This is a genomic window from Skermanella mucosa (genome assembly GCF_016765655.2).
Lineage (GTDB): Bacteria > Pseudomonadota > Alphaproteobacteria > Azospirillales > Azospirillaceae > Skermanella > Skermanella mucosa.
The window spans coordinates 5,808,272-5,865,383 of sequence record NZ_CP086106.1; the positions used below are offsets into that span (position 1 = coordinate 5,808,272).

Annotated in this window: 47 protein-coding genes and 1 tRNA gene (2 of these 48 cut by a window edge); 21 read left to right on the plus strand and 27 right to left on the minus strand. The window is 69.5% G+C overall.

The features are described 5' to 3' along the window. From JL100_RS26905 to JL100_RS26930, 6 genes are all read right to left on the minus strand, one after another. On the minus strand, positions 1-2,977 hold the 5' portion of the coding sequence (locus tag JL100_RS26905) for a glycosyltransferase family 4 protein (RefSeq protein WP_202683515.1). The gene continues 440 nt to the left of window position 1, outside the view; 2,977 of the gene's 3,417 nt are visible here — the first part of the coding sequence; the start codon lies at positions 2,975-2,977; its stop codon lies off the left edge, out of view. 92 nt (positions 2,978-3,069) lie between these two features. After that, a complete protein-coding gene (locus tag JL100_RS26910) occupies positions 3,070-4,725 on the minus strand; it encodes a class I SAM-dependent methyltransferase (RefSeq protein ID WP_202683514.1) in 1,656 nt (551 codons plus the stop codon). Positions 4,726-4,946: 221 nt separating this feature from the next. Beyond that, a complete protein-coding gene (locus JL100_RS26915) occupies positions 4,947-6,140 on the minus strand; it encodes an ABC transporter ATP-binding protein (RefSeq protein ID WP_202683513.1) in 1,194 nt (397 codons plus the stop codon). Next, positions 6,140-6,841 (minus strand): ABC transporter permease, encoded by a 702-nt coding sequence (locus JL100_RS26920; protein WP_202683512.1) that lies wholly within the window; start codon positions 6,839-6,841, stop codon positions 6,140-6,142. Before JL100_RS26920 ends, JL100_RS26915 begins: the two co-directional genes overlap by 1 nt. Positions 6,842-7,148: 307 nt before the next feature. Beyond that, a complete protein-coding gene (locus JL100_RS26925; protein ID WP_202683511.1) occupies positions 7,149-7,709 on the minus strand; it encodes a precorrin-2 dehydrogenase/sirohydrochlorin ferrochelatase family protein in 561 nt (186 codons plus the stop codon). After that, on the minus strand, positions 7,709-9,469 hold the full coding sequence (locus JL100_RS26930) for an NADPH-dependent assimilatory sulfite reductase hemoprotein subunit (RefSeq protein ID WP_202683510.1): 1,761 nt from the start codon (positions 9,467-9,469) through the stop codon (positions 7,709-7,711). Before JL100_RS26930 ends, JL100_RS26925 begins: the two co-directional genes overlap by 1 nt. 237 nt (positions 9,470-9,706) lie before the next feature. Here JL100_RS26930 and JL100_RS26935 point away from each other — a divergent pair, with 237 nt between their 5' ends. The 3 genes from JL100_RS26935 to cysC are packed head-to-tail and all read left to right on the plus strand — an operon-like array spanning position 9,707 to position 13,153. After that, on the plus strand, positions 9,707-10,417 hold the full coding sequence (locus JL100_RS26935) for a phosphoadenylyl-sulfate reductase (protein WP_267133593.1): 711 nt from the start codon (positions 9,707-9,709) through the stop codon (positions 10,415-10,417). A 50-nt stretch (positions 10,418-10,467) separates the two neighbouring features. Beyond that, positions 10,468-11,262 (plus strand): sulfate adenylyltransferase subunit CysD, encoded by a 795-nt coding sequence (gene cysD / locus JL100_RS26940; protein WP_158047549.1) that lies wholly within the window; start codon positions 10,468-10,470, stop codon positions 11,260-11,262. A gap of 1 nt (position 11,263) precedes the next feature. After that, a complete protein-coding gene (gene cysC, locus JL100_RS26945; protein ID WP_202683508.1) occupies positions 11,264-13,153 on the plus strand; it encodes an adenylyl-sulfate kinase in 1,890 nt (629 codons plus the stop codon). Positions 13,154-13,263: 110 nt separating this feature from the next. On the opposite strand, the gene JL100_RS26950 is transcribed toward cysC, so the two are convergent. The 3 genes from JL100_RS26950 to JL100_RS26960 are packed head-to-tail and all read right to left on the minus strand — an operon-like array spanning position 13,264 to position 17,139. Further along, a complete protein-coding gene (locus JL100_RS26950; RefSeq protein WP_202683507.1) occupies positions 13,264-14,988 on the minus strand; it encodes a putative 2-aminoethylphosphonate ABC transporter permease subunit in 1,725 nt (574 codons plus the stop codon). Next, complete coding sequence (locus JL100_RS26955) at positions 14,985-16,073, minus strand: putative 2-aminoethylphosphonate ABC transporter ATP-binding protein (RefSeq protein ID WP_202683506.1); 1,089 nt, start codon at positions 16,071-16,073, stop codon at positions 14,985-14,987. The genes JL100_RS26950 and JL100_RS26955 overlap by 4 nt, the downstream gene beginning before the upstream one ends. Before the next feature lie 16 nt (positions 16,074-16,089). Further along, complete coding sequence (locus JL100_RS26960; RefSeq protein WP_228420927.1) at positions 16,090-17,139, minus strand: putative 2-aminoethylphosphonate ABC transporter substrate-binding protein; 1,050 nt, start codon at positions 17,137-17,139, stop codon at positions 16,090-16,092. Positions 17,140-17,368: 229 nt separating this feature from the next. Between JL100_RS26960 and phnX the strand changes: the two genes are divergently transcribed. Next, on the plus strand, positions 17,369-18,226 hold the full coding sequence (phnX, locus tag JL100_RS26965) for a phosphonoacetaldehyde hydrolase (RefSeq protein WP_202683505.1): 858 nt from the start codon (positions 17,369-17,371) through the stop codon (positions 18,224-18,226). A gap of 8 nt (positions 18,227-18,234) precedes the next feature. Next, positions 18,235-18,789 (plus strand): phosphonate degradation HD-domain oxygenase, encoded by a 555-nt coding sequence (locus JL100_RS26970; RefSeq protein WP_202683504.1) that lies wholly within the window; start codon positions 18,235-18,237, stop codon positions 18,787-18,789. 104 nt (positions 18,790-18,893) lie between these two features. Here the strand turns inward: JL100_RS26970 and JL100_RS26975 are convergent, their stop codons facing one another. Further along, complete coding sequence (locus JL100_RS26975; protein WP_202683503.1) at positions 18,894-19,622, minus strand: SAM hydrolase/SAM-dependent halogenase family protein; 729 nt, start codon at positions 19,620-19,622, stop codon at positions 18,894-18,896. A 158-nt stretch (positions 19,623-19,780) separates the two neighbouring features. Here JL100_RS26975 and JL100_RS26980 point away from each other — a divergent pair, with 158 nt between their 5' ends. The 8 genes from JL100_RS26980 (at position 19,781) to JL100_RS27015 (ending at position 31,007) form a co-directional block, all read left to right on the plus strand. Beyond that, positions 19,781-20,755 carry a metal ABC transporter solute-binding protein, Zn/Mn family gene (locus tag JL100_RS26980; protein WP_202683502.1) on the plus strand — a complete coding sequence of 325 codons (975 nt, stop codon included), beginning with the start codon at positions 19,781-19,783 and terminating at the stop codon, positions 20,753-20,755. Between the two features lie 5 nt (positions 20,756-20,760). Beyond that, complete coding sequence (locus tag JL100_RS26985; RefSeq protein WP_202683501.1) at positions 20,761-21,588, plus strand: metal ABC transporter ATP-binding protein; 828 nt, start codon at positions 20,761-20,763, stop codon at positions 21,586-21,588. A gap of 1 nt (position 21,589) precedes the next feature. Beyond that, complete coding sequence (locus JL100_RS26990; protein WP_202683500.1) at positions 21,590-22,792, plus strand: metal ABC transporter permease; 1,203 nt, start codon at positions 21,590-21,592, stop codon at positions 22,790-22,792. Next, a complete protein-coding gene (locus JL100_RS26995) occupies positions 22,789-23,766 on the plus strand; it encodes a metal ABC transporter permease (RefSeq protein WP_202683499.1) in 978 nt (325 codons plus the stop codon). Before JL100_RS26990 ends, JL100_RS26995 begins: the two co-directional genes overlap by 4 nt. An 84-nt stretch (positions 23,767-23,850) precedes the next feature. Next, complete coding sequence (locus JL100_RS27000; protein WP_202683498.1) at positions 23,851-27,177, plus strand: PAS-domain containing protein; 3,327 nt, start codon at positions 23,851-23,853, stop codon at positions 27,175-27,177. A gap of 236 nt (positions 27,178-27,413) precedes the next feature. After that, complete coding sequence (locus JL100_RS27005) at positions 27,414-28,535, plus strand: ATP-binding protein (RefSeq protein ID WP_202683497.1); 1,122 nt, start codon at positions 27,414-27,416, stop codon at positions 28,533-28,535. Between the two features lie 9 nt (positions 28,536-28,544). Further along, entirely contained in the window at positions 28,545-28,919 is a 375-nt protein-coding gene (locus JL100_RS27010; RefSeq protein WP_202683496.1) for a response regulator, read from the plus strand. Between the two features lie 12 nt (positions 28,920-28,931). Next, on the plus strand, positions 28,932-31,007 hold the full coding sequence (locus JL100_RS27015) for a methyl-accepting chemotaxis protein (protein ID WP_202683495.1): 2,076 nt from the start codon (positions 28,932-28,934) through the stop codon (positions 31,005-31,007). A 160-nt stretch (positions 31,008-31,167) separates the two neighbouring features. On the opposite strand, the gene JL100_RS27020 is transcribed toward JL100_RS27015, so the two are convergent. Further along, a complete protein-coding gene (locus tag JL100_RS27020) occupies positions 31,168-31,377 on the minus strand; it encodes a cold-shock protein (RefSeq protein WP_158047568.1) in 210 nt (69 codons plus the stop codon). Between the two features lie 408 nt (positions 31,378-31,785). Continuing rightward, the gene (locus tag JL100_RS27025) at positions 31,786-33,315 is read right to left on the minus strand and encodes a sigma-54-dependent transcriptional regulator (RefSeq protein WP_228420928.1); all 1,530 of its coding nucleotides are present in this window, start codon (positions 33,313-33,315) and stop codon (positions 31,786-31,788) included. A 156-nt stretch (positions 33,316-33,471) separates the two neighbouring features. Between JL100_RS27025 and JL100_RS27030 the strand changes: the two genes are divergently transcribed. Both JL100_RS27030 and JL100_RS27035 read left to right on the plus strand, forming a co-directional pair. Beyond that, a complete protein-coding gene (locus JL100_RS27030) occupies positions 33,472-34,230 on the plus strand; it encodes an SDR family oxidoreductase (protein WP_202683589.1) in 759 nt (252 codons plus the stop codon). Between the two features lie 80 nt (positions 34,231-34,310). Continuing rightward, a complete protein-coding gene (locus tag JL100_RS27035; RefSeq protein WP_202683494.1) occupies positions 34,311-36,209 on the plus strand; it encodes a PAS domain-containing protein in 1,899 nt (632 codons plus the stop codon). A gap of 43 nt (positions 36,210-36,252) precedes the next feature. Here the strand turns inward: JL100_RS27035 and JL100_RS27040 are convergent, their stop codons facing one another. Genes JL100_RS27040 through JL100_RS27055 form a run of 4 tightly spaced genes read right to left on the minus strand, consistent with a single transcriptional unit; the run spans position 36,253 to position 38,829 of the window. Continuing rightward, the gene (locus JL100_RS27040; protein ID WP_202683493.1) at positions 36,253-37,242 is read right to left on the minus strand and encodes a magnesium transporter CorA family protein; all 990 of its coding nucleotides are present in this window, start codon (positions 37,240-37,242) and stop codon (positions 36,253-36,255) included. Continuing rightward, positions 37,239-38,174, minus strand: coding sequence for a bifunctional methylenetetrahydrofolate dehydrogenase/methenyltetrahydrofolate cyclohydrolase FolD (gene folD, locus JL100_RS27045; RefSeq protein ID WP_202683492.1), 936 nt, complete (start codon positions 38,172-38,174; stop codon positions 37,239-37,241). Before folD ends, JL100_RS27040 begins: the two co-directional genes overlap by 4 nt. Then, a complete protein-coding gene (locus JL100_RS27050) occupies positions 38,171-38,545 on the minus strand; it encodes a DUF167 domain-containing protein (protein WP_202683491.1) in 375 nt (124 codons plus the stop codon). The genes folD and JL100_RS27050 overlap by 4 nt, the downstream gene beginning before the upstream one ends. After that, positions 38,545-38,829: a YggT family protein gene (locus tag JL100_RS27055; RefSeq protein WP_201075279.1), complete on the minus strand. Its 285-nt coding sequence runs from the start codon at positions 38,827-38,829 to the stop codon at positions 38,545-38,547. Before JL100_RS27055 ends, JL100_RS27050 begins: the two co-directional genes overlap by 1 nt. A 185-nt stretch (positions 38,830-39,014) precedes the next feature. Between JL100_RS27055 and JL100_RS27060 the strand changes: the two genes are divergently transcribed. Together JL100_RS27060 and JL100_RS36895 are read left to right on the plus strand one after the other, a co-directional pair. Then, positions 39,015-39,090: transfer RNA gene (locus JL100_RS27060), tRNA-Ala, on the plus strand. A 359-nt stretch (positions 39,091-39,449) separates the two neighbouring features. Beyond that, entirely contained in the window at positions 39,450-39,800 is a 351-nt protein-coding gene (locus JL100_RS36895) for a GSU2403 family nucleotidyltransferase fold protein (RefSeq protein ID WP_407697031.1), read from the plus strand. Here JL100_RS36895 and JL100_RS27065 read toward each other — a convergent pair. Further along, positions 39,797-41,056, minus strand: coding sequence for an App1 family protein (locus JL100_RS27065; protein WP_202683490.1), 1,260 nt, complete (start codon positions 41,054-41,056; stop codon positions 39,797-39,799). The genes JL100_RS36895 and JL100_RS27065 overlap by 4 nt on opposite strands. Positions 41,057-41,192: 136 nt before the next feature. Between JL100_RS27065 and JL100_RS27070 the strand changes: the two genes are divergently transcribed. After that, complete coding sequence (locus tag JL100_RS27070) at positions 41,193-41,504, plus strand: polyhydroxyalkanoic acid system family protein (protein ID WP_202683489.1); 312 nt, start codon at positions 41,193-41,195, stop codon at positions 41,502-41,504. Positions 41,505-41,510: 6 nt separating this feature from the next. On the opposite strand, the gene JL100_RS27075 is transcribed toward JL100_RS27070, so the two are convergent. From JL100_RS27075 to modA, 6 genes are all read right to left on the minus strand, one after another. Beyond that, complete coding sequence (locus JL100_RS27075; RefSeq protein WP_202683488.1) at positions 41,511-42,206, minus strand: lipid-binding SYLF domain-containing protein; 696 nt, start codon at positions 42,204-42,206, stop codon at positions 41,511-41,513. A 53-nt stretch (positions 42,207-42,259) separates the two neighbouring features. Further along, on the minus strand, positions 42,260-42,751 hold the full coding sequence (locus tag JL100_RS27080) for a winged helix-turn-helix domain-containing protein (protein ID WP_202683487.1): 492 nt from the start codon (positions 42,749-42,751) through the stop codon (positions 42,260-42,262). Positions 42,752-42,813: 62 nt separating this feature from the next. Next, on the minus strand, positions 42,814-43,923 hold the full coding sequence (gene modC, locus JL100_RS27085; RefSeq protein WP_202683486.1) for a molybdenum ABC transporter ATP-binding protein: 1,110 nt from the start codon (positions 43,921-43,923) through the stop codon (positions 42,814-42,816). 180 nt (positions 43,924-44,103) lie between these two features. After that, positions 44,104-45,483: a group II intron reverse transcriptase/maturase gene (gene ltrA, locus JL100_RS27090; protein ID WP_407696907.1), complete on the minus strand. Its 1,380-nt coding sequence runs from the start codon at positions 45,481-45,483 to the stop codon at positions 44,104-44,106. A gap of 530 nt (positions 45,484-46,013) precedes the next feature. Beyond that, positions 46,014-46,703, minus strand: a complete 690-nt coding sequence (gene modB, locus JL100_RS27095) for a molybdate ABC transporter permease subunit (RefSeq protein WP_407696911.1) — start codon at positions 46,701-46,703, stop codon at positions 46,014-46,016. A 14-nt stretch (positions 46,704-46,717) separates the two neighbouring features. Further along, entirely contained in the window at positions 46,718-47,533 is an 816-nt protein-coding gene (gene modA / locus JL100_RS27100; RefSeq protein ID WP_202684941.1) for a molybdate ABC transporter substrate-binding protein, read from the minus strand. Positions 47,534-47,642: 109 nt separating this feature from the next. On the opposite strand from modA, the gene JL100_RS27105 reads away from it, so the two are divergent. The 3 genes from JL100_RS27105 to JL100_RS27115 are packed head-to-tail and all read left to right on the plus strand — an operon-like array spanning position 47,643 to position 51,223. Further along, a complete protein-coding gene (locus JL100_RS27105) occupies positions 47,643-48,842 on the plus strand; it encodes a molybdopterin molybdotransferase MoeA (protein ID WP_202684942.1) in 1,200 nt (399 codons plus the stop codon). An 8-nt stretch (positions 48,843-48,850) separates the two neighbouring features. Next, positions 48,851-49,180 (plus strand): YnfA family protein, encoded by a 330-nt coding sequence (locus tag JL100_RS27110; protein ID WP_202684943.1) that lies wholly within the window; start codon positions 48,851-48,853, stop codon positions 49,178-49,180. A gap of 51 nt (positions 49,181-49,231) precedes the next feature. Next, positions 49,232-51,223, plus strand: a complete 1,992-nt coding sequence (locus JL100_RS27115; RefSeq protein WP_202684944.1) for a molybdopterin biosynthesis protein — start codon at positions 49,232-49,234, stop codon at positions 51,221-51,223. Here the strand turns inward: JL100_RS27115 and JL100_RS27120 are convergent. From JL100_RS27120 to JL100_RS27135, 4 genes are all read right to left on the minus strand, one after another. Further along, a complete protein-coding gene (locus JL100_RS27120) occupies positions 51,198-51,767 on the minus strand; it encodes a pyridoxamine 5'-phosphate oxidase family protein (RefSeq protein WP_202684945.1) in 570 nt (189 codons plus the stop codon). The genes JL100_RS27115 and JL100_RS27120 overlap by 26 nt on opposite strands. A gap of 165 nt (positions 51,768-51,932) precedes the next feature. After that, the gene (locus tag JL100_RS27125) at positions 51,933-53,180 is read right to left on the minus strand and encodes a cation:proton antiporter (protein WP_202684946.1); all 1,248 of its coding nucleotides are present in this window, start codon (positions 53,178-53,180) and stop codon (positions 51,933-51,935) included. Positions 53,181-53,287: 107 nt separating this feature from the next. Then, positions 53,288-54,124: an SWIM zinc finger family protein gene (locus tag JL100_RS27130; protein ID WP_202684947.1), complete on the minus strand. Its 837-nt coding sequence runs from the start codon at positions 54,122-54,124 to the stop codon at positions 53,288-53,290. Positions 54,125-54,139: 15 nt separating this feature from the next. Next, positions 54,140-57,112: the 3' portion of a DEAD/DEAH box helicase gene (locus JL100_RS27135; RefSeq protein ID WP_202684948.1), read on the minus strand. It continues 165 nt past the right edge of the window; the window shows 2,973 of its 3,138 coding nt (coding positions 166-3,138); its start codon lies beyond the right edge, outside the window — the gene reads right to left on this strand; its stop codon occupies positions 54,140-54,142.

Consider the following 57,112-nt stretch of genomic DNA (forward strand, 5'->3'; position numbering starts at 1 on the left):
GTTCCTCGATGGCCCGACGCAACGCCGCGCATTCGTCCGCCGACTCCTGCGCCGGATAGAGCGCGTTGGCCATCAGCAGATGGAGCTTCGGGTCGGCCCCGCGCATCAGGGCGAAGGCCTGGAGCAGTTCCCGCAGGCCCTTGTGGGGCAGCAGGAAGCCGAAGCTGGCGATCACCCGCCGGTCCGCCAGACCATGGTCGCGCCGCAGCCGGACGCTGTCGAGATCCGGCGTGCCCTGCTGTCCCATGGGGAACAGCGCGACATTGTCCACCAGCCCGAACCCCTTGAGGCAGTTGAGGTCGTGGACGCCGTGGACGAACAGCCGGCGGGCCCGGCGCAGCGACTCGACGGCGGTGGAGAGCGAGATGAACAGGTCGGGCTTCCGCACGTCGGCCGTCGCGTGCAGGAAGACATGGACCTGCCGCCCCTGGTCGACCAGCCGGTCGATCAGGCGCGCGAAGGCCGCCAGCTGGAACAGGCCGAAATTGAACTGAAGCACGACCGAGTCGGCGCCGTCGGCGATGATCCGGTCGTGCAGTTCGTCGAGCGGGTCGCTCCACCCCGCGTCCCAGCAGCGGACGACTTCGGAGCCGTCCGGATCGATGCATTGGGCGTTTCGATTGGCCAGCACGGTCAGGCGGCCCGGCGGCACGCCGGCGGCCAGCGCCATGGAATAGCTGGCGATGCCGCACCGGGCGTTCCAGGTGGAAACCCAGGCGACCCGCGGCATGGGCGCCGGCACCGGCTGGTGGGCGAGCGAGTCGACGGCATGCCGCACGCGCGCCGCCACGGCTTCGGCGCCGTAGGTCCGGCGGATCAGGGCCTCGGCCGCCCCGGTGCGGCGGCGGCGCTCCTCCGGCGAGGCCGAGCGGACCGCGCGCATCGCCCGGGCGAGATCGTCCACGCAGGGTTCGGCCCAGACGGAATGGGGCAGGTTGAAATGGGTCCGGGCATAGGCGAAGCGGTAATCGACCAGCCAGGCCGTCTCGTCGGTGCAGAAGTCGGCCTGCCCGCCATAGGCGGTAACGACCACCGGCATGCCGTACAGCATGGCCTCCGCCATGGGCATGCCGAAGCCCTCGCCCCGAGTGGGCGAGACGAAGGCGTCGCACAGCCGGTAGAGCGTCGCCAGCGTCCCGGCCGGCAGGTCCCGGTTGATCAGGAAGACCGGGGCATGGTCGGGGTGGCGCGCCTTGAGGTCGGCGAGTTGCCGCTCGATCTCGTTATGGGGATTCGGAAAGGTCTTCACCACGAGATAGACCGGGTCGCGGCGGTCGAACGCCCTGCCCCATGCCTCCAGCAGCACGTCGGCGCCCTTGCGGGGGAAACACGACGAGATGTGCAGGAAACCGAAGCCGGAAGCCCCGTCCAGCTCGGGGATGCGCTCGTCGGACGGCGGGACCGAAAGGACGTGGTCAATGCCGGTGCCGGCGACATGGACAGGGGCGACGACTCCGTTATCCTCCAGCACCTTGCCGGTATAGCTGCTGAGCACGGTGACCACGTCGAGGGTTCGGTTGAAGCCGTCCACCCATTCGGCGGGGAAGCCGGATTCCTCCCAGCCATAGCACAGCAGGCCCCGGACGACCCCCTTCATGTCGTCCACCCTGGGCGGGTAGATGTTGCGCATCACCACGTCGGCCGGCCCTTCCTCGAGGCCGCGCTCCCACATCGCGGCGGCCTCGGGGTTGGCGGCCAGGAAAGCCCGGTCGGCGGGGTATCGGCCGGGGCCGTCCATGGCGCACAGGGCGACATCCCCGCCTCCGGACCCGGGGGCGCCGCGCCGCAGGCCCAGGGCGACCTCCCGGTTCACGATGGCGAGGCTGTAGGAGCTGTCGAACGGGCCCTCGATCCGCCAGGAGACCGGCTCGCGGAACACCGCCGGCTCCGGCACGGTTTCGGGAACGGCGAAGCCAATCCCGTTCAGGAAGGAGATGAAGGACGCGATCAGCCTCTCCGGCTGGTAGCGCGCGAGGGCGGCGCGCTGGCCCTGGAGCACCCGGCGGCGGAGCGGCGGCTCCTCCAGCAGCAGGCGGGCGGCGGCGGCGATCCGGTCCGGGGACTTCTCGTCGAACAGGATCCCGCCGGAGCCCAGCGTCTCGGCGATGCAGGACCCGGCATAGGCCAGGACCGGCACGTCGAAGGCGGTCGCCTCGACCAGGGGCATGCCGAACCCCTCGTGCTCGCTCAGGCACAGGAACAGGTCGGCCGCCCGGTAATGGGCGTAGAGCTGGTCCTCCGGGATCTTGCCGGTCAGCACGACCGACCCGTCCAGGCCCCGTTCGGCGATCAGGCGGCGGAGATGGGCGCTGTAGCCGGCCGAGGATTCGCCGCCGACCAGCAGCAGCCGCACCGGCCGGGACAGGCGGCCGGCCAGCTCGGCGACGACCTCGACCAGCTCGTGCTGGCACTTGTTCTCGCAGACCCGGCCGACGAACAGGATATTGGCCGGCCCGGCCAGCCGCTCGGCCGTGCCGCGGTCCCAGGGGGCTTGGCGCAGCCGGTCCAGGTCCACCAGCAGCGGAATCGTGGCGACGGGATCGTAGCCGAGCGCCACCAGCTCGTCCGCGCTGTAGGTGGACATCGCGATCGCCCCGGCGAACTGCCCGGCCGCCCAGTCCGCGATCTGCCGTCGGCCCAGGTTCGAATAGTGGTGGAACGGGTTGTCCGGGGAGAAGAACCCGGCCGGGGTGATGTTCTGGTACGCCAGGATCTTCGGGCTGGAGACCTGCTCGACCCAGCGGTGGTGATCGTGGCCCATGGAGTACTGGACGATGAGCAGCTGGTCCGGACCGTCCCGGTATTCGTCGATCGAGCGGATCTCGCCCGCGAGTTCGGGTGCCACGTGGACGACGTAGATCTCGGACTCGAGGCCGAGGGAACGCAGCAGCCGGCGGGTGAAAAGCATGCCGTTGGTTACCCCGTCCCCGTAGGCCGAACCGCCATGGAACTGGTGGATCGCGCGCAGATGCTTCATCGCGGCAATTTCCTTCAATCTATTGGTCCTGGGCTTCAGGCCTGGGCTGCTCTTGCCCTGGAAGCGCGCCGAACGTTCCGGTTCGGGAGAGGTCAGACCTTGCGCGCCACGACCGCGTAGTCCTGCGGGCCGTAGAGAAGGTGGTTGAGGCGCTGCCCGATCACGTCGTCCTGCGGCAGCAGATGGTCGTCGGGGAACGGATGCAGGCGGACGATCTCCGCATCCACGAAGCCCCGCTGCCGGACCAGGAACAGGAGCACGGCGGGCGGCAGCGGATTGCGGTGGGTCGGGTCGTTGTAGAAGGTCATGCCGCCGACCAGCAGGTTCTCGGGATTGGGCGTCTCGAGCAGCAGCACGCCGCCCGGCTCCAGCACCCGCAGGGTCTCGTCCAGCAGATCCGCCAGCACGTCGAGCGGCAGGTGCTCCGCCACGTGGAAGGCGGTCACGCCGCCGATGCTGCCGTCCGCCAGCGACCGAAGATGGCCGAGGGCTTCGGCCCGCCGGGCATCCAGTCCACGGGCGCGGCACGCGGAGACCGTGACGTCGTTGGTGTCGATGCCGTAGGCCGCGAGGCCATGCTCCCTGAGGACCTCCAGCCACTCGCCCCGGCCGCAGCCGATGTCCAGGACGGGCCGCTCCGGCGTGCCGGCGCCGGCCAGGACGATGCGGTCAGCATGGACCGATACCCGCGCCTTGATGTCCTCCCGGCTTCCCCGGAAAGCATCCTCGAACTGGGCGTAGAAGGCGTTGAGCCGGTCGTCCACCGCCCCTTCCCTGGGCGGCGCGGACGGCCCGGCGCCGGGGTCCTGGTGGCTGGAGGCGGCGCCCCGGACCTCCAGGCTGGCGGACAGGCGGCGCTGCTGGAACAGGATCTCCTGGCGGAGCGCCGCCAGCCGGTGGCGGGTCTCCTGCTCGGCGGATTGCCGCGCCGCCGCCTCGCCGGACAATGCCGCCAGGAACTGCGCTTCCAGCGCCCGCCGGTGCTCGGCCGAGGCCCTTTCGGCGGCTTTCCCATGGTCGGCCAAGGCGGCTTCGACGGACTTCCGGTGATCGGCCAAGGCGGCTTCGATGGACTCCCGGTGATCGCCCAGGGTGGTGTCGGTGGATTCCCGATGATCCCAAAGCGCGGCCCGAAGCTGCTCCAGCTCGGCCTGGAGGCGCTGTTCCGCCTGCCGGTGTTCGGCGAGGGAGGCCCTGACCTGCTCGATCTCCGACCGGAGGGCCGCGATCTCCTGGAAGGGACCGCGCATCTCCACCCGCATCACGGCGACGTCGCGCTCGGAATCGGTTCGGAGCTGCTGGATTTCCGCACGGACGCCCTGGATCTGGCCGAGGCATCCCTGGAGCCCGGCATCGACCTGCCCGCGGAACTGCGCTTCCCGGGCCCTCACCCAGGGCTCCTGCGCGGCGGCGAAGTTCCAGGCGTCGCTGGCGCGGGTCAGCGCGGTATGGGCCGCGGAGCGCGTGTCAGCCAGCCGGGCCAGTCCCCATGCCCAGGACAGCAGCGAACCGACCAGGGGAACGTCGCGCAGCCGGTGCCGGAACGGCTGGCCTTCCGACGGGGAAGGTGCCGGAGGAGGAGCGACCGTCGCGGCGACCGCGTCGGGGAACGTCGACAGCACGGGGGCTTGGGCCGGTACGGCGGGCGCCGGAGCGGGAGCGCTGGCCCTTCGGGGGACCTGGAGTTCCGCCTGGATACGGGAAGTCAACTGCGCAGTATCTACGCGGAAGTTATTCGTCTGCAGCATGAACGCTCACCGTGGGACAACTCAAGCTCTGATGCGCATGCATCTTGCGGATTCGTAAGCACTGCCCGCTCTTTCGGTCAGAACGACATCAGCATCGCCGCTGTCATCAGGCGCTCTTTTTGGCATTTCATCGGAGCCGCGTCTCCACTGTTTCGACGCGCTAACCCCAAAGAGGAAGTTGTCCTGTAAAATGCTGCCTTCATTGGATCCTGTGCCGGAAGTCAGTGTACGTGCAGGTCCGGCTGGAGGCGGCACATCCCGGCGAAGACGGGGCCGCGGATACCGGCGACCTCGAAGGTCGTGATGCGGTCGTGCCAGTGGAAGCATTGATCCACATGGGACTCACGGGTATGGAGCGCCGCGGTGATGGTGTATTTGCCGGGGCTGATATCCATCGGCATGGTGAAATCGACCTGCCGGTACTCGCCCTCTTCTATGGAGAGAGGCTGGTCGAGCAGGTAGGTGTTGATCCCGAAGATGTCCTGGCCGAACCGGTCGCGGATCATGATGCCGACCGTGAAATCCTCCACGCTCCGGTTGGCGCGGAAGCTGACGGAAATGTTCGTCGTCTCGCCCGAGCTGACCACCTCGGCCTTGGAGCCTTCCCCGGCCACGGTCACCGAGAGGATCTCCAGCTCGCGGCTGCCATAGGAGGTTTCCGCGCCTTTGGAGAGTTCGGGCCGCTCGACCTGGATGGCGGTCCGGGCGAGCTGGAAGTTATAGGCGTTGACGACCCGCTCGGGATCCCCGTCCTCGACGACGCGCCCCTGTTCCAGCAGGATGGCGCGGTCGCACAGCACCTTGACCGAATTCATGTCGTGCGAGACGAAGATGATCGAGCCGCCGCCGGCGCGGAACTCGCGGATGCGTTTCATGCATTTCTGCTGGAAATGCGCGTCGCCCACGGACAGTGCCTCGTCCACCACGAAGCAGCGGGGATCGGCATGGATGGCGACGCTGAAGGCCAGCCGCATCAGCATGCCGGACGAATAGGTCTTCAGCGCCTGGTCGAGGAACTTGCCCAGTTCGCTGAACTCGGCGATCGCTTGGCGTTTCTCCTGGATTTCCTCGCCGGACATGCCGAGCATCAGGCCGTTGGAGCGGATATTGGCCCAGCCCGACAGCTCATGGTTGAAGCCGGTGCCCAATTCCAGCAGGCCGGTGATCTTGCCGCTCGTCTCCACGATGCCGTTGTCGGGAAGCAGGATGCCGGTCAGGAGCTTGAGCAGGGTGGACTTGCCGGCCCCATTGCGGCCGACGATGCCGACCGTTTCCCCGTCCGCCACCGTGAAGGTCACGTCCCGGAGGGCCGAATGGACCGTGTGGTAGGTGCGGCCGGTCAGGATCTCCTTCAGCCGGTCCGACGGCTTGCGGTAGAGATGGAAGGTCTTCTGGAGGTTTTCGACGCGGATCATCAGAGGAAATCCCGGATATCGCGCTCCAGCTTGCGGAGCATCAGCAACGAGACGGCGAGCAGGACGCCGCCTGTCACCGCGAGCGTGACCATGTCGTCCAGCACCGGCAAGCCGCCGTGGACGAAGATCGCATGGTAGCTTTCGATGAACAGCATCGACGGGTTCAGCTCCAGCCAGCCCCGGATGCTCTCCGGCACGATGTCCGCCACATAGACGATCGGGGTGAACCAGAACCAGAGCTGGAGCACGATGCCGACGATCTCCTTGACGTCGCGGATGAAGACGATCAAGCAGGCGCAGATCAGGCCGAGCGCGAAGGCGAACACCTGCTGCAGGACGAAGATCAGGGGCACGAACAGGAGCCCGGTCCCGAGATCGTGGCCGAAGGCGACCAGATACATCAGGAAGACCGCCATGGTCACCGCGAAGGTCACCGCTTCCGACAGGACGATGTAGCTGGCCAGCAGCGGCATCGACACGCGGACCTTGGACAGGATGTGTTTCTTGTCCAGGAATACGGTGGTCACGCGCGAGACCGTATTGGCGAAGGCGGTCCAGGGCACCACGCCCGCAACCAGATAGACGCTGTAGGCGTAGGTATCGGAATTTCCGGGCAGCCGGGCGCCCATGATCTGGGAGAAGATCAGGGTGAAGATCGTCACCTGGACCAAGGGCCAGATGAGGACCCAGGCGAGTCCCAAGACAGATCCCGAGTACCGGTCGACGAAATCTTGTCTAGTCCAGTTGACGACCATACCAAGGTTGAAATTCGAATGGTCAGAACGTCGGCGCCGCGAAAGCATCGGCAATGTCATCTTGGTCCCTGTATTGAAGTATCCCGCCTCGGGGCCGGCGCCAAGTCTCTGCCAGCCGCGGCCGGCGGGACTTTTGCACAAGAGACCATGATCGTCACTGACTAAACCGGCTGGGCGGGCGCAAGGCCCGTATGCTTTTCCGCGCTTTCCGGTGCGTAAGGCGGCGCAGGACGCCTGCGCGGCACGGGGCAGCTCAGCGCAGCCAGCCGCGTTTCTCGATCATTTCCTCGGTGCGCCGGGCCACCGTCTGCATGTCGGCGCCTTCCGCCCGCCAATCGGCGCGGGCGCGGGCCAGCTCGTCCAGATGGTCTTCCCAGTCCGGCTGGAACAGGTCTTCCAGGTAGCGGCGCAGGCGCTGCGCAAGGCCCGGGCTCTTGCCGCCGGTCGAGATGGAGAGCAGCAGGTCGCCGCGGCGAACCTGGGACGGGGTGTGGAAGTCGCACAGGTGCTTGACGTCCTCGACATTGACCAGGCGGCCGAGCGCCCGGCAGCGCGCGGCCAGGTCGGCCGCGACGCCGGGATCGAGATCAACGATATAGATCACCTGGAAGGCGGCGAGGTCGCCGTCGGTCGGCAGGCGGCGGATCAGCCGCTCGCCGGCGAGCGCCGCCAGACCTGCGTCGGGCGCTTCGGAGAAGACGGTCAGCCGCCGCGCCCCGGCCTGGTCCAGCTGCTTCAGCCGCTTGGCCGCCAGTTGCCCGGCTCCGACCAGGGCGACCGAGACGTGATCCAGGTCCAGGACGATCGGAAACATCAGTCGGCCTCCACCAGGTCGCCCGCCTTGCCCTCGGCGCCGGCGCCGTCGGGCTTGACCAGGGCGGTGGCCCGCTCCAGGCCGAGGCGGTTCAGGAAATCGCCGAAGCCCTCGCCCTGGTCGCGCTGGGCCGCGAACTCGGCGAACAGCGGGGCCAGGGTCTCCGGCACGTCGTCCTCGGGAACGCGGTCGAGCAGCTTCCAGTTCAACCGGGTGCACTCGAAATCACCGCCGACATAGAGCGAGAAGTGGCCGGGCATGCGGCCGACCAGCCCGATGTCGCCGGCATAGGGCCGGGCGCAGCCGTTGGGGCAGCCGGTGATGCGGATGCTCAGCCGCTCCTGGGCGAGGCCGTAGCGGGCCATGACCTCGGCGATCCGGTCGATCATCGGGGTGCGGATCCGCTCCGCCTCGGTCAGGGCGAGGCCGCAGGTCGGCAGCGCCGGGCAGGCCAGCGACCAGCGGTGCACCGGCAGCAGCTCCTCGGCGAACTGGACGCCGTGGGCGCGCAGCGTCTGCTCGATCCCGGCACGGTCCTCGTCCCGGATGTCGGCCAGGATCAGGTCCTGGGTCGGCATCAGCACCAGCGCCGGCTGGAACCGGCTCGCGACCTCGCGCAGCGCCGTGCGCAGCTTGACCGGGTCGGTGTCCTGGATGCGCCCGCTGGGGATCGCGAGGCCCAGGTACCACAGCCCGTCGCCCTGCTCGTGCCAGCCGAGATGGTCGGCGACCTGGAACGGCGGCATCGGGCGCGGGTCTTCCAGGGTGCGGCCCAGGACGCGCTCCATCTCCGACTTGAACCAGGGCAGGCCGCGCTCGTCGATGGTGTATTTAAGGCGGGCGTGGCGGCGGTTGGTCCGGTCGCCATGGTCGCGCTGGACGATGACCACGGCCTCGACCGCCTTGATCAGGTCGTCGGGCTCGACGAAGGCGACGAAGCTGGCGAGCCTCGGATAGGTCTTCGGCTTGTTGTGGGTCATGCCCAGGCCGCCGCCGACCGCGAAATTGTACCCGACCAGGGTGTCGCCCTCGTACAATGCCACGATGCCGAGGTCGTTGGTCAGCACGTCGACCGAATTGTCCTCCGGCACGCCGAGGCCGATCTTGAACTTCCGGGGCAGGTATGTCGTGCCGTAGATCGGCTCGATCTCGGGCTCGCCCAGCACCTGCTCGCCGTCCAGCCAGATCTCGTGATAGGCCCGGGTATGCGGCAGCAGATGGTCGGATATGCGCTTGGCGTCGGCCGCCAGACGCTCGGTGACCGGGCTGCGCACGGGAGCGGGCATGGCAGTCACGTTGCGGACCACGTCGCCGCAGGCGCCCAGCGTGGTGATCATGGTGGCGTTGATGTCGGCGATCGTGCCCTTGAGGTCGGACTTGACGACGCCGTGGAACTGGATCGCCTGCCGGGTCGTGATCCGGATCGTATGATTGGCGCGGCGATCGGCAAGGGCGTCCAGGTCCAGATACTGCCGCGACGTCAGGCGCCCGGCCGGGATGCGGGCGCGGACCATGAACTCCCACTTCTTCTCCGCCTTCTGCTGCTTCAGCTCGGTCGCGGAGTCGCGGTCGTATCCCTGGTAGGTCCCGTGGAATTTCAGCAGGTTGTATTCGTCCTCGGTGAATTTCACCAGGTCGCTGTTCAACGTCTCAGCGATGCTGCCGCGCAGCAGCGCGCTCGCCTGCTTGACGCCTTCGACCTGCGAAAGCTTCGGGGTCGGGGCGGGCTTCTTCGCGGGGAGGTCTTGGGACTGTGACATGGCGACTGACGCTTTATCCATGCATGAGGGGCGGTATCGGGGCCGTGCGAGCATATAAGGTGCTTGAATTTCCCAATTCAACACAGAATTTTCGTGTAGATATGCTGAATGACTCAATGCCGCATGTTAAAAGCGTTGCGGGCTTTCTCCAGACTCGCTAACGTGCAATAGCGAGAGCAAATACATCAACGTTTTGTGGATTGTGTTTCGGACATGGACGGACTGGCGAGAACACACTTGGCGGACGGGCTCGAAGCGCTCCAGCGGCGCTATGGCGGCCTGTCCGGGACCGAGCTGCTTCGGCCGCTCGTGCGGGACGAATTCCGCGGGCGGATCGCCCTGGTCTCCTCCTTCGGGACGGAAGCCGCCGTGCTGCTGGCCCTGGCGGCCGAGGTTGACCCGGGCATCCCGGTGATCTTCCTGGACACCGGCAAGCTGTTCGGCGAGACCCTGCGCTACCGCGACACGCTGATCAAGCGGCTCGGCCTGACCGACGTCCGCACGATGGAGCCCGACCCGGCCGAGCTGAAGGCGGCGGACCCGGAAGGGCTGCTGTGGCAGTCTTCGCCCGACGCCTGCTGCCATGTCCGCAAGACGATCCCGCTGGACCGCGCGCTGCGCGGCTTCGACGCCTGGATCACCGGCCGCAAGCGCTTCCAGGCGACCACCCGCGCGGCCCTGGACCCGGTCGAGCGGGACGATGACGGCCGCTTCAAGGTGAACCCGCTGGCAACCTGGTCGCGCGACAGAATCCAGGCGGAGTTCGACCGCCGCGACCTGCCGCGCCACCCGCTGGAGGCCGACGGCTTCCTGTCGATCGGCTGCATGCCCTGCACCGACCGGGTCGCTCCCGGCCAGGACCCCCGCTCCGGCCGCTGGGCCGGGCAGGACAAGACGGAATGCGGCATCCACCTGGGCGCGGTGCCGCGCGCCGTATCCTTCATCTGACACCGCCCGTTACCCAGCGGGCCAATTTGATTGTGGTGGAACTTCGGACGATGACCGACCTCGACCAACTGGAAAGCCAGAGCGTCTATATCCTGCGCGAGGCGTTCAACCGGATCGACCGACTCGCCGCGCTGTGGTCGATCGGCAAGGACAGCAACGTGCTGCTGTGGCTGGCGCGCAAGGCCTTCTTCGGCAAGGTGCCGTTCCCCGTGGTGCAGCTCGACACCGGCATGGAATTGCCGGAGGTCTACGAGTTCCGCGACATGGTGACCCGCGACTGGGGCCTGGACCTGGTGATCGAGCAGTGCCCGCCGGAAAGCGAGATGGACCCGACGCTGCCGCCGGCCACCCGCGCCGCCGCCCGCAAGACCGAGGGGCTGAAGAACCTGCTCCGCCGCGAGCAGTACCAGGGCATCATGGTGGGCATCCGCCGCGACGAGCAGGCGACCCGCGCCAAGGAGCGGGTGTTCAGCCCGCGCGCGCTGGACGGCGCCTGGGACTTCAAGGACCAGCCGGCGGAGTTCTGGGACCACTACAAGACCCGGTTCGCCGAGGGCACCCACGTGCGCATCCACCCGCTGCTGCACTGGACCGAGCTGGACATCTGGCGCTATTCCAAGCGCGAGGAAATCCCCATCGTGCCGCTGTACTTCGCCCGCGAGGGCAAGCGGTACCGGTCGCTGGGCGAGAAGAACATCACCTTCCCGGTGGACAGCAGCGCCGCGAGCATCGACGAGATCATCTCCGAGCTGGAGGTGACCCGCACGCCCGAGCGGGCCGGCCGGTCGATGGACAACGAAACCGAGGACGCCTTCGAGCGCCTGCGCAGCTCCGGTTACATGTGAGATGAGCCCCTTGCTTCCCGCATCCCAGCGCCGCCAAGCGCGCATCGTCATCGTCGGCCACGTCGACCATGGCAAGTCCACCCTGATCGGCCGCCTGCTGAACGACACCGGCAGCCTGCCCGACGGCAAGGTCGAGGCGGTCCGCGAGATGAGCCGCCGGCGCGGCATGCCGTTCGAATGGTCGTTCGTGATGGACGCGCTCCAGGCCGAGCGCGACCAAGGCATCACCATCGACACGACGCAGATCCACTTCAAGACGGAACGCCGTCCCTACGTGATCATCGACGCGCCGGGCCATACCGAGTTCCTGAAGAACATGGTGACCGGCGCGTCCAACGCCGACGCGGCCCTGCTGGTGATCGACGCCGGCGAGGGCGCCCTGGAGCAGTCGCGCCGCCACGCCTACCTGCTGCACCTGCTGGGGGTGAAACAGGTCGCCGTGATCGTCAACAAGATGGACATGGTGGACTTCTCGCAGGCGCGGTTCGACCATGTCGCGGCCGAGATCCGGGCCTACCTGAACGGGATCGGCGTGGCGCCGGGCGTGATCCTGCCGATCTCCGCCCGCCACGGCGACAACATCGCGTCGCGCAGCGAAAACCTGTCCTGGTATGACGGGCCGACCGTGATCGAGGCGCTGGACGGCTTCCTGCCGGCGGCGCCGGAGGACGAGTTGCCGCTGCGCCTGCCGATCCAGGACGTCTACAAGCCGGACGAGCGCCGCATCCTGGCGGGCCGGATCGAGACCGGCCGGCTGCGGGTCGGCGATACGCTTCATTTCGCGCCGAACAACCGCACCGCCAAGGTCGTCAGCATCGAGGCGTGGAACGCGGCGTCCGCGATCAGCGCCGCGGCCGGCCAGTCCGTCGGCATCACGCTGGACCAGCGCATCTTCGTGGAGCGCGGCCACATCGCCAGCCTTCCGGCGGAGCGGCCGATCGAGGCCCATCGGCTGACCGTGCGGCTGTTCTGGCTGGCCTCCAAGCCGCTGGAGACCGGCCGGGCCTATACCCTGAAGCTGGCGACCGCCGAGCACCGCGTGACGGTGGAGAAGATCGTCGAGGTGGTCGACATCGACGACCTGGGCGTGTCGGCGGCCGACCGGGTCGGCCGCAACGAGATCGCCAACGTGGTGCTGCACAGCCGCAGCCTCGTGGCGGTGGACCTGGCGATCGACCTGCCCCGCACCGGGCGCGGCGTGCTGCTCGACGGCCACGACGTGGTCGGCGGCTTCATCGTGACCGGGGCCGACGCGGTCGCCGAGCGGAACCTGCAGCGGGTCGAGCATGCGGTGAGCCCCGACGAGCGGGCGCTGTCCAACGGGCACCGCGGCGCCGTGCTGTGGCTGACCGGCCTGTCCGGGGCCGGCAAGTCCACCCTGGCCATGGGGCTGGAGCGGACGCTGTTCGAGCGCGGCCGGCAGGTCTATGTCCTGGACGGCGACGGCGTGCGGCAGGGGCTGAACGGCGACCTGGGCTTTTCCCCCGCCGACCGGTCGGAGAATATCCGCCGCGTCGCCGAGGCCGCCCGCCTGTTCGCCGAGGCCGGCATGATCGTGGTGACGGCGCTGATCTCGCCGACCCGCCAGGACCGGGCGAAGGCCCGTGCCATCGGCGGCGACCTGTTCCATGAGATCCACGTCAAGGCCGAGTTGGATGTCTGCGAGCAGCGCGATCCCAAGGGGCTGTACCGCCGGGCGCGCGCCGGGGAGATTCCCGAATTCACCGGCGTCTCCGCCCCTTACGAGGAGCCGCAGGCCGCCGAGCTGGTGGTCGAGACCGGCAGGCTGGGGATCGAGGAAGCGGTCGGCGAGCTGGTCGGCTATGCCGAGCGGGTCACCGGGCTGAAATATCCCAGCGACGCGGTCCAGGGGCGGGGCGAGGGGATCTAGGGCGGAACGCGCTTGCGCTGCTCTTTTTGGCCACAGATGCACGCAGATGAACTCAGATAAGAAAGATTCCATTATCTTTGTTCATCGCCGTTCATCTGTGGCCGAGAACCCTACCTTGCCCGCCAGCGCTGGGTGAGGCGGAGGAGGCGGCCGGTGGCCAGGGCGTGGAAGAGCTTCACGGCGGCGGAGGTATAGACGATCATCATCGCCATGGCGGCGGCCGGGGCGATGTCGCCGGCATCGTCCATGTTGAGCACGGCGATCGAGGCCAGCGTCGTGTCGGGCGAATAGAGGAAGACCACGCCCGAGACCGTCGTCATGGCGTTGACGAACAGGTAGATGCTGATGCCCAGGATCGCCGGCAGGCAGACCGGTACGGTCACCCGGCGGAAGGTGGTGTAGCTGGGCACCTTGAGGGAGGCGGAGACGCTCTCGAACTCGGGATCGATCTGCTTCAGCGCGGTCACGGCGGTCAGGTGGCCGACCGTGTAGAAATGGGCGATGCTGTTCATCACCAGGATCGCCAGCGTGCCGTACAGGAAGTTGAGCGGGTTGCCGGCCGGATTGAAGAAGAAGATGTAGGCGAGGCCCAGCACCAGCCCCGGCACCGCCATGGGCAGCATGGCGAGCAGGTGGCAGGCGGCGCGCAGCGGGCCGGCGCCGCGGCCCTTCTCGATTGCCCAGGCCCCGGTGAAGATCACGGCGGTGCCGACCACTGCGGTCAGGCCCGCCATCTTCAGGCTGTTCCAGTAGGACGCCCAGCCGCCGCCGTCCATCAGGTCGAAGCTGTAGTGGCGAAGGGTCGGTTCGAGGTTGTAGGGCCAGAAGGTGACCAGGGAGGCGAAAGCCGCCATCCCGAGGATCGCGAGCAGGCCGAAGGCGACCAGAGCGCAGGCGGCGAACAGGCTCCAGTCGCGGAAAGGCTCGGCGCGGGGCTGGAAACTGACCGCCCGGCCGCTCAGCTGGGCCACCTGGCGGCGCTGGACCATGCGGTCCACCGCGAAGGCGAGGATCGCCGGGACCAGCAGGACGGCGCTGACCACGGCGCCCATCTGGAAATTCTGCTGGCCGACCACCTGCTTGTAGACGTCGGTCGCCAGCACGTCGAAGGAGCCGCCGATCACCTTGGGCACGCCGAAATCGGTGATCACCAGGGTGAAGACGACGAAGCCAGCGCTGACCAGCCCGTAGCGGGCGCCCGGCAGGGTCACGGTCATGAAGCGGCGGAACCGGGTGGCGCCCAGGCAGTCGGCCGCCTCGTACAAGCGCTGGTCGGCGACCGCCAGCGCGGTGGTCAGGATCAGCAGCGCGTGGGGGAAGGTGTAGAACACCTCGCCCATGACGATGCCGATCGGGCCGTAGATCGACCAGCCCATCAGCCAGTCCCGGACCAGCCCCTGGTTGCCGAACAGGTAGATCAGCGAGATCGCCGGCAGCAGCGACGGCGCCAGCAGCGGGATCATGGCGACCGCGCGGAACAGGCCGCGTCCGGGCATCCGGCTGCGGGTCAGGCCGTAGGCGTAGACGAAGGCCAGCGCCAGGGTGATCGCGGTGGTCAGCCCCGCGACGGTCAGGCTGTTCAGGACCGACCGGACCAGCGCCGGGTTGGAGGCATAGGCGGCGTAGTTGGCGAGCCCGACGAAGTCGCCGGCGCGGTCCTGGAAGCTCTTTGACAGCAGGGTCCAGAGAGGCAGAACGATGCTGACGGCGAGATACAGGGCCAGGACGACGAGGCCGGCGCGCACCACCCAGTCGTCGCGGCCGGCGCGCTGGCGGACGATGGCGACGGCGGGGGATGGTGCGGGCGAGACCCGGTCCAGGGTCCTGCCGGTCATGGGGCGGAGGCCTGCTGGAAGACGCGGATGCGTTCGGGCGGGACCGCCACGGTCAGGGCGCTGCCCCGGCCGATGTCGAGGTCGCGGACCGCGTTGGTGGAGAAGTCAGCGTGGAGACCCGGGGCACCGTCCGGCCCGGTCAGCGCCGCCCGCCAGATGCCGCCCATGAACTCCAGTTCATGGACCTTGGCTTGGAAGGCGTTGGGCGAGCCGGCGCCGACATCGCGGACCTGGATATCCTCCGGCCGGACGCCCAGGGTCACGGCGGTGCCTGGGGCGGGGCCGTCAAGCCCGCCGGTTTCCAGGTGCAGTGTGCCGACGCGGACCCGGCCGGGGCCGGCGGCGACGGCGGGCAGGAAATTCATTCGGCCGATGAAGTCGGCGACGAACCGGCTGGCCGGGTGACGGTAGATCGTCAGGGGCGTGCCGACCTGCTCGATCCGGCCCTGGTCCATGACCACGATGCGGTCGGCCATGGACAGCGCCTCCTCCTGGTCGTGGGTCACCATGACGGTGGTGATGCCGAGCCGGCGGTGCAGCCGGACGATCTCGGTCCGCAGGTGCTGGCGCACCCGGGCGTCGAGCGCCGACAGCGGCTCGTCCAGCAGCAGGAGCCCGGGCGAGGTCGCCAGCGCGCGGGCCAGCGCCACCCGCTGCTGCTGCCCGCCGGACAGCTGCGCCGGGTATTTGGGGCCGGCGTCGGGCAGCCCCACGAGGTCGAGCAGCTCGGCCACCCGCCGGTTCCGCTCGTCGCGCGGGGTCCGGCGGCTCTCCAGCCCGTAGCCGACGTTGCGCGCGACGGTCAGATTGGGGAACAGGGCGTAGGACTGGAACACGATGCCGAAATCACGCTCCCCGGCGGGAAGGTCCGACACGTCGCGGCCGCCCTGCTCGATCCGGCCACCAGTCTGGACGTCCAGGCCGGCGATGGCACGCAGCAGGGTGGTCTTGCCGCAGCCGGACGGCCCGAGGAAGCAGACGAACTCGCCGCCGAAGATCTCCAGCGAGACGCCCTTGAGCGCCTGGAACGGACCGAACGACTTGGTGACGTTCTCCAGGCGCAGATAGGGGGCGGCACCGGTCATGGCGGCGGTCCCCGCCTCAGCTCTTCGGCTCGGTCTTGCCGTCGAAGCGCTTCTGCCATTCCGCCAGCAGGCGCTCGCGGTTGGCCGCGACCCAGCTGAAGTCGTTCTTGATCATGGACTGGATCAGGCCGTCGGGATAGCCCGGGATCGGCTTGGCGACGCCGGGCAGCGCCACGACCGAATAGGCCTTGGCGTACATCTCGTTCGCTTCCCGGCTGACCGACCAGTCGGCCAGCGCCTTGGCGGCGTCCGGGGCGTCGGTGCCCTTGACGATGCCGAAGCTCTCCAGGTCCCAGCCGGAACCCTCGCTCATCACCAGGACATCGACCGGGGCGCCGTCGGCCTTGACCTTGGCGCCGCGATAGTCGAACGAGATGCCGACCGCGTATTCGCCGGCGCCGGCCTGGCGGCACGGCTTGGAGCCGGAATGGGTGTAGGTCGCGACGTTGTCGTGCAGCCGGGTCATGTAGTCCCAGGCCTTCTCCTCGCCCATGGTCTGGACCCAGGCCGAGACCGACAGGAAGCCGGTGCCGGACGAGTTGGGGTTGGGCATCGCGATCTGGCCCTTGTAGACCGGGTCGGCGAGGTCGGCCCAGCTCTTCGGGGCCGGCAGGTTGCGCTTCTTCGCCTCGACCGTGTTGAAGCAGACCGCCGAGATCCAGACCCGCTGCCCGACCCAGGCCGGCGGCTCCGCCGGGTCGCGCAGGTCCTTGGCGATCTGGTCCAGGCCCTTGGGCGCGTAGGCCATCAGCATGCCGTCGTCGGCCAGCAGCTTGAGGCTGGTGGCGGCCAGGCCCCAGACGATGTCGGCCTGGGGATTGGCCTTTTCCGCCAGCAGCTTGGCGGTGATGATGCCGGTCGAGTCCCGGACCCAGCGGATCTCGATGTCGGGGTTCTTCGCCTCGAACGCCTGCTTGAAGGCGGCCAGTTCGTCAGCCTCCACCGCGGTATAGACGGTGAGCTGGGTCTTGGCGTCGGCCGGGGCGGCGGCGAGTGCCGCTCCCAGGAAAGCGGCGCCGGCGGTCGCGGCACGGAAAAGGCTGTTCATGGCTTGAAGATGGCCCATGGTCCGGAACTCCCTGGCTGAAAGGCCATGTTCAAATGCTTGTGGCCGTTGGAGCCAAACCTAACGGCTTTGCGTTACGGTTTCGTGATGCGGGACGAAATCTTGACCTTGGTTTCGCATCAATTTAGCCGCTTTTCTTTCGCCAGCCCCTGGCGCAAAGTGCGGCGTCCAAGAGGCCCGGCGCTTCGGCCAAGGTGGGGCCGGGGCCGGGCCAAGGAGATACGACGGCATGACGACCAAACCCCCTGCCAATCCCTCTGCCAACCCCTTCGCCAGATCCTATGACGGGCCGGTCCGGGCGGTCATCCTGGACTGGGCCGGCACCGTGGTGGATTTCGGCAGCCGGGCGCCGATGGGCGTGTTCGTGGCGGCCTTCGGCACGGTCGGCGTCACGATCTCGGTCGCGGAGGCGCGCGTGCCCATGGGGCTGCCCAAGTGGGACCACATCAAGGCGGTCGGCGCGCTGCCCGAGGTGGCGAAGCGCTGGCGCGACGTGCATGGCCGGCCCATGTCCGACGGCGACGTGGACGATCTCTACGCCCGCTTCCTGCCCATGAACGTCGAGGTGGTCGCCGACCACGCGGCGCTGGTGCCGGGCGCCCGCACCACCATCGCCGACCTGCGCGCCCGCGGCGTGAAGATCGGCTCGACCACCGGCTATTCCCGGCCGATCATGGACGTGCTGATCCCGGCGGCCGCCGCCAACGGATACGAGCCGGACTGCGTGGTCTGCGCCGGCGACCTGGCCGCCGGGCGGCCGACCCCGCTGATGTGCTACCAGAACATGATCGAGCTGAACGTCTGGCCGGCCGCCGCCTGCGTCAAGGTGGACGATACCCTGCCCGGCATCGAGGAAGGGCTGAACGCCGGCATGTGGACCGTCGCGGTGGCCCTGACCGGCAACGAGATGGGGCTGGCGGTCGAGGAATTGACGGCGCTGTCGGAAGACGAGTTGAAGGTCAGGCGGACCGCCGCGTATGATCGGTTGCGCGCGGGCGGCGCCCATTATGTGATCGACGGGATCGGACAGCTGATACCCGTGATCGAGGACATCGAGCGCCGCCTCGCCCTGGGGGCTGTTCCGTGATCGAGGCCATGACCGACACCGTATCCGAAATCTTCGAGCTTTTCCGAGCCTCCGGCGACCAGGCCTATTTCGGCGAGGCGGTCAGCCAGACCGAGCACGCGCTCCAGACCGCGGCGCTGGCCGAGCAGTTCGGCGCCCCGCCCCATCTGGTCGTCGCCTCGCTGCTGCACGACGTCGGCCATCTGCTCCACGGGCTGGGCGAAGGCGTCGCCGACGAGGAGTTGGACGCCCGGCACGAGGCGATCGGCGCGCGATGGCTGGCGGATCGATTCCCCGAGGACGTCTGCGCGCCGGTGCGGCTGCACGTCGCGGCCAAGCGCTACCTGTGCGCGGTCGAGCCGGCCTACGCCGCCGCCCTGTCGCCCGCCTCGAAGCAGAGCCTGAGGCTCCAGGGGGGACCCCTGAGCGAGGACCAGGCCGCCCGCTTCATCCTGGGCCGCTTCGGTCCCGACGCGGTGCTGGTGCGCCGCTGGGACGACAAGGCCAAGGTCCCGGGTCTGCCGACGCCTGGGCTGGACCATTTCAGGCCGTATCTGGCGGTCTGCGCGATGCGGTCGGACTGATTTCTCTTATTTAGCCACAGATGAACGCAGATGGACGCAGATAGGTCCAAAAAACCATCTGTGTCCATCTGCGTTCATCTGTGGCCAAGTCTTTAAGGCTTGGTTCAGCTGGAAAGCCCGACAGGATCGCCGACACCCAATCCTAAAACCGTGTCCGCCCGGCCCCGGTTGACCGCGATCTCGGCGAGGCCGTTGGAGTTCCCGTACCAGAAGGCTTCGCCGGGCGGCACCGCGCCGAACGTCCGGGCGGGCAAGACGGGCCGGCCGGCGACCGTCAGCACGGCGTCGGCGGGGAGCGTCGAGGCGCGCAGGCCGGTCATGGCGTTGCCGTAGACGTCGATATAGACGATCTGCGCCAGGTCGTCGGGCCAGTCGGGGCGGCGGACCCGCTCCGCCGGGACCGGCGTTCCGGGGACCGGCCCGCCCAGCGCCAGGCCGGCGGCCACCGGGGCGAACAGGTCGCGGCCGTGGAAGCTGGCCGACAGGCGCTCCGGCCGCCAGTCGATCGCCCAGGCCTCCACCGAGGCGGCGCGGCGCATCACCAGCTCGAACAGGCCGTTGTCCGGCCCGACATACCAGCGGTCGTCGGCGCGCACGGCCAGCGGCAGGCGATCGGTCCCGACGCCGGGATCGACGACCCCGAGCAGCACGCCGCCCTGCGGCACGGCGACGCAATAGGCGGCGAGCAGGTAGGCGCAGGGATAGGGTTGGAAGGCGGGCGCGTCCGCGAACAGGTCGATCACCGGCACCCCCGGCGCCCGGCCTGCCAGCACCGCCTTCACCTGTCCGGTATAGGGTCCGGACAACCCGAAATCGGTAAACAAAACAATCATCACGCTGGTTCCCTCATTAAGAAAGTTCAGAGGTATACTTGCAAATCCGAGAAACCAGGGCATATTCCCTTTCAAGCACTTCACAAGAACAAATAAATCACGGGACCTGTCAATATGAACACCTGTTCAATATCGAAATACGGTGGAGGCATACAGTGATGGCCCTGGTTTCCAGACGGTTGTTCGTGCTGGCGATTCTGTGCCTCGCCCTCTATCCGATCACTTCGCCCAGAGCCGCCGGCCAGCCCTTCGCCGCCGTCGCCACCACGTCGCAGGTGGCCGACCTGGTGCGCGAGGTCGCGGGCGGGCGGGCCGAGGTTTCCAGCCTGATGGGCGAAGGGGTCGATCCGCACACCTACAAGCTGACCCGGTCCGACGTGGCGCGGATCGCCGGGGCCGACATCCTGTTTTACAGCGGCCTGCACCTGGAGGGGAAGATCATCGACGCGCTGACCCGCGTCGCCGGGTCCGGCAAGCCGGTCCACGCCGTCGCCGAGGCGGTTCCGGCCGACCGGCTGCTGACGCCCGAAGGGTTCGACGGCAACCCGGACCCGCATGTCTGGATGGACGTGGCCCTGTGGACCCATGCGCTCAACTCGGTGCGCGACGCGCTGGCGGCGTTCGATCCCCAGGGCGCGGACATCTACCGTGCCAACGCGGCGGACCTGGCCCGGCGGTTCGAGCGGCTGGACGCCTATGCCCGGTCGGTGCTGGGGGGCATCCCGGAGCAGGCCCGCGTCCTGGTCACCGCCCACGACGCCTTCAACTACCTGGGCCGCGCCTACGGGCTGGAGGTGCGCGGCATCCAGGGCATCAGCACGGAGTCGGAGGCCGGGCTGCGCGAGATCGAGGACCTGGTCGACCTGCTGGTCACCCGCCGGATCGCCGCCGTCTTCGTCGAGACCAGCGTGTCCGAGCGCAACATCCGGGCGCTGATCGACGGCGCCGCCGCGCGCGGCCACGAGGTCGTGATCGGCGGCGCGCTGTATTCGGACGCGATGGGCGCGCCCGGCACCTATGAAGGGACCTATGTCGGCATGATCGACCACAACGTGACGACCATCGCCCGCGCGCTGGGCGGAGCCCCGCCGGCCGGCGGGTTCGAGGGCCGTCTCGCGGCGCTGGAGAGGTGAGAGCCATGCTGTTCCCGTTCCGAGCCGCCAAGGGCGACGGGCCGTTCGCCGCCTCCCCGCTGGAGGTGCGCGGCCTGACCGTCGCCTACAACAGGAAGCCCGTGCTGTGGTCGGCCGACTATACCGCCCCGTCCCGCGGCCTGATCGCCATCGTCGGCCCCAACGGCGCCGGCAAGTCCACCTTCATCAAGGCCTGCCTGGGGCTGGTCCCGGCGGTGTCGGGCACCGTGCGGGTCCATGGCGGGCCGGTCGGGCGGCGCCGCGCGCTGATCGGCTACGTACCCCAGCGCGAAAGCGTGGACTGGGACTTCCCGGCCTCCGCCCTGGACGTCGTCGCGATGGGCCGCTACGGCATGATCGGCTGGTGCCGGCCGGTCGGGCGCGCCCACCGGGAGGCGGCGCGGGCCTGCCTGGACCGGGTCGGCATGGCCGACTTCGCCGACCGCCAGATCGGCCAGCTCTCGGGCGGCCAGCAGCAGCGGGTATTCCTGGCCCGCGCGCTGGCCCAGGAGGCGAAGGTCTATTTCATGGACGAGCCGTTCGCGGGCGTCGATGCCGCGACCGAGCGGGCGGTGATCCAGGTGCTGCGCGACCTCGACGCCGCCGGGCGCACGGTGATCTGCGTCCACCACGACCTGCAGACCGTCGCCGATTATTTCGACCATGTCCTGCTGCTGAACACCCGCGTGATCGGGGCCGGGCCGGTGGCGACGACCCTGACCGCGGAGATGCTGCGCCAGACCTATGGCGGGCGGCTCGGGCCGGCCGACGTCCCCGCGGGCCGGGCAGGCATCGCCGGCGCGGCCCTGCCGGTGCGGGCGGAGACGGCGTGACATGAACCCCGCCGACGTGATCGCGACGCTGACCCTCCAGGCCGGCTTCAACTCGGCCGTGGTGGTGGTCGGCACCGCCTGCCTGGGGGTGGCGGCCGGCGTCATCGGAAGCTTCATGCTGCTGCGCAAGCGCGCCCTGGTCAGCGACGCGCTGAGCCACGCGACCCTGCCGGGGATAGCCCTGGCCTTCCTGGCCGCGACCTGGCTCGGTCTGGAAGGGCGCAGCCTGCCGGTGCTGCTGGCCGGCGCGCTGTTCAGCGGGGCGCTGGGCGTGCTGGCGATCCAGGCGATCTCCCGCCACACGAGGCTGCCGGAGGACGCCGCCATCGGCGCCGTGCTGAGCGTGTTCTTCGGCGTCGGCGTCGTTCTGCTGAGCCATATCCAGACCCTGCCGACCGGCAACCAGGCGGGGCTGAAGACCTTCATCCTGGGCCAGACCGCCGCCATGAACCGGACCGAGGCGGCGGCGATCGCGGCACTGGCGCTGGCGGCGGTGGCGGCCTCCGCCCTGCTGTTCAAGGAGTTCAGGCTGCTCTGCTTCGATCCCGACTTCGCGGCCGGCCAGGGCTGGCCGACCCGCCGGATCGACCTGGCCCTGATGGGACTGACCACGCTGGTCACGGTGATCGGCCTCCAGACCGTCGGGCTGATCCTGATCATCGCCCTGCTGATCGTGCCGCCGGCGGCGGCCCGTTTCTGGACCGAGCGGCTGGGGGTCATGGTGGTCGTCGCCGCCGTGCTGGGGGGTGCCAGCGGCTGGATCGGCGCCAGCCTGTCGGCGCTGGTGCCGCGCCTGCCGGCGGGCGCCGTGATCGTGCTGGTGGCCGGCGCGCTGTTCACGGCGAGCTTCCTGTTCGCCCCGGCCCGCGGCGTGGTGGCGACGGCGTGGCGGCAGGCCCGCCTGCGCCTCGCCTATGCGGAGCAGGCGGCGCTGGCAGCACGGCTGGCCGGCGACCCGCCCTCGCCGGCGATGCGGCCGTGGCTGCGGCTGCGCGGCTGGCTGCGCGGCGAAGACCTGACCGAGCGGGGGATTGCGGCGGCGAGGGCGGCCGAGCGGAACCGGCGGCTGTGGGAGCGTTTCCTGATGCGCTACCCGACCCTTATCCCGGGACAGGCCAACTGGGGCATCGACCCGATCGACCGGGTGCTGCCCCGCGACCTGGTGCGGGAGCTGGAGGGGCTTCCGGGGGAGACGGCGCGATGATCACCACGCAGGAATTCCTCCAGATCGACCTGCCGGCCATGACCGCGGCGGTGCTCGCCTGCATCAGCTGCGCGCTGGTCGGAAATTTCCTGGTGCTTCGGCGGCAGAGCCTGCTGGGCGACGCGATCAGCCACGCCATCCTGCCCGGCATCGTCGGCGGCTTCCTGCTGACCGGCTCCCGCTTCGGCCCGGGGGTGATCGGCGGGGCGCTGGCGGCGGCGGTCGTCGCGGGCGTGCTGATCGAATCGGTGCGCAGGCTGGGCCGGCTGGACGGGGGTGCTGCCATGGGCGTCGTGTTCACCGTGATGTTCGCGGGCGGCGTGGTGCTGATCGAGCAGGGCGCCGCCCGCGCCGTCGACCTGGACGCCGACTGCGTGCTCTACGGCCAGCTGGAAGCGATCCTGTGGCTGGCGCCGCAGGGCTGGGCCGACCTGGCGGACCCGGCGGTGTGGGCCGACCTGCCGCGCCAGGTGGTGACGCTGGCCCTGGTGACGGCGCTGTGCATCGCCTGCGTCGTCGCTTTCCGGAAGGAACTGGCGCTGACCTCGTTCGACCCGGCGCTGGCGACGACGCTGGGCATTCCCGCCGGATTGTTCCATTACGGGATCGTCGTGCTGGTCGCGGTCGCCGCGATCGCCTCGTTCGAGGCGGTCGGCTCGATCCTGGTGGTCGCGATGCTGATCTGCCCGGCGGCGACGGCGCGCCTGCTGACCGACCGGCTGTCGGTCCAGCTGTGGCTGAGCGTCGCGATCGGCGCCCTGACCGGGGCCGGCGGCTATCTGCTGGGCGCCTTCGGCCCGTCACTGCTGGCCGGCGGCCCGGCCGACGCGCTGAACGCCGCCGGGATGATCGCGACCCTGGCCGGCGTCCTGCTGGCGGCCGCCATCCTGTTCGCGCCACGCCACGGCGTGCTGGCCCGCAACCGGATGTCCGGGCGGGCAGTGGGGCGAGGGGCGGGCCGAGCGGCGGGGTAGGCAAGGCAACGGGATTGTTCCGGATGCGGTGACCCGTTAGGGTGAGGAAACCGGCAATCCGGTGGCAACTCGATCCAACGGTTCATGACCAGACCTGCCGAGCAAGACCCGCGCTTCCGGCCGACCAAGCGGTCCATGGCCCGGTTCATCGCCGTCGTGACCCTGGCCGCGGGCGGCACATTGCTGCCGTCGGACGGCGGCGCCGGCATGATCGTGCTGAAGGCGGCCTGCGCCGCCGCCCTGATCGGGCTGGTCCTGGCCGGGATGGCCGCCGGCGAGCGCAGGGTGCGCGTGGCCCGGGCGGCCGAGCGGCGGACCGACCATGCCCGCCAGGTGCTGGCCGACGCCATCGAGTCGCTGCCCGACGGCATCGCGATCTTCGACCGGGCCGAGCGGCTGGTGATGTCCAACCAGCGATTCCGCGAGCTGAACTCGCCGCCGCCGAGAACGGCCGCCGCCGACCCGGTCCCCGGGGAATCTCTGGCCGAGGCCCCGGTCGGGAGCCCGGAGGAGGACGGTCGCCCGATGCCGGACGGGCGGTGGCTGCGGGTCGACGGAAGGCGGATCGACGGCGGTTACCGCGTGGCCGTCAGCACCGACGTGACGGAGGGACGACGCCGGCAGACCGAGCTGGCCCGGCGCACCCGGCTGCTCGACGGCGTCCTGAACGCCCTGCCCGAGGCGGTCTGCCTGTGGAGCCCCGAGTCGCGGCTGGTCGGATGTAACGTGAAGCTGGTCGAGCTTCTGGACCTGCCGCCGGACCTGCCGACGGCGGGCCGTCCCCTGACGGAGTTCACCGCCTTCCTCGATGCACGGGGCGAGGCGGCGCTGTCCGGCATTCCTCCCGGCGCGGTCGGCATGGCGGGCGTCCGCGAGACGCTGAGCTGGGACCATGTCCGCCCGGACGGCCATGTGCTGGAGGTGACGTCCGCGCCGATGTCCGACGGCGGGCGGCTGGTCCGCTATGCCGACATGACCGCGGCGCGGCGCGCCGGACGGGATCTCGCCGACCGGGAGGAGCGGTTCCGGCGCCTCTCCGCCGCCGCGACGGAAGGGGTGCTGATCCACGACGGCGCCACCGTGATCGACGCCAACGAGGCGGCGGCGGCGCTGTTCGGGATGACCGTGGGTGAGCTGATCGGCTGCCCGGCCGACCGGCTGGCGGCACCCGAGGACTGGGCCGGGCTGCGCGACGCCCTGGCGCTGGAAGGACCGGAGGGTCCGGTATCCGGCGGCGGGTTCCGGCTCCTGCGCCGGGACGGCGGCCGATTCCTGTGCGAGGCGTCGCGACGCCGGGTTGCCTGGCAGGACCGGCCCGCCGCCGCCCTGACGCTGCGCGACGTCACCGAGCGGCAGGACGCGGAGGACCGTCTGCGCGCCGCCCTGGCGAAGGCCGAGCGGGAGGGCCGCGCCCGGTCGGACTATCTGGCCGCGATCGGCCGCGAGGTGCGGCCGGCGCTGAGCGGCGCGCTCGGCACGATCGGCGCGCTGGCGGAAAGCCGGCTGACCGAGCCCCAGCGCGCCCAGGCCGTCGCGGTCCGGGAACTGGTCGAGAACCAGATGGCTACCCTGACCGACATCATCGACCTGGCCCGGCTGGAGGACGGCAGGCTCCGCATCCAGGAGGAGGACTTCGACCTGGTCGACCTGGTGGAGGGGCTGGTCGATACGCTGGCCGGGCAGGCCGCCGCCAAGGGCATCGACCTCGTCGCCGGAGTCCCGGCCGGCGTGCCGTCGGCCCTGCGGGGCGATCCGAAGCGGCTGCGGCAGGTGCTCGCGACCCTGGCCGGAAACGCCGTCAAGTTCACCGAACAAGGGGGCGTCTCGCTGACCGTGACGGCGCCGGCGAGCACCGCCGGTTCCGTGACGTTGCGCTTCGAGGTCGCGGACACCGGAGTCGGCATCCCCGCCGCGGCGCAGCCCCAGGTTTTCGACGGTTTCGGGCTGGGCGGCACGGGAGCGCCGCGCCGGCACGGCGGCAGCGGGCTTCATCTCGCCATCGCCAAGCGGCTGGTCGGCCTGATGGGCGGCGGGATCGGGTTCGACAGCGCCGCCGGCGTCGGCAGCCATTTCTGGTTCACCGTGTCCCTGGCGCGCTCCCCGGACGGCTTTAGGCCGGCCGAGGCCGCATCGTCGCTGGCCGGGAAACGCATCCTGCTGGTCGAGGGGAACGGCGTCAGCCGCGAGGTCCTGACCCGGCAGCTCGCCGACTGGGGCGTCGCGGTCCACGGGGTCGCCAGCGGACGCGCCGCCCTGGAGGCGGTCGCGTCGTCCGGAAGCGGGCGGTCCCAGGGCCGGCCCGCGTTCGACGCCGCCCTGGTCGACGACACCGCCGCGGACCTGCCGGTCGCGACATTGGCGCGCCGTCTCCGCGATGCCGGCGTCGGTCGCCTTGTCCTGCTGTCCGGCATCGGCCGGACGTCGCAGGGTTCGGCCGCTGCCTGGCCGCAGCTGGAATCGGCGGGCTTCTCGGCCGCGGTCCGCAAGCCGGCGCGCCAGGCGGCGCTTCTCGCGGCGTTGCGCGGCGAACCGGTGATGGAGCTGGATCATCCGGGCCTCTCCGCCGCGCCGGAGCGGCCGGCCGGCGACGGGACCGCGTTCGGAAGCGACACCCTGCCGGCGGACGCCCCCCGGCTGCTCCTGGTGGAGGACAGCGTCACCAACCAGCTGGTCGCCGGCACCCTGCTGAAGGTCGCCGGATACCGGGTCGATGTCGCGGCCAATGGGCTGGAAGCGGTCGCCGCGGTCCGCCGGGCGCCCTATCTGCTCGTCCTGATGGACATCGCCATGCCGGAGATGGACGGCATCGCGGCGACGCGCGCGATCCGCGCCCTGCCCGCCCCGGTCGGCGACATCCCGATCATCGCGATGACGGCCAACGCCATGGTCGGCGACCGGGAACGGTTCCTCGATGCCGGGATGAACGATTACGTGCCGAAGCCGATCGAGCGCGTCCATCTGCTCGACACGATCGCCCGCTGGCTGCCCACGACCGTCCCGGCGACGCCGGCCGGCATCGCGGAGGCCGGAAACCCGGGCACGGCGGCCGAGCCCGCGGAAGGCGAGCTGCTCGACACCGGCGTGCTCGACCAGCTCAAGCAAGATCTCGACGAGACGATCCTGCCGGACCTGATCGACGCATTCCTGTCGGAAGCCCGGGGACGGGTGCAGCGCATCGTCGACGGCTCCGCCGCCGGAGTGCTGGAAACGGTGGCACGGGAAGCCCACACGCTGAAGAGCTCCGCCGGCACCTTCGGCGCCGTCCGGCTCGCCGACGCGGTCCGCGCGATCGAGCGCGCCTGCCAAGCTGGCGACGCGTCGACGGTGCAGCGGATCGGCGCCGGGATTCCCGCCCTGCTCGAGGCGACGGCACGCGCCTATGACGGCCTGGGCGCGGTCGCGCGCGCCTGAGGGGCGCAGGCGGTCCACCCACCGGGCGTCCCGACGGCCATCCCGCCGATCGTAATATCACTTTTATTTAAAATATCGCGTAAAGGCCTACCGGCTCTGGCCCTTTGCACAAGAGGGCATTTGATTTCCTGACGCTATGATCCGGTCCGCGAAGACATTCCTTGCCTATTCTGAAGGAAAGACTCGCAACCCATCAAGGGAATGCCGGAACAATTACTTTAGAAAAAGTAAATAGCATGAAACTCTGTCCTGAAATGCTGCTTCGAGCGCTTGATGTCAGCGAGCTTGCCCATACCGTCAGCTCCCTCAAGGGCGACATGCCCCTGCTCTATGCCAACCAGGCCTTCCTGGATATGACGGGATATGGCCGGGACGAGGTGGTCGGCCGGAACTGCAGGTTCCTCCAGGGACCGCTGACCGAAGTTTCCGCGCTTTCCCGGATCCGCGACGGCATCGCGGCCCGAGAGACCGTCCAGGTGAACCTGGTCAACTACCGCAAGGACGGAAGCACCTTCGTCAATCATCTCTACCTGGCCCCGGTGCCGGACGCCTCGGGCACGCCCATCGCCTACATGGGCATCCAGTCGAACGTCACCCCGCTGCACCAGCGGCTTCGGCTGGACCATGAGCGGGAGAAGCTGGCGGCGCTGGGCCGCCTGACCGCCGGGATCAGCCACGAGATCAAGAACGCCCTCCAGCCGATCCGGCTGATGGCGGAGATCCTGGAGGATTGGGAGAGCCTGCGCCCGGACGACATCCGCCGGTCCCTGGCCACGCTTCGGACCAACCTGGACATCGCCCTCCAACTGACCACCGACGTCCTGGGCGTGGCCCGGAATCCGTCCCATCGGGGCGCGGACGCCGTCGCCGCGACGGTGCTGGCCGCCGAGACAAGGCGGTTTGTGGAGGGGATCGTGCCCGACACGGTCCGGCTCCGGATCGTTGACATCCCGTCCGGCGGCACACCGGGCTCGGTGACGATAACGGTCCGGCATTTCCTCCAGGTGATCGGGAACCTGGTCACCAACGCCGTCGACGCCATGCAGGGGCGTGGCGACCTGACGATCCGCTGGGGCCGCCGTGGCCTGTTACCCGGCGAGGCGGAGGGCCTGGGCCTCCTTCCCGGCGACTATCTGCGGATCGACATCCTGGATACCGGATGCGGCGTCGAGGAACGGCACCTGGGCGAACTGTTCGAGACCTTCTTCACGACCAAGCCGCGCGACGAGGGGACCGGACTGGGACTGGCGGTCAGCCAGTCGATCGTGCGCGAGGCCGGCGGAACCATCACCGCCAGCAGCCAGGCTCCCGGCGGCAGCACTTTCTCGATCCACCTTCCAACGATCCACGAGGCATAGGAACATTCCATGGCACACATACTGCTGATCGAGGACATGCCGGGGGTGCGGGACGCGCTCGGCGTAGTCCTGACCATCGCCGGCCACCGGATCGACACGGCGGGCGACGGCGAGGAGGGCTTGGCCAAGATCAGGGCCAATACCTACGACATGGTCGTCTGCGACATCGTCATGCCCAGGAAGGACGGCACCTCGGTGATCATCGAGGCCAAGGCAGCCAGGCCGGCCCTGCCGATCCTGGCGGTGTCCGGGGGAGCCGGCGGCGTGACCGCCCGGCAGGCGCTGCTGGTGGCCTCCGCCAGGGCGGACCGCACCCTGGAAAAACCCTTCTCCCGCGAGGATCTGCTGACCGCGGTCCGCGAAATCCTTTCCTCTCCCGCCTGAACGAGCGCCATCATGCCCAACTTCTTCCGCAGCCTGAAGATCGGTTCCCGAATCTACGTCCTGACCGCCATGTCGCTGGCCTTCCTGTGCCTGGTCGCGGCGATCAGCTTCACCAGCATGGTCCGGATCGGCCATGAGCTGACCCAGGTCGCCGACCGCAGCATGCCGATCAGCGCCCTGCTGCGCCAGATCACCACCCACCAGCTGGAACAGGCGGTCCTGTTCGAACGGATGCTGCGGGAGGGCGAGATCAGCGTCGCGGAGAACCGGCTGGACCAGGTCGCCGCCGAGTTCAGCCGGCTGTCGCACCAGATGGACGAGGAGATCGTCCGGCTCGAACGGATGATCGGGGAAGCGCGGGCGGCCTCCGACGGGGCCGACATGAGGAGTTTCGAGGAGCAGGTCAGGCAGATCGAGGAACGCCATGCCCGGTACGAGAAGGGCGCCGAGGCGATCCTGCAGCGCATCCGGGAGTCCGGCACCCGCACCGTGCCGACGACCGTCACCGCGCTGATGACGCTCGCGGAGGACCTGGAAAAGGAACAGGAGGCGCTCGACCATGCCATCATCGACCTGATGGAGAATGTCTCCGCATCGACCGAAATGGCGGTCCGGCGCGCCCGGGACGACGAGGCGCGGGCGACGATGCTGATCGCGAGCCTGTCGGGCATCATCCTGATCCTGGCCGGCGCCCTGTCGATCCTGATCGCGCGCAGCATCACCAAGCCGGTGAGCAAGCTGACGAACGCCATGAAGGACCTCGCCGGCGGCAACCTGGAGACCGAGATCGTCACGCCCTATTTCCGCGACGAGGTCCACGAGATGTCGGCGACCATGAAGGTGTTCCGCGCCGACATGGCCAAGGCACGCGAACTGGAAACCCTGCAGCGGCGGGAGCGCGCCAAGCGGCAGCGCCAGGGCGAGGAACTGAGCCAGCTCGTCGGCATCTTCGGCGCCAGCATCGGCGCCGTGTTCAACCGGATCGGCTCGTCATCCAAGGCGATGGTCGATGAGGCGACGACCATGACGCGCCAGAGCGGCGACACCCTGAGCATGGCCGACCAGGTCGCCGGCGAGGCGAGCCACTCCTCGGAAAGCGCCGGCACGCTCGCCAGCGCGTCGGAGGAGATGCTGGTCAGCGCGCAGGAGATCGGCCGGCAGATCGCCAGGTCGGCCGACGTGGTGAACAGGGCCGTCGCGGCCGCCGACGCCGCCCGCGACGAGGTCGGCCGGCTTCAGGAGACGGCCGTGCAGATCGAGCAGGTCGTCGAGCTGATCCGGAACATCTCGAAACAGACCAACCTGCTGGCGCTCAACGCCACGATCGAGGCGAGCCGCGCCGGCGACGCCGGGAAGGGGTTCGCGGTGGTCGCGGCGGAGGTGAAGCAGCTGGCGACCCAGACCACGCGGGCCACCGAGGAGATCGGCGCCAGGATCGGCGGCGTCCGGCAGGTCTCGACCTCCTCCGCGGGCGCGATCACGGAGATCGCCGAGCTGATCGGGGAGGTCAACAGCTACATCTCCGGCATCGTGTCGGCCGTGCAGGAGCAGGATGCGACCCTGAACGAGATGGTCCGCAACATCGACTTCGTCGCGCGGAGTTCCGGCACGGTCACCGACAGCGTGGGACGGATCAAGGGACAGGCGGTGACGGTGGGCTCCAGCGCCGCGGGCGTCAGCCGCTTCGCCACCGAGCTGAGGGACGAGTCTTCCAGCCTGAGCCAGGAAATGGAAACCTTCCTGAAGGCCATGCGCAACACCAACGCCGACGACGACACCTTCACGACCTACCGGATCGATCGGGCCGCGGAGGCTGCCCTCGGCACCGGCACGTGGCGTGGACGGGTGGAGGAGATCTCGAGCGCCCACGCCGTCCTATCCCCGGCGCTGCCGGGTCCCACCGGAGAGCTGATCAGGATCGGCATCGACGGGATAGCCGGCGACCTGCGGGCTCGGGTGGCCGTGACCGAAGGCTGCCGGACCACCATCCAGTTCCCGCTCGACCTGGAGCATCTCCAGCGGATGCGGACGCATGTCGCGGCGCTGGGGCTGGGCGGGGAGCCGGGAAGCGGAAGCCGGGCGGCATGACGAACGGCCGGAAACCGGTTTCCGGCACCGGTCGCGACAGCGGAGGCAAAGAAGAAGGGAGGAAGACCGCCGTCTTCCTCCCGCGTTTCGAAGTCTGGAGATCGATCTCTCGTTGTCTCAAGGGGACGATCGGTACCGCTTCGTCGCCTCGGAGGGATGATCAATCCAGGAGGCTGATGTTGACCGCCGCTTCCTTGCCGTTATTTCCGCGCGCCAGTTCATAGCTGACCTTCTGGCCTTCGTTGAGGCCCCGGATACCCGAGCGTTCGAGGGCGGAGATGTGGACGAAGACATCCTTCACGCCATTCTCGGGTGCGATGAATCCGTAACCTTTGGTAGCATTGAACCACTTAACCGTGCCAGTCGCCATGACTGTAACTCCCTGGTCGTCTTAGGCTAGTGCAGCCGGCATTCCCTGGTGATGCAGGCTGTATCGTCGGGCCGGAACCCAACTTCGTGATCGATGGTGGAGCAGTCCGCCCTTGATATTTATTGCGGCGCAGCGAAAACCCGAACCATGGATGACTTGAAAATTACGCTACCGACTTGAGTTGAGTGGCACAAGCATAGAGTCCGCGAATATGTCTTTTTGCTCGCTCAGCTATGGTCCAAAGTGATTTTCCCTATGTCCAAAGAGCACGACTTGGGACTCGCCGCCGATTAGTGGTCTTGCACGGACTGGTGGTCCTGCAAGGTGGTCCTGACAGGGGAATCTCGAAATAAAATGGCACCGATGGTCGACAGGAGCCGACCTGGGGTCGTACCGGCGATGTAGCGGTCAGGCCCGGCCTTCGGCTTCCCAGGCCATGCGCTTGCGGTAGATGGTCGAGGCGCTGATGCCGAGCAGCGCCGCCGCCCGGGGTATGTTGCCGTCGCAGGCGGCGATGGCTTCCTCGATCGCTTCCTTTTCGACCAGCCACAGCGGCCGGATCGGCCGGGGCTCGGCGACGGCGGCCGCCTGGCCGCCCTGAGGCTCCTGAACCTGGGTGCCCGGCCCCTGCGGCCCCGGACCCTGCGCTCCGAAACCCCGGGGCGCCGCCGGGGAATCCTCGGCCGGAGCGGCGTAGCGGTTCGGGGGCTGGAGCTGGAGTGCCGAATGCTGGTTCAGCGGCGGCGGCAGCATCGCCGCCGTGACCTCCGCCCCGTCGTGCAACACCACCACATTGCGGATCACGTTCTGCAGCTGCCGCACGTTGCCGGGCCAGTGGTAGTGCCGCAGCACCTGCTCGACGGCAGGGTGGAAGTGGCTGAAGCCCTTGCCCTCCTCCGCCGCGTAGTCGATCAGGAACTGGCGCGCGATGTCCAGCACGTCGTCCTCGCGCTCGCGGAGCGGCGGCAGATGGACCGGGATCACGTGCAGGCGGTAATAGAGGTCTTCGCGGAAGCGGTTCTCCTCGACCTCGCGCAGGGGGTCGCGGTTGGTGGCGCACAGGATGCGCAGGTCCACCTTCTCCATCCGGGTGCCGCCGACCTTCTGGAAGGTGCCGGTCTGGATGAAGCGGAGCAGCTTGGTCTGGAGCCCCAGCTCCATCTCGCAGATCTCGTCCAGGAACAGCGTTCCCCCGTCGGCCCGGGCGGCCGCCCCCTCCCGCTCGGCCACGGCGCCGGTGAAGGCGCCCTTCGCGTGGCCGAAGATCTCGCTCTCCATCAGCTCCTTCGGGATCGCGCCGCAATTGATCGCGACGAACGGCTTGTCGCGGCGCGGGCTCTGCCGGTGTATGGCCTCCGCGCAGACTTCCTTGCCGGTGCCCGACTCGCCGGTGATGAACACGGTGGCCCGGCTGGCCGCCGCGCTGTCGATGATCCGGTAGACCGCCTGCATCGGGAACGAGCTGCCGATGAAGCCGTGGAAGCGGCTGCGGCCGAGCTCGTCGGTGAAGGTGTCGACGATCTGGGCCAGGCGCAGCCGCTCGACCGCGTTGCGGACGGTGACCAGCAGCCGGTCCGCCGTGAAGGGCTTGACGACGAAATCGTAGGCGCCGTACCGCATCGCCTCCACCGCGAGGTTGACGGAGGCGTGCGCGGTGATGACGACCACCGCGGTCGGAATCTGCTGGCCGGAGACGTGCTTCAGGATCTCCATGCCGTTCATGTCGGGCAACTGGAGGTCGAGCAGCACGACCTGGGGCACGGTTTCCCGCAGGGCTTCCAGGGCGGCGGCGCCAGTCTCCACGGTTTCGACCGTGAAGGCGGCCTTCTTCAGATATTCGGCGTAGACACGGGCCAGGGAGGGAGTGTCTTCGACCAGCAGAACCTTGGCGATGACGATGATCTTCCTGTCGCTCGGATGAACATTGATGATCGGCACCCTACCCGATTTCGTCGAACCGGAGCAACGTTCCGGTGGTACGGCAGACAGATTGCACGAAGGGGCAATCCCTGCCAACGTTAGGCGGCCGCGGCGCGGGAGATCGCGCCGGGCAGAGTGACGGCTTTGAACCAAAAGAGAAAAATTGGAGGAATGATGCGCCTGGCCAACAAAATCGCCATCGTCACCGGGGCCGGATCGGGATTCGGCGAAGGCATCGCCCGGACCTTCGCGCGCGAGGGGGCCAGCGTCGTGGTCAACGACCTGGACGAGGACCGGGGCCGCCGGGTCGCCGACTCGATCTCGTCGGGGCGGGAGGGCGCCGCGATGTTCTTCAAGGCCGACGTCACCGACGACGGCGCTGTCAAGGCCATGGTCGAGGCCGCCTGCGAGCGGTTCGGCGGGCTGGACATCATGGTCAACAATGCCGGCTACACCCACCGCAACAAGCCGATGCTGGAGGTGACCGAGGCGGAATTCGACCGGATCTACGCGGTCAACGTCAAGGCCCTGTTCCTGGCGGCCCGGCACGTGGTGCCCGTGCTGGAGCGGCGCGGCGGCGGCGTGATCCTGACCACCGCGTCGACCGCCGGCCTCCGGCCGCGCCCGGGGCTGACCTGGTACAACAGTTCCAAGGGAGCGGCGATCGTCGCCACCAAGTCCATGGCGGTGGAACTGGCGCCGCTGAAGATCCGGGTCAACGCGCTGTGCCCGGTGATCGGGGACACCGGCATGATCCAGGACTTCATGGGCGAGGACACGCCGGAGCGGCGGCGCCAGTTCACCGCGACCATCCCGCTCGGCCGCATGAGCCGGCCCGACGACATCGCCAACGCGGCGCTCTACCTGGCGTCGGACGAGGCCGAGTTCATCACCGGAGTGGCGCTGGAAGTGGACGGGGGCCGCTGCATATAAGTTTGGTTGCAATGGACACGGTAGCGGCTACAAGGGTCGGCGTACCGGCATCCCGCCAGGAGATTTGCCAGGAGATCTGAGTGCCGACTTTCGAGATTCCTCCCGAAGTTCCAGCCCCGGACGCCGCCGCCCGACGGATCGCGGAACTGGAGGAGCGTCTGCGGGCGGAAACCGCGGCGCGCCTGCGGGCCGAGGAGGCGGCCGACGACTGGCGGAGGCGGTACGAGGCGACGGTGATGGCCGCCGGCCACGTCTTCTACGACTGGGACGCGCGGACCGACGGCATGTCCTGGGGCGGCGGCTGCGAGGAGGTGCTGGGCTGGACCGCGGAGGAGCTGGCCGAAGGCGGCCTGGCCCATACCATCGAGTTGATCCACCCCGACGACCGCGCCGCCTTCGAGCGGGAGATCGCCCATGTCCGCGCCACCCGGACGCCGTTCCACCTGGAATACCGGTTCCGTCACAAGGACGGGCGCTGGATGACCATGCAGGACGACGGGCGCTTCTTCTTCGATGCCGAGGGCGAGCCCATGCGCATGCTGGGCTTCCTGATCGACATGACCGGACGCAAGGCGATCGAGGCGGAACTGCTGCGCCAGGCCGCCGAGCTGGACGCGGTGATCGAGAGCATCCCCGACGCGGTCTATGTCGGGACCTCGGCCGGCATCGCGCGCTGCAATCGCCGCGCCCTGGACATGCTGGGCCTGGACAGCCTGGAGGAGCTGAACCACCCGGTGCCGGAGCTGGCGGAGCTGATCCAGGTCCGCGACGCCCGCAACGGGGTGCCGCTGCGCACCGACGAGCAGGCCTTCATGCGGGCCTTGGCGGGGGAACGGACCGTTCGGGACGTGCTGGTCCGCAACGTCAGGACCGGCCGCGACTTGGTGCTCCGGTCGGCGGCGGCGCCGATCCGGCTGGGCGATTCGATCCTGGGGGCGGTCGCGATCAATACCGACGTGACCCAGGCCAGCGACGACGGCCGCCGGCTGCTGGAAAGCGAGCTTCGGCTGAGGCTCGCGGTGGAAGCCGCCGACCTGGGCACCTGGGTGATCGACCCGCGGAGCGGCACGGTGGAGGCCTCCGAGCGCTGCAAGACCATGCTGGGCCTGGATCCCGACGCGGTCATCAGCATCGACACCCGGCTGGAGCTGATCGATCCCGAATACCGCAGGGCGGTCAGGGAGGCCCTTCGGCGGGCCTGCGATCCCGGGGGCGACGGGCGGTTCGACCTGGAGTTCCGGGTCCGCCGGCCGGACGGATCGGTCCGCTGGATCGCGTCGCGCGGCCGCAGCCAGTTCGCCGAGGCCGGCGGCGTCCGGAAGGCGGTCCGGATCGACGGCACCGTGCGCGACGTGACCCGGCGCCGCCGCGCCGACGAGCACCAGAAGACCCTGCTGGCGGAGCTGAGCCACAGGGTCAAGAACACGCTGGCGATCGTCCAGGCGATCGCCTCGCAGACCCTGCGGCGGAGTTCGAGCCGGGAGGACTTCGTCCAGTCCTTCTCCGGCCGGCTCGGCGCGCTGTCCCGGGCCCACAGCCTGCTGACCGACCAGAACTGGGAAGCGGCCTATCTGCCCGACCTGGTCGCCCAGACATTGGAACCCTATCGGGCCAACGGCACCGCGATCCGGCTGGAGCTTCAGCCGGTCGCGCTGAACCCGGCGGGCGCCGTGGCGCTCGCCATGGTGTTCCACGAACTGACCACCAACGCGGCCAAGTACGGCGCGCTGTCCGATCCCGGCGGGGGGCTGGCGGTCGACGGCGTGCTGGAGATCGCGCCGGCGGGCCGCCGACTGACGGTCCGCTGGATCGAGACGACCCGGCGGCCGGGCGGCACGGCGACCGGGCGCGGATTCGGCATGAACCTGATCGAGCGGACCGTCGCCGGCCAGCTCGACGGGGAGGTGGAGTTCGACTGGCGCGCCGACGGGCTGCTCTGCCGCATGGCGCTGCCGTGGGAGTCGGTCGCGGGACCGTGAGGACGGCCCCGAGACGGGGTCCGGAGGCCCCTTCCGGATGCCGCTACAGCCAGCCCTTGCGGCGGAAATAGACCAGCGGCAGGATCGCCGAGACGACCATCAGCAGGAGCGCCAGGGGATAGCCCCAGGACTCGTCCAGTTCGGGCATGAACTGGAAATTCATGCCGTAGATGCTGGCGATCAGGGTCGGCGGCAGGAACACCACGGCGACGACCGAGAAGATCTTGATGATGCCGTTCTGCTCGATGTTGATGACGCCGAGCGTCGCGTCGAGCAGGAAGTTGGTCTGGTGGCTGAGATAGCCCGCATGCTCGCCCAAGGACCGCAGGTCGCGGTTGAGGCTCTTCAGCAGCGCCTTCTGCTCCTTGTCGAGCCGGCCGGCGCTGACCGTCGCCAGATAGGCCACCAGCCGGTCGAGCCCGGCCAGGCTGTCGCGCACCTTGTTGGTGACGTCGCCGATCCGTCCGATGTCGCGCATGACCTCGCGCAGGGAGTCGGGCTTGCGCGCCCGATCGCGCGATTTCGCCGGCAGGGGGTCGTCGAACACGCGGCGGCTGATCCCGTCGACCCTGCCGCCGATCAGTTCCAGCACGTCCGCCGCGCGGTCGACGACGGCGTCCAGCATGCCGAGCAGCGCGCTCTCCGGCCCGGCGATCAGCTCGGGCTGGCGCTGGAGCCGGACCGCGAAGGTGTCGACGCTCTTGGGCTCCACGTAGCGGACCGTGACCAGATGGCCCGGCGTCAGGATGAAGGTCAGGACGCCCAGCCCCGGATGCTCGGTGTCGGCGCGGGTGATCACCGGGGTGGTCATGTAGGCGCTGCCGTTCTCGACATAGAGGCGGCTGGAGACCTCGATCTCCATCATCTCCTCGTGGGTCGGCAGGTCGATGCCGAGAAGCCGGGCGATGACGCCCCGCTCCTCCTCGGTCGGGTGGAGCAGGTCGATCCAGACGGCGCCGTCCGGCAGCGCGGCGCCGGTCTCCAGCGGCTCCTTGAAGACGCCCGCTTCCGTGTGGCCGTAGGCGGTGATCATGGCGCCGCGGGGGAGGCGCCAGGGGAGGAGGCGGGAATCGCCACGCCTTTCTGCCGGCAGGTGGCGGTCAGCGTGTTGAGCAGCAGGCAGGCGATGGTCATGGGGCCGACGCCACCCGGCACCGGCGTGATGGCGCCGGCCACGCGGGCCGCCTCGTCGAAGGCGACGTCGCCGACCAGCCGCGTCCTGCCCTCGGAGGCCGCGACCGGATCGAGCGAGGGGACCCGGTTGATGCCGACGTCGATCACGGTGGCGCCCGGCTTGATCCAGTCGCCGCGCACCATCTCCGGCCGGCCGACCGCGGCCACCAGGATGTCGGCGCGCCGGCATTCCTCGGCCAGGTCGCGGGTGCGCGAATGGGCGGTGGTGACGGTGCAGGACGCCGCCAGCAGCAGGCTGGCCATCGGCTTGCCGACGATCGAGGAGCGGCCGAGCACCAGCGCCCGCCGGCCGGAGAGGTCATCGCCCAGCACGTCGTTCAGCAGCATCATGCAGCCCAGCGGCGTGCAGGGCACCATGCCGGGCAGCCCGAGCGCCAGCCGGCCCGCGTTCTCCACGTGGAAGCCGTCCACGTCCTTGTCCGGGTCGATCGCGGCGATCACCGCCGCCGGGTCGATCTGCGGCGGCAGCGGCAGCTGCACCAGGATGCCGTTGACGGCGGGGTCGCGGTTCAGCCGCTCGACCAGGCCGATCAGCGTCGCCTGGTCGGTGGAGTCGGGAAGCCTGTGCTCGAACGAGCGCATGCCGGCGGCTACCGTCGCCTGTCCCTTGTTGCGGACATAGACCTGGCTGGCCGGGTTCTCCCCGACCAGGACGACGGCGAGGCCGGGTTGCAGCCCATGGGCCTCGCCGAGGGCGGCGACCTGGAGGGACAGGCGGTCGCGCAGGCGCTGGGCGAAGGCCTTGCCGTCGATGATGCGTGCCTGGCTCATGGCTTGGAACTTCCGGACGGATCGGTTGGAACGGACAGGGTGGTCAAACGGGTCATGAGGTCGGCGGGATCGCCGGCGACATGCAGGATCTTGTTGCGGTCGGTGGCGCCCGCAACCAGCGTGATGGCGGACCTGGGCACTTTCCACTCCTTCGCCAGCAGCCGGACCAAGGCCTCGTTGGCGCGGCCGGATTCGGGCACGGCGGTCACCATCACCTTGAGCACGGCCTGCTCCCGCCCCGACTGCCCCCGCTCCGCGTGCCCGGCTCCGGAGGACGATCCGGCACCGATCCCGGCCACGGCGTTGCGCGACGCCCTGGGCGTCAGCCGGACGGCGACCGTCACCCCGTCCGCGACCGGCTTGAACGGCATCACACCAGGAACGCGTACTCGCGCAGCAGGTTGCGGATGAAGAAGATCAGCAGGATCACGACGATCGGCGAGAGGTCCAATCCGCCCAGGTTGGGCAGGATGCGCCGGATCGGTCCCAGCACCGGTTCGGTCACGCGATAGAGGAAGTCGCCGATCACATAGACCGCTCGGTTGCGGGTATTGACCACGTTGAAGGCGACAAGCCAGCTCAGGATCGCCGAGGCGATCAGGATCCAGACATAGAGCCCCAGAATGGTATCGATCAGCAGGAAAAGAGATTGCATGGTCTACCGGGCCGCAGGACAAAAAAATGCGCTGCACCCTACCCTCCCCACCTGCCTCAGGCAAGCACCGCAGCCTGCGGAGCCGAAAGCATATTTCGACGCAGGACGCTTGACAGACCCCGTTCCGCCCACCATTATCCGGCCCACTCCACCGCGACGGTTTCGGCGGTGTGAGGTTCAGGTGTGGGGCCGTAGCTCAGCTGGGAGAGCGACGCGTTCGCAATGCGTAGGTCGGGAGTTCGATCCTCCTCGGCTCCACCAATCCTCCTTAAAATTCAATATTACTGGTTACAGGCAAGACGGCTCCGTAGGCAGGTCCTGCGAACCTGTAGGCGATTCCCCACAAAAGCTCCTGCCTCCAAGCTTCCGATAGTTTCGAAGCCTGCTGGCAAGCCGGGATGCCGTTGCGGAACCTGTTCGACGGCGGGAGTGGGCCAAGCCGGGAGCAGCATCCTCCACACCGGCGGCGTTGCGCCCTCACCGGTTGCCTGTAAATTCGGTTTTGAAGGCAACTGCCGGAGCGGAGGGGCGTATGCGGCTTTCCCCGCCACCGGAAGCTTTTCGAAGAAGGAACGTCTGTCCGGGTACCAGCGCCCGAGCGTTACGCAGTCCATAAGCTGATCGTCGCGGCACGGCGACGCGCCGACCCGGGCGGACGGCTGAAAGCGGACAAGGATGTCGCCCAGGCCGGCATCCTGATCGAGGCCATGGCTCCCAGGCGTCACCATGATCTCGCCGACGCCTGGACCGAGGCATGGTCGAGGGGACCGAGATGGCGAAGCGCCCTGGTCGAAGGCCTGTCCCGGCTACCGGACGAGCAATCGGAAATGCTGGCCGCCGCCATCCGGCGGGCCGGCGGGAGCTGGGGGTTCAAGGCGGAGGACGTGGGCTTCCTGAAAGACGGACCTGTCGGCGCGGGAACGGCGGGTGATGGCTCTCAGCCACCGTCCAAACCGGGTTCTTCGCCCTAGCTCCGTCGCCGGCTCGTCGGTTCCACGACCAGATTCGGCGGAGCGGCGTTCGGGTCAGCGCCCTCGGCGGTGACGGTCCGGCGCAGGTCGCGGCGGGATACGCTCCGCATCGGTTCCGGGGCGGCCCCGCCGGCGGTCTCCGTGTCGATCTCCGCGCGCACCTTTGCCGCGGCCCCGGGGGCCATCAGTCCCAGGCCGGCGGCGTGCTCGGCCATCGCGAGGCTGTCCGAGGCCAGCACCATGCTGCTTCCGGCCGCCGTGACCGCCTTCGCCAGTTCCTCGATCTCGGCGATCCTGTCCGCGTCGCGGGACACGTTGCGGATATAGACGGCCAGCACCCGGCCGGGGTGCTCGTCCACGATCCGGCGGTAGACTTCGGGATCGTGCTGGCCGCTGTCGCCGACCAGGACGAACGGCAGGTCCTGGTAGAGCCGCAGCATGTTGCCGATCAGCTCGCGTTTGTGGTCCTCGGCTTTGCGTGGCAGCGGGCTCTTCCAGGTGATGCCCCATTCCCGCAGGAACAGCACCGGCCCCACGGGAATGCCGTGCATCCGGAAGAACTCGTCCAGCACGTCGTAGATTCCCCAGGGAGCGCGCGATACGTAGAGCATCGGGTTCCGCTCGTCGCCGCCGGCCCCGTCGTGGAGCGCGCGGTACAGGGCCGCCGCTCCCGGGAAGGCCACCCGGTTCTCGGCGTCCTGGACGAACAGCCGCCACAGCATCTTCAGCTTGCCGGCCACGCCGGTGAACATCACGGTGTCGTCGATGTCGCTGATCACCACGTATCGGCAGCGCTCCGGCGGAACGAAGATGTCGGCCCGGGCGTGGACCGGCTCGGGCTGGTCCAGCGTCAGGTCCATGGACCGCCATTCGTCCCCGGACGGCGGCAGCGGCTGGTGCCGCAGATGCACCCTGAAATAGCCGTCCTTGTCGGTCTCGACCCGCTGCTCGGCCCCGCCGAAGCGGGCGGTGACCGTGGCCCCGGCGACCGACCGGCGCGCGATCCGGCGGCCGATGTCCCGCAGGTGGTCGGCGATGTCCTCCTCGCCGCCGCCGTGCTGGGTGCGCGACTGCTTGAAGACCCTGCCGATCAGGAAGACTTCTTCCCGCGAGCCGTAGCCCCGGTAGGGCTGGAGCACCACGCCGCGCTTGCCGTGGGCGGTGCGCACCGGGCGCGCGGCCAGATCCAGGATCCGCGACGCCGCCCGCTTCCATTTCCTCGTCCTGCCGCCCTTAGCTCCGTCGCCCGTCGTCATGGTCCGTCTCCGCCGATCCGCCGTTATCATCAATGGCCGGATAGACGAAACATTCCCGGAATGATCCTGTTTCCGGCGCCTCTGTAAATCGGCGGGCGGGCTTCGTACCTATGGTTAAACCTTAGAGGAACCAGAAATGCGAAAGCCCGTGGTCGTGACGATCCCCCACCAGCTCGGACGCGAGGAGGCCAAGCGGCGCCTTCAGGACGGCATGGGGCAGGTGCGCTCCCAGCTCGCCGGCGTGGGTGCCTCGGTGGAGGACCACTGGTCGGAGAACCAGATGCGCTTCGAGGTCGCCGCCCTGGCCCAGACCATCGGCGGCCGGATCGACGTGCAGGACGACCTGGTCCGGCTCGAAGTGGACCTGCCCTGGGTGCTCGCCATGCTGGCCGAGAAGATCACCGGCCGGATCGCCAAGCAGGGAACCCTGATGCTCACCAAGGGCTGAGCCGCCTCAGGCCCGGCCGGCCGCCAGGTCGCGCAGCGGCTCCGCCTGCGGATTGGAGACGTTGCGGCTGACCAGGATGTCCACCGGACGCACGGAACGGCCGTAGTAGGCGGCGTTCCAGGCGTCGCGCGTCGTGATCACCGAGCCGTCCAGGGTGATCCCGCCATAGAGCCCCCGGGAGCGCGAGAAGGACAGGATGTCCGACGTCGCGACCCGGGCGCCGGCTCCGACCGGTCCGGCCGCCACGCCGACGTCGGCGCCCAGCTTGAGGCTGTTGCCAAGCATCGCGTCGCGGCCGCGCACGCTGCGGATCATCAGGATCACCTCGGCGACCTCGGCCCCGGCCTGAAGCCCCACGCTGCCCGCCGCCACCGTGTAGAAGGCGGGATAGCTCCAGCTTCCGCCGGCGCTGTCGCGCGTGATCAGCACCCCGTTGCCGCCGGCGCCCCCGAAGATGAAGCCCGCGCGCAGGAAGGTCGGCACGATCAGCAGGCCCTGGGCCGCCGGAAGGTTGTCGCGGAACCATGTCATGTTCGGATCGCGCGTGAAGTTGGACAGGGTCGTCGTCGCGGCGGTGACCAGATCGGCGGGAGCCTCCTCGGTCCGCGGCGCCGTCGACGAGCAGCCCGCGACGACCAGGGAGACCGCGGCTCCCTGTGTTCCCAGCACCAGAAAACGACGACGTGACAGAGTGGCATCCATAGTGGCTTCTCCTCCCGCTTGAATGTCCGATGACGGCGATTGCGCCGGGACCGTCAGTTCGGACGGCCCGCCGGTTGCTTCGACAGGCTGCGTTGCATCGCCTTGCGGCCGTCGCAGTCGCGCTCCTGCTCACCTCTTTCCGATCCGTTCTCGGGAACCGGGCACTCCCGGGGGGCCACGGCCGCAGGGGCCGCGACCGCATCGCCGCCGGCCAGGACCTCGTCCTGAAGGGCCTTCAGATGGCGGGCCAGCGCCTCGTGCGCCTCCGCCTCCATCTCGCGGTAATGCCGGATGACGCTGTCGCCGAACGCGGTCAGGCCGGCGCCGCCGCCTTTGCGGCCGCCGACCATGGCGTTCACCACCGGCTGGCGGAAGGTCTGGTTGAGATCGTCCACCAGCAGCCAGGCGCGCCGGTAGGACATGTCCAGCTCGCGCGCGGCGCTGGAGATCGACCCGCAGCGCCGGATCGCCTCCAGCAGCGCCACCTTCCCCGGCCCCAGCGAACCTTCCGGCTCGAAATCGATGCGCAGCCTCAGCTTCGCCATGGCGGTTGATTCCTCAACTCTGTTCTTGGTCCTTCTACCCCGACTTCACCCTGCACGGCACCCTACAAGGCGACGCTTCGTCCCGCCGGACCGGGAAAGACCCGGTCGAAGGCGACGCTCTTGACCAGCGCGAAGACCGGCGTGCCGACCCCCAGGCCCAGCCGATCGACCGAATGGCGGGTGACCCGCGCCAGCAGGAACGATCCGCCGAGGTCGATCCTGACGTCGCGCGACGGTCCGGCCGCCTCGCCCAGCTCGACGATACGCCCTTCCAGCATATTGTGCACGCTGATCCGCGAGGGCGGCTCCAGCGCCAGGATCACGTCGCGCGCCTGGATGCGCACCCGGAGCGGCTGGCCGACGGCGAGGTCGAGCAAGGGCACCGTCAAGGTTCCGCCGGGAAACCGCAGTTCGGTCAGCCCGGTGGCCGGGTCGTGGCCGGCGACGGCGGTGTCCAGCACGGCCCCGGCCTCCAGCCCGCCGATCACGGCGCCCACGTCCAGCCGCACCGACAGTTCCGCCACGGTGCCCGCCGCCCGCACCCGTCCGTCGGCCACCAGCACCAGGGTGGTGGCGAGCCGCACCACCTCGTCCACCGAATGGCTGACGAATACGATCGGGATGTTCAGCTCGTCCCGCAGGCGCTCGATATAGGGCAGGATCTCCGCCTTGCGCTCGGCGTCGAGCGAGGCCAGCGGCTCGTCCATCAGCAGGATGCGCGGCTGGGCCAGCAGCGCGCGGCCGACCGCGACCCGCTGCTTCTCGCCGCCCGACAGGCTGTAGGGCCGGCGCTTCAGCAGCCCGCCGATGCCCAGCAGGTCCACCACCGGCTCCAGCGCGATGCGCCGCTCCTCCTTCGGCACCCGGCGCATGCCGTAGAGCAGATTGTCCTGAACCGACATGTGCGGGAACAGGCGCGAGTCCTGGAACACGTACCCGGTCCGCCGCCGCTCGGCCGGCACGTCGATCCGCCGCGCGCTGTCGAACAGCGCGGCGCCGTCCAGCAGGATATGCCCGGCGTCCGGCCTCGCGAGGCCGGCGATGGCGTTGATGACGGAGCTCTTGCCCGACCCGCTCCGCCCGAACAGGGCGGTGACGCCCCGGCTCGGCGCCTGGAACCTGATGTCCAGGTCGAAGGCCCCTTGCCGCCGCCGGATCGCCACGTCGAGCATGCTTCTGCGTTCCCTGGAGAGTTGAGTAATGGTTGAGTGCTTTGTTGGGCCACAGATGGACGCAGATAAACACAGATAAGAATACAAACGATCAATGTATTCGATATACTGGCAGGAATTGAATTAATGTTAGAAATATTGTATTTTTTTATCTGCGTTTAATCGCGGTAGGGACGCCCGTTACCGGGCGCCCCCCGCACAGAACCGGACGTGCCCGATTAAGGCATCCGGCTCCCACCTTGGGTGTTTGACGCGGAAGCGGTTTCCGGGCCAGGGATGGATGATGCGCGGCCGTGGTAGCCAGCAGTCGGCAAGGCGCGTGAGTTTGTCCCACGGTGTCTTGTCCTTCTGGCTGCGCCGACGCAGCGCCCTCATCCACAGGACGCCGACATGGTAGCGCAGGTTGGCAAGGGCCCGGTAGTTGGTCGGGACGGCGAAGTAGGCGTAGAAGCCGCGCATCACCTGTCCCAACCACCGGCCTTGCTCCGGGATGCCCTGGTGCCAGCGCCGCCGGAGTTCCTCCTTGATTTCCTTGAGCTTGGCCTGCTTGCGCTGGCGCCGGGTCTGGCGTCGCAGCAGGAAGCCGCCACGCCGGGACCGCCCACAGATGTGGGTGAAGCCCAGGAAGTCGAAGGTCTCCGGTTTGCCCGCGCCGCGCTTGGCCCGGTCGGCAGTTGCCTGCCGGCCGAACTCGATCAGGCGGGTCTTGTCGGCGTTCAGTTCCAGGGCGAACCGCGCCAGGCGCTCCCGCAGGTCCGCGAGGAACCGCTCGGCGTCCGACCGGTGCTCGAACCCGACGACGGTGTCGTCGGCGTAGCGCACCATGACCATGGTCCCGGTCGCGTGGCGATGGCGCCACTGCCGGGTCCACAGGTCGTAGACATAGTGGAGATAGACGTTGGCCAGCAGTGGCGATGCCACCGCCCCTTGCGGGCTGCCGGCCGTCGCCGGCTGCCGTTTCCCCGTCTCGTCCACCACGCCTACCGTCAGCCACTTGCGGATCAGCCGCAGGACGCGGGCATCGCCGATCCGGTGTTCCAGGAACCGCATGATCCACATGTGGTCGATGCTGTCGAAGAACGCCCGGATGTCCGCATCCAGGATCCAGTTCACCCGGCACTCGCCGATCGCCACCGCCAACGCGTCGAGCGCGTCGTGCTGCCCCCGTCCCGGCCGGAAGCCGTAGGAGAAGCCGAGGAAGTCTTCCTCGTAGATGGCGTTCAGCACCTCCACCAGCGCCCGCTGGACGATCTTGTCCTCCAGTGCCGCGATCCCGAGCGGCCGCATCCGGCCGTCCGGCTTGGGAATGAAATGCCGGCGTGACGGGTGCGCCCGGTAGCGGCCGGAATGCACGCGGTCCTTCAGGTCCGCCAGCCGTTCCTCCAGCCCCTCCGCGTACTCCCGCCACGTCATTCCGTCCACACCCGGAGCCGCGTCCCGCTTCAATGCCCGATAGGCAAAGCGCAGCAGGTCGGTATCCACGTGCGTCAGAAGGGTGGTGAACCGCTCCTCCTTTCGCTCCCGTGCCGCTTGACGTATGCGCTCCAGCCCCGAGAGCACGGGTGCCCGGTCCTGAGCCCGGCCCGTGTGCGGCGGAGACGCATTCCCCTCGGCCCCACCCCTTCCCTCCACCGGCTCCGCGTCCGCGTTCGCCGACTTCACAGGTACTATGGATGGGTCTGACCTCTTCGGCGCGTGCGTCACCGGCTACGGCTCCTCGCCTTCCCGGTGCGGACCAGACGGCCATCGGCCTCTGGTCACGCCGAAGATCTCCCGGTTCCTGCGCAAGGAGCGTCCGCACATGCCAGGGTCTCTGACCACGCCGGACCGCCGGGGTGCTCGCATGACGCACCCCGCCGTATCGCCTTCCAGGCACAGAACCCTGTCGGCATCCGGGATCGAGATTCTTACGCGGCTCAATGGCTGGCCTATGCGCTCCCCTGTCAACGCTTCGCCGACAGCCTCACGACCGCCGCCGCATGACTCGGGGCCGGTGTGGGGCGCTACTCCTTCACCGTACAGGACTTTCACCCGCTACTCCTTGCCGGTCTCCCGGCGCTCTCTGCGTCCATCTGTGGCCAAAAAAACCCTTAAAACCGCCCCATCATCCGGCGCACCCGGCGGCCCAGGTACTCGGACAGGATCAGGGCGCCCAGCGACAGGCCGAAGGACAGGGCCACGAGCCGCGCCGCCTCCGCGTCGCCGTCCGGCGTCTGCGTGGCGGTGTAGATCGCCAGCGGCAGGGTCCGGGTCTCGCCTGGGATGTTCGACACGAAGGTGATCGTCGCCCCGAACTCGCCCAGGCTCGCGGCGAAGGCCAGCACGGCGCCGGACAGGATGCCCGGCAGCATCAGCGGCAGGGTGATGGTCAGGAACCGGTCGAGCGGGCCGGCCCCCAGCGTCCGGGCCGCCGCTTCCAGCCCGGTGTCGATCGCCTCGATCGCCTGCCGGATCGCCCGAACCATCAGCGGGAAGGCCATGACACCCGCCGCGACCGACGCGCCGGCGGAGGTGAAGATCAGCCGGATGCCGAAGGTCTCCAGCAACCACGACCCGACCGGCCCGCGCGTTCCCAGCGTTATCAGCAGCAGGTATCCGATCACCACCGGCGGCAGCACCAATGGCATGTGGATGATGCCGTCGAACAGGGACTTCCCCCAGAAATCGGCCCGGGCCAGGATGAAGCCGGCCAGGATCGCGAAGGGCAGCACGGCCAGCGTGCTCCAGGTCGCGACCCACAGGCTGAGGCTGAGCGCCTCGATCTCCAGGGGGGTCAGCATCGGCAGGCCGCCCCTCAACCCTGCGTCGCGGGGGCGGGGGTGAAGCCGTATTTCCGGAACACGTCGAAGGCGTCGGGCGATTTCAGGAAGGCCAGGAACGCGGCGGCGTCCGGCGCCTTGCTGGTGGATGTCCGGGCGACCGGGTAGATGATCGCGGGATAGCTGTCGTCCGGGAAGGCACCGACGATTTCCACGCCCTTGTCCACCTTGGCGTCGGTCTCGTACACGATGCCGTACAGGGCCTCGCCGCGCGACACGAAGGCCAGCGCCGAGCGGACGCTTTCGGCGCGGACCAGCTTCGGCTCGACCTTGTCCCACACGCCCAGATGGGTCAGCGCCGCCTTGGCATACCTGCCGACCGGAACGCTGTTCGGTTCGCCGGTCGCCAGCCGGCTCTCGCCCAGCCGCTGCAGGATCGGGAAATCGCCCTTCGCGATGGTCATCGGGCTGGCGGCTGCCTTGGGAGCGATCAGCACCAGCCGGTTGCCCAGCAGGTTGGCCCGGCTCTCCGGCCTGATCAGGTCACGCTTGGCCAGATAATCCATCCAGTCCAGGTCGGCGGAAATGAAGATGTCGGCAGGGGCCTGCTGCTCGATCTGCTTGGCGAGCGCCGAGCTGGCGGCGAAGGACAGGCCGACCTTGGTGCCCGTCTTCTGTTCATAGAGCTTCGCCACCTCCTCCAGGCTGTCCTTCAGGCTGGCGGCAGCCATCACGAGCGTGTTCCGGGCGTGGGCATCGGGAGCCGCAGCGGCACCGAAAGCCGTCAGGGCGACGGCGAGAACCGCCGCGAGGAAGGTGCGCCGGTTCGGAAAGGCTGCCGAAATCTTCATGTTCGATGCCCTTTCAGAAGAGTTGTATCCAGTCATATACAACGGAAAAACCGCGTCTTGTAAACCGCTTTCCCGTGCCGCCCCGATGCCGCCGCTGTACGATAAGGCCATGATGCCGCCTGAAACCATTCCCGATCCGACCTCCCGCCCGCGCATGCGGGGATTCGCCGCGCGGGCCGGCCTGGAGCAGGCCTGGGCCTGGATCGACGCCCGGTCCTCCGCGCGCGACGCCGAAACGGTCGAAACCCGGGAAGCCGTGGATCGCCACGCCGCGTCCGACATCACCGCCGGATGCGACCTGCCGCCGGCCGACCGGGTCGCGGCGGACGGCTTCGCGGTCCGCGCCGCCGACACCGTGGGCGCGTCCGACTACAACCCGATCCCGCTGGGGCTCTCGTGTCCGCCGGTGGCGGTGTCGGTCGGCGACGCCGTGCCGCCCGGCACCGACGCGGTGGCCGCCGTCGATCAGATCCGTTCCGATTTCGGAATGATCGAGCTGGTGGCTTCCGTCGCCGAGGGCGAAGGAATCGAGCGGCGCGGCGACGATGTCGTGGCCGGAACGATCGTCCTGGCGGCAGGAAGGCGAGTCCGCGCTTCCGACGCCGCCCTGCTGACGGCCCTGGGCATCGACACGGTCGCTGTGGTGCGCCGCCCCGTGGTCCGCATCGTCCCGGTCGGGCGTGACGTTGGAGACGGCGGCGACCTCGACTCGCCGATGCTGGCGGCGCTGGTCGAGCGGGACGGCGGCATCGCCGAGCGCCGCCCCGCCGTGCCCGACGGGTTGGCCGCCCTGCGCGGGGCGCTTGCCGAACCCGGCGCCGACCTGATCCTGGTGGCGGGCGGCAGCGGCCTGGGCGAGACCGACCGGTCCGCCGAGGCGTTGGCCGCCGCCGGGTCGCTGGATATCCACGGCATCGCCCTGCGGCCCGCGGACAGCCTGGCGCTGGGGATGGCCGGCGGCGTGCCGGTCGTGGTCCTGCCCGGCCAGCCGGCCCGCTGCTTCGCGGGGTACGAGGCGGTGGCCGGGCGGGCGGTGCGGCGCATGGCCGGCGGAAACGCCGGCTTTCCGTTTCCGCGGGCAACCCTGGTCACGGCGCGCAAGATCGTCTCGCCCGGGGGCTGGAGCGACTTCTGCCGGGTCCGCCTGGCGGGGGATGGCCGCGTCGAGCCGATCGGGTCCGGCGGCCTCGCCAGCCTGTCGTCGGTCGCCCGCGCCGACGGCTTCGTGCTGGTGCCGGCCGACCGCGAAGGGTACCCGGCCGGCAGCGCCGTGACCGTCCACCTGTTCGACCTCCCTGCCGGGGACTGACCGGGGCCATGGCGGCGACGTTCCTGCTCTACGCCGGCGCGGCGCTGGCCGAGATCGCGGGCTGCTTCTCCTTCTGGGCCTCGGCGCGGCTCGGCAAGCCCGCCCTCTGGCTGTTGCCGGGGATGGCCAGCCTTGCCGCCTTCGCCTGGATCCTGACCCGGATCGACGCCGACTTCGCCGGCCGTGCCTATGCCGCCTATGGTGGGGTATATATCGCGGCGTCGCTGGGCTGGCTGTGGGCGGTGGAGGGCGCGCGTCCCGACCGCTGGGACCTGGCCGGCACGGCCCTGTGCCTGGCCGGGGCCGCGGTCATCCTGTTCGGCCCCCGGAACGCTTGATCGGAATGTCTTAGGCGATATGCGTGAAGTTGGTTTTCCCCGAGGTGAGTGATGTCTGAGTCAGACCTGCGACGGAAGCTGCGCGCCGCGGCCCGGCAGGAACAGTTCCTTGAGGTGGTCGGCCGGGACGAGGCCGCGGCCCGGTTCCACCGCCACCTGACCCTGGCCCCCGTCGGGTCCGAGACAGTCCCCCTTTCCGGCGCGCTGAACCGGGTGCTGGCCCGCGACGTGGTGGCCGGGGTCGACGTTCCGGGCTTCGACCGTTCCGGCGTCGACGGTTTCGCCGTGCGTTCGGCCGACACGGTCGGCGCGTCGGAGGAGCGGCCCCGCGTGTTGACCCTCAACGCCGAGGTACTGACCCCCGGCCAGGCTCCCGCCCTGACGGTCGAGCCCGGCACCGCGACCCTGATCGCCACCGGCGGCATGGTGCCGCGCGGGGCCGACGCGGTCGTGATGGTCGAGCATACCGATGTGATCGACGGGACCGAGATCGACGGGGCGGATGACGCTATCAGGGTCGAGTTCCACCGCGCCGCGGCGCCCGGCCAGTTCATCGCCTATGCCGCCAGCGACATCGCGCGCGGCGAGACGGTGCTGCGCGCCGGCCGGCTCCTGACCTCGCGCGAGATCGGCGTGCTGGCCGCCATCGGCCGCGCCGAGGTCGAGGTCTGCCGTCGCCCGCGCGTCGCCGTCCTGTCCACCGGCGACGAGATCGTGGCCCCGGGCGATCCGATCGCCCCCGGAAAGGTCTATGATTCCAACGGGGCCATCGTCGCAGCCGCGGTCGCCGAGCTGGGCGGCGAGCCGGTCCCGATGGGCATCCGCCCGGACGACGAGGCGGCGCTGCGCGACGCGGTGGAGCAGGGTCTTTCCGGCTGCGACATGATGATCCTGTCGGGCGGCACTTCCAAGGGCGCCGGCGACCTGTGCTACCGGGTGATCAGCCGCTTCACCGATCCCGGCATCGTCGTCCACGGCGTCGCCCTGAAGCCCGGCAAGCCGCTGTGCCTCGCGGTGACCGGCGGCAAGCCGCTGGTGGTCCTGCCTGGCTTCCCCACCTCCGCGATCTTCACCTTCCACGAGTTCGTGGCCCCCGTGATCCGGGCGCTGGCCGGCCTGCCGCCGGAACGCGGCGAGACCATCCCCGCCACCCTGCCGATCCGCCTGACATCGGAACGGGGCCGGACCGAATTCTCCATGGTCTCGCTGGTCCGCACCGACGCCGGGCTGGCGGCCTACCCGCTCGCCAAGGGCTCCGGCGCGGTCACCGCCTTCAGCCACGCCGACGGCTTCGTCGCGATCCCCCAGCACGAGGAGGCGGTAGAGGCCGGCACCGATGTCACCGTCCAGTTGATCGGCCGGGGCGTCGAGCCGGCCGACCTCGTGGTGATCGGCAGCCACTGCGTCGGCCTCGACCATCTGCTGGGGCTGCTCCAGCGGCGCGGTATCACCGTCAAGGTGCTGAACGTCGGCAGCATGGGCGGGCTGACCGCGGCCCGGCGCGGCGAGTGCGACTTGGCTCCCGTCCACCTGATGGACCCGGCGACCGGCCGCTACAACGAACCCTTCCTGAGCGAGGGGCTGACGCTGGTCCAGGGGTACCGCCGCCTCCAGGGCGTCCTGTTCCGCCCCGGCGACCTTCGCTTCGAGGGCCGCGACGCCGCCGGGGCAATGGCGGACGCCGCGGCCGACTCCGGGTGCCTGATGATCAACCGCAACCCCGGCAGCGGCACCCGCATCCTGGTCGACCGCGTGCTGGCCGGCGCCCGCCCGGCCGGCTACCAGGCCCAGGCCAAGTCGCACAACGCGGTCGCCGCCGCGGTGGCGCAGGGCCGGGCCGACTGGGGAGTCTCGATCGAAACGGTGGCGGCCGACTACGGGCTGGGCTTCCTGCCGCTCCAGCCCGAGCATTACGACTTCGTCGTGCCCGCCGGCCGCCTGGACCGCCCGGCCGTCCAGGCCTTCGTCGCCCTGCTGGCCGACCCGGAGACACGGCGCTGGCTGGAGGGGAAGGGCTTCAGCCCGGCACCGTCTCCCCACTGAGCAGGCCTGTCGGCAGGCCGTCCATGCTGCGGGCGTTCTTCTCCCGGCGGTAGGCTTCCAGGCCCTCCTCGCCCTTGGCCGCCGCCCAGCGGTCCAGGTTGCGCCGGTCGTCGCGGTAATCGAACAGCGGCACGCCGTACCCGCAGGAGGTCTGGACCAGATCGACGTCCAGCACGACGATCTGACGGGCGCCGGTGGGCTCCTCCCCGCCGAACGCCTCGGACAGCATGCGGGAATAGTCGGCACCGCCGCGATGCAGCACCCGGCCCCTGCCGTACAGGCGGAGGATCGAAGGCGCGCCCTCGAACGCGCAGAACATGATCGTCAGCCGCCCGTCGGCCAGCAGGTGGGCCGCCGTCTCGTTCCCGCTGCCGGTCTGGTCGATATACGCGACCGCGTTCTCCCCGAGCACGCGGAAGGCGTTGGCCGGCTTCGGCGACAGGTTGACCCGCGTCCCCTCGGCGGCCGACGCCGTGAAGAAGATGTGCTGCCGCGCGATGAAGTCGCGGTGCGCGCCGGTGATATGGGGGAACTGCTTTGCCATGGTGCCGTCGTGCTCCCGGAGTTCCGGTCACCTTACCGTGTTTCGGGCGCTGTCGAACAGCCAATCCTCCAGCGCCGGCAAGGCCGTATCCGTCCGCCTCGTGGAGGTCGAAAACCATCATCGGATGCGCGCTCATTATAATTTTCAGGAGAAACTATAGGAAGCTTACGGCGCCACGCGCTCGACCAGGCGGCGCAGGGTGAGGCCCTGGACGATGATGGTGAAGACCACGACCACGTATGTGGCGGCCAGGATGATGGATTTTTCCTCGACCTCCGGGATGGAGAGCGCCAGGGCCACCGAGATGCCGCCGCGTAGGCCGCCCCAGGTCAGGATCGGGACGGTGCCCCGGACGAACGGTGTCCAGCGGTCCAGGACCAGGACCGGCAGGGACACCGACAGGAAGCGGGCGCCCAGCACCAGCGGGACCGCGACCAGCGGCAGCCAGCCGTAGGAGGTGTCCAGGCGCAGCACCAGCACCTCCAGTCCGATCAGCAGGAACAGGATGGAGTTCAGGATCTCGTCCGCCAAGGTCCAGAAGCCGAACAGGTAGCGCTCGGTCAGGTCGCTCATGGCATGCCCCGGCCCCCGGTTGCCGATCAGCAGCCCGGCGACCACCACCGCGATCGGCCCGCTCATCTCCAGCCGGGACGCCAGCGCATAGGCTCCGGTCACCAGCCCCAGCGAGATCAGCACCTCGACCGAGTAGTTGTCGATCTGCTTCATCGCCTTGTACGCGGCGAAGCCGGCGGCCAGCCCGAGCGCCGCCCCGCCCAGCGCCTCCAGCGCGAACAGTTCGGCGACGCCGCTGAAGCCGGTGGCGCCGTGGCCGGAGCCGGCCGCCACGGTCAGCGCGATCGTGAAGATCACGACGCCGACGCCGTCGTTGAACAGGGACTCGCCGGTCATGTCCATCTCCAGCGACTGCGGCACCTCCACCGCCTTCAGGGTGCTCAGCACCGCCACCGGGTCGGTCGGGCTGATCAGCGCGCCGAACACGAAGCACCAGCTCAGCGGCACCGGAACGCCCAGCAGATCCGAGGCGAACCACAGGCCCACGGCCACGATCGTGGTCGAGAGCAGCACGCCGAACGTCGCCATGACGCCGACCGCCCAGGCGCGGCTGCGGAGCGCCGACAGGTTGACGTGGAGCGCCCCCGCGAACAGCAGGAAGGCCAGCATGCCCTCCAGCACCGTCCGCTTGAAATCGACCTGGCGGATGATCCCGGCCAAGTCCTGGTACAGGGCGGTTTCGGGAAAGGACAGCTCGACCAGCAGCAGCACGATCGAGGCGGCCAACCCCATGACCAGCAGGCCCACCGTATCCGGCAGTCCGAGGAAGCGGCTGTTGAGCCAGCCGAAGGCCGCCGTCAGGACGAGCAGCACCGCGATCAGTTCGAAGGGAGAGAGCATCTTTCACCGGGACGGAATGGGAAGGGAAGGAAAGGCTGACGGGACCGTCTGCCCCTGCTAACCGCCGGAACCCGGAAAACGTCCTCCCGGACCGCTCCCTCCCGCCTTCAGGATCCCTCGGCCAGCGTCCGGCCCCGCGCGGCGGCCCGGTTCACGGCGGCATCCACCCCGTCCAGGAAATCCGCTTCCCCGCGCCAGAACGGCAGGGGACCCAGCGTCGCGGCCAGCACCGTCGGCGCGCCGGGCGGCGACGCCGCGCCGAACAGGTCGGCGGGGACCGGGCGCCCCTGCCAGAACGCGGCGGCGTCGGCGCGCAGCGGTGCGGGCGGCACCGGCGGCGGCTCCGGCACCGCCGTCTCGGCCGGCCCGCCGAGCAGGGCCACGAAGTCGTCGCGCGTGCGTCCGCGCAGGCGGAACAGCAGGAAGGGGTCGGTGTCGAAACTCTCGGCCAGCAGGTAATAGACCGCCGCCACGTGCTTGCACGGGTTCGACCAGTCGGGGCAGGCACACCGGGTCTCGAGATCGCCAAGCCTCGCCGGGAACAGCGGCGCGCCGGCCGCCTTGAAAGTGTCCTCCAGGGTTTCCGGCATCTCCCCTCCGATCAGGCGGGCGGCGCTCCAGGTATCCTCCGACACCGCTTCGCCGACCTTCCGCCATTGGGCGTCGGTCAGCGGCTTCATCCGTATCTCGACCTCGTAGGGCCAGGGGCGCGATCCCTGGACCTTGGCGGCGACCACTCCCGGTTCCACCGTGAGGTCGAGCACCTGGCCCTTGCGGGCATAGGTGCGGCCCCGGCCCAGCCGCCCGCCGATGTCGAAGCTCTCCAGCACCTCGATCCAGCGCCGGCCCCACCAGCTCTCGGCGAAGCCGCCGCGCCTGCTGCGCGCCTTGATCCCGCCCCTGGCCTCGCGCGGGCGGGTCGGTCCCCATTCGTACCAGGACATGACGGCGCTCCTCCCCTATTCCACCGCGTCGCGGCCCAGGCTCAGCAGGTCGCGGAGCCGGGACGTGTCCAGTTCGGTCAGCCAGTCCTCGCCGGCGCCGACGATGGACTCCGCGACGCTCCTCTTGGCCTCGATCATCTCGTCGATCTTGTCCTCCAGCGTGCCCGCGCAGAGGAACTTGTGAACCTGCACCCGACGGGTCTGGCCGATGCGGAAGGCCCGGTCTGTCGCCTGGTTCTCCACGGCCGGGTTCCACCAGCGATCGTAATGGAACACGTGGTTGGCGGCGGTCAGGGTCAGGCCGGTGCCGCCCGCCTTCAGCGACAGCAGGAAGACCGGCGGCCCGGAACCGTCGCCGGCCTGGAAGCGCTCGACCATGCGGTCGCGCTTCGCCTTGGGCACGCCGCCGTGCAGGAACGGCACCTCCCGGCCGAACCTGTCCTGAAGATGGCGCTGGATCATCCCGCCCATCTCGGTGAACTGGGTGAAGACCAGCGCCTTCTCCCCCACGGCCAGCACCTCCTCCATCATCTCGGTCAGCCGGGCCAGCTTGCCGGAGCGGCCCTCGATCGCCGTGTTGTCGCCCAGGAACTGGGCCGGGTGGTTGCACACCTGCTTCAGCTTCGCCAGGGTCGCCAGCACCAGCCCCTTGCGGCGGATGCCCTCCGCCTTCTCCATCTCCGCCAGGGATTCCTCGACCACGGCGGCGTAGAGCGACGCCTGCTCCCGGGTCAGGGTGCAGAACACCTTCATCTCCAGCTTTTCCGGCAGGTCGTCGATGATGGAGCGGTCGGTCTTCACCCGGCGCAGCACGAAAGGGGCGGTCAGGCTTTTCAGCCGCGCCATGGCCTGCTCGTCGCGCCGGGTCTGGATGGGGGTGAAGAAGTTCCGCTTGAAGGCGGCCTGGGTGCCCAGGAAGCCGGGGTTCAGGAACTCCATCAGCGACCACAGGTCGCCCACGTTGTTCTCCACCGGTGTGCCGGTCAGCGCCACCTTGTACCCCGCCGGCATCGCGCGGGCGGCCTTCGCCTGCCGGGTCTCGGCGTTCTTGATGTTCTGCGCCTCGTCCAGGATCACCCCCGTCCAGGGGACCGACTTCAGCGCCTCCGCGTCGCGCTGGAGCAGGGCGTAGCTGGTCACCACGATGTCGTGCTTCAGGCATTGGCGGCGCAGCGCCGCGGCGGTCTTTTCCCGCGCGGCGCCGTGGTGGATCATCAGCTTCAGGCCGGGCGTGAAGCGGGCCGCCTCCCGATGCCAGTTGCCCACGACCGAGGTCGGGCAGACCAGCAGCACTGTCGGCTTCTTCTCGGACGTCTCCCGGTCGTGCTGCACCAGGGCCAGCGTCTGGACCGTCTTGCCCAGGCCCATGTCGTCGGCCAGGCAGGCGCCCAGGCCCCAGCGCCGCAGGAAGGCCAGCCAGGAATAGCCCCGCCCCTGGTAGGGCCGCAGGGTGGCCCGCAGCCCCTCGGGTGCTGCCAGCTCCGCGACCGCCTCCCGGCCGGTCAGGCGAGCCAGCAGGTCGTCGATCCAGCCCTCGGCGGCGATCCCCTCCACGTCGGCGTCGTCGCCGCCGCCCAGCGCCAGCCTGACAAGATCGCGGACGCTGGCCTGTTCGCCCCGCCGCTTCAGGCGCGCCGCCGCCTGCCGTATCTCCTCGGCGTCCAGCAGCACCCATTGGCCGCGCACCCGGACCAGCGGCGCCTTCAGCCGGGCCAGCGCCGCCAGGTCCTTGGCCGAGAGGGTGTGGTCGCCCAGCGCCACTTCCCAGTCGAACTTGACCAGATCGTCCAGGGACAGCCCGCTGCCGCCCTGCATCTTCGACGGGCGGACCTTGGCACGGGCGCTGATCCGGGTCTTCGTCCCCCGCGCGGTCCACCAGGCCGGCAGCAGCACGCCGAAGCCCGCCTGTTCCAGTCCCGCGGCAAAGCGGGTCAGGAAATCCACCGCCCCCGCGGCGTCGGTCTCGAAGCCTTCCGGGATGCCGCGCTTCAGGCTGGCCTCGACCGGCGGGCACAGCCGCCCGGCCTGGCCGAAGCTCAGCAGCAGGAATTCCCGCAGGTCCGCCCCTCCGCCGGTCAGCCGCGCCAGGTCGCCGTCCCCCTTCCAACCGCCCTTCCACAGGTCGGACGCGGGCACCAGCAGGCTGGGGTCGTCGTGGGGCTGCAGCAGATAACGCACCGTCCACGGGCCGGCGGGGCTGACCACGGCGGGGGCGCCGTCTTCGTCGTCGGGGTCGTCCTCGACGGAAACCGGCGGCTCCTCCAGCCGGAAGCACAGCCGGACCGGGCTTGCCGCCGTCAGGGCCACCGGCCGGCGCCACTGGGCGAGCCGCGCCTCGAACTCGCGGACCGCAGCCTCGTCGGCAATCACCCGGGCGTCGGCCCCCGTGAGCGCCGCCAGCCAGCGGTCGTCGAGAGTCTCCCCCGCCGGCTTCGGCGGACCGCCCGGTTCCGCGCGGATCAGGGAATCCGCCACGGCCGCGACGAATTCCGACAGCACCGCCGCCGGACCGGCGTCGGGCGGTGCCGCGACCGGAACCCCGCCGGAATCCCTGGCCGGACCCACGGCACGGGCCGCGTCGGGCATGCACCGGGCCAGCCGGGCCAGCGCCTGGGTGTCGCGGCTCAGGAATACGGGGCGCCAGCGGGCGAACACGGCGTCGCCGGCGCGGACCAGGTCGGGAAGCACGGCGCCGCGCGCCGCGACCGCTCCGGCGAAGCGCAGGGCCATGGCCCAGTAGGCCAGGTCGGGGCCGGCGAACAGGCCGGGGCCGAAGGTCCCGTCCGCCGGGCATTCGGCGAGCAGCCGGACGATGTCGCCCGGTTCCAGCGCCAGCGCCACGGTGTCCCAGGGCGCCGGGGCAAGAGGGGTTGCCTCGTCCGGCGGCTCCTCGACCACGGGGCTGGAGGCCAGCGGCCCGTCCGGCCCCGTGGGCAGCCAGAGCGTCACGCGGCCCACCCCGGCCGCGAGTTCCATGACCTCGGCCAG

What these genes read in the sequence shown, in the direction of transcription:
- JL100_RS26910 (WP_202683514.1), bottom strand. Translation starts at nt 4,725, where the DNA reads ATGCTGCAGACGAATAACTTCCGCGTAGATACTGCGCAGTTGACTTCC.
- JL100_RS26915 (WP_202683513.1), bottom strand. Translation starts at nt 6,140, where the DNA reads ATGATCCGCGTCGAAAACCTCCAGAAGACCTTCCATCTCTACCGCAAG.
- JL100_RS26925 (WP_202683511.1), bottom strand. Translation starts at nt 7,709, where the DNA reads ATGTTTCCGATCGTCCTGGACCTGGATCACGTCTCGGTCGCCCTGGTC.
- JL100_RS26930 (WP_202683510.1), bottom strand. Translation starts at nt 9,469, where the DNA reads ATGTCACAGTCCCAAGACCTCCCCGCGAAGAAGCCCGCCCCGACCCCG.
- cysD (WP_158047549.1), top strand. Translation starts at nt 10,468, where the DNA reads ATGACCGACCTCGACCAACTGGAAAGCCAGAGCGTCTATATCCTGCGC.
- cysC (WP_202683508.1), top strand. Translation starts at nt 11,264, where the DNA reads ATGAGCCCCTTGCTTCCCGCATCCCAGCGCCGCCAAGCGCGCATCGTC.
- JL100_RS26950 (WP_202683507.1), bottom strand. Translation starts at nt 14,988, where the DNA reads ATGACCGGCAGGACCCTGGACCGGGTCTCGCCCGCACCATCCCCCGCC.
- JL100_RS26955 (WP_202683506.1), bottom strand. Translation starts at nt 16,073, where the DNA reads ATGACCGGTGCCGCCCCCTATCTGCGCCTGGAGAACGTCACCAAGTCG.
- JL100_RS26960 (WP_228420927.1), bottom strand. Translation starts at nt 17,139, where the DNA reads ATGGGCCATCTTCAAGCCATGAACAGCCTTTTCCGTGCCGCGACCGCC.
- phnX (WP_202683505.1), top strand. Translation starts at nt 17,369, where the DNA reads ATGACGACCAAACCCCCTGCCAATCCCTCTGCCAACCCCTTCGCCAGA.
- JL100_RS26970 (WP_202683504.1), top strand. Translation starts at nt 18,235, where the DNA reads ATGACCGACACCGTATCCGAAATCTTCGAGCTTTTCCGAGCCTCCGGC.
- JL100_RS26975 (WP_202683503.1), bottom strand. Translation starts at nt 19,622, where the DNA reads ATGATTGTTTTGTTTACCGATTTCGGGTTGTCCGGACCCTATACCGGA.
- JL100_RS26980 (WP_202683502.1), top strand. Translation starts at nt 19,781, where the DNA reads ATGGCCCTGGTTTCCAGACGGTTGTTCGTGCTGGCGATTCTGTGCCTC.
- JL100_RS26985 (WP_202683501.1), top strand. Translation starts at nt 20,761, where the DNA reads ATGCTGTTCCCGTTCCGAGCCGCCAAGGGCGACGGGCCGTTCGCCGCC.
- JL100_RS26990 (WP_202683500.1), top strand. Translation starts at nt 21,590, where the DNA reads ATGAACCCCGCCGACGTGATCGCGACGCTGACCCTCCAGGCCGGCTTC.
- JL100_RS26995 (WP_202683499.1), top strand. Translation starts at nt 22,789, where the DNA reads ATGATCACCACGCAGGAATTCCTCCAGATCGACCTGCCGGCCATGACC.
- JL100_RS27000 (WP_202683498.1), top strand. Translation starts at nt 23,851, where the DNA reads ATGACCAGACCTGCCGAGCAAGACCCGCGCTTCCGGCCGACCAAGCGG.
- JL100_RS27005 (WP_202683497.1), top strand. Translation starts at nt 27,414, where the DNA reads ATGAAACTCTGTCCTGAAATGCTGCTTCGAGCGCTTGATGTCAGCGAG.
- JL100_RS27010 (WP_202683496.1), top strand. Translation starts at nt 28,545, where the DNA reads ATGGCACACATACTGCTGATCGAGGACATGCCGGGGGTGCGGGACGCG.
- JL100_RS27015 (WP_202683495.1), top strand. Translation starts at nt 28,932, where the DNA reads ATGCCCAACTTCTTCCGCAGCCTGAAGATCGGTTCCCGAATCTACGTC.
- JL100_RS27020 (WP_158047568.1), bottom strand. Translation starts at nt 31,377, where the DNA reads ATGGCGACTGGCACGGTTAAGTGGTTCAATGCTACCAAAGGTTACGGA.
- JL100_RS27030 (WP_202683589.1), top strand. Translation starts at nt 33,472, where the DNA reads ATGCGCCTGGCCAACAAAATCGCCATCGTCACCGGGGCCGGATCGGGA.
- JL100_RS27040 (WP_202683493.1), bottom strand. Translation starts at nt 37,242, where the DNA reads ATGATCACCGCCTACGGCCACACGGAAGCGGGCGTCTTCAAGGAGCCG.
- folD (WP_202683492.1), bottom strand. Translation starts at nt 38,174, where the DNA reads ATGAGCCAGGCACGCATCATCGACGGCAAGGCCTTCGCCCAGCGCCTG.
- JL100_RS27050 (WP_202683491.1), bottom strand. Translation starts at nt 38,545, where the DNA reads ATGCCGTTCAAGCCGGTCGCGGACGGGGTGACGGTCGCCGTCCGGCTG.
- JL100_RS27055 (WP_201075279.1), bottom strand. Translation starts at nt 38,829, where the DNA reads ATGCAATCTCTTTTCCTGCTGATCGATACCATTCTGGGGCTCTATGTC.
- JL100_RS27065 (WP_202683490.1), bottom strand. Translation starts at nt 41,056, where the DNA reads ATGACGACGGGCGACGGAGCTAAGGGCGGCAGGACGAGGAAATGGAAG.
- JL100_RS27070 (WP_202683489.1), top strand. Translation starts at nt 41,193, where the DNA reads ATGCGAAAGCCCGTGGTCGTGACGATCCCCCACCAGCTCGGACGCGAG.
- JL100_RS27075 (WP_202683488.1), bottom strand. Translation starts at nt 42,206, where the DNA reads ATGGATGCCACTCTGTCACGTCGTCGTTTTCTGGTGCTGGGAACACAG.
- JL100_RS27080 (WP_202683487.1), bottom strand. Translation starts at nt 42,751, where the DNA reads ATGGCGAAGCTGAGGCTGCGCATCGATTTCGAGCCGGAAGGTTCGCTG.
- modC (WP_202683486.1), bottom strand. Translation starts at nt 43,923, where the DNA reads ATGCTCGACGTGGCGATCCGGCGGCGGCAAGGGGCCTTCGACCTGGAC.
- modB (WP_407696911.1), bottom strand. Translation starts at nt 46,703, where the DNA reads ATGCTGACCCCCCTGGAGATCGAGGCGCTCAGCCTCAGCCTGTGGGTC.
- modA (WP_202684941.1), bottom strand. Translation starts at nt 47,533, where the DNA reads ATGAAGATTTCGGCAGCCTTTCCGAACCGGCGCACCTTCCTCGCGGCG.
- JL100_RS27105 (WP_202684942.1), top strand. Translation starts at nt 47,643, where the DNA reads ATGATGCCGCCTGAAACCATTCCCGATCCGACCTCCCGCCCGCGCATG.
- JL100_RS27110 (WP_202684943.1), top strand. Translation starts at nt 48,851, where the DNA reads ATGGCGGCGACGTTCCTGCTCTACGCCGGCGCGGCGCTGGCCGAGATC.
- JL100_RS27115 (WP_202684944.1), top strand. Translation starts at nt 49,232, where the DNA reads ATGTCTGAGTCAGACCTGCGACGGAAGCTGCGCGCCGCGGCCCGGCAG.
- JL100_RS27120 (WP_202684945.1), bottom strand. Translation starts at nt 51,767, where the DNA reads ATGGCAAAGCAGTTCCCCCATATCACCGGCGCGCACCGCGACTTCATC.
- JL100_RS27125 (WP_202684946.1), bottom strand. Translation starts at nt 53,180, where the DNA reads ATGCTCTCTCCCTTCGAACTGATCGCGGTGCTGCTCGTCCTGACGGCG.
- JL100_RS27130 (WP_202684947.1), bottom strand. Translation starts at nt 54,124, where the DNA reads ATGTCCTGGTACGAATGGGGACCGACCCGCCCGCGCGAGGCCAGGGGC.